Here is a 57,671-nt window from a genome sequence, read left to right as displayed (position 1 = left end):
CGCCGAGAAATCGACCGAGCTTTCGGCAAAGTGGACCAAGGACACCCTGACCAAGCTGTCCGACATGACCAAATTCAAGTCCGAGCCCGCTGATTACGCAAAGGCGATGACCGATTTCGCTTCTGCTCAGGCCGAGACCGCAGCCGAGAACATGGCCGCCTTCGCCGAAATCGCGAAGAAGGTTCAGATGGACACCGTGGAACTGATGATGGCTGCCGGCAAGGACTTCACCGAAGACGCCAGCGCCGCCATGAAAAAGGCCACCGACGACATGACCGCCGCCGCCAAGAAGGCGACGACGAAGTAAGATCGCCCGCCGCTCCCCCCAAGCGCGACGAGGCACGCAATTGCGCCCCTCTCCTCCCAAACATGGCGCAATACGGTGGGGCGGGTTCCTTGGTTGAACCCGCCCTTTTTTCCATTCGGCGTTTTGACGCGACTCTCCCGCCTTCGGCAGCATCGGCGGGATCGCACCGAAACCGCTAAAGTTTTCAAGAAAGACTGCTGCCACCCCTTGCAATGCTGCATCGCAGCATCGACATTTGCAGCAACCCCAGGGCGGCGCCCCGCCGCCAAGAATCCCCCGAAGGAGGAGATTTCAAGATGGCAATGACCGAAGACTTCACCGCCAAGATGAAAGACATGATGGGCGCGTTCCCGATGGACAGCGCCAAGCTGGAAGAGGCATGGAAATCCTCTGCCGCCTATAGCGAAAAGGCGACCTCGATTGCGATCGAAGCCGCCAGCAAAAGCACCGACATCTCGGTCGGCTTCACCATGGAAACCCTCGGCCGCATCGGTGAACTGGCCAAGGCCAAGCCCGAAGCCGCCGATTATGCCCAGGCGATGACCGATTTCGCATCGGCGCAGATGTCCTCGCTTCAGGACAACATGACCGCCCTTGGCGAAGTCGCGAAAACCATGCAGGCCGACACCATGGAACTGATCATGTCCATGGGCAAGGAAATGGCGGACGAGGCCTCGGCCACGACGACCACCGTCGCCAAGGCAACGACCCCTCCTGCCGCGCCCAAGACCGCCAGCGCCGCAAAGACCACCACGCGCCGCACCACGGCAGCTGCCAAGGCAACCGCGCAAGAGGCAACCCCCTCGACCGACAGCTGAAACTGGCACAAGACATAAAGAAACGCGGCTCCCTTTCGGGGCCGCGTTTTGCATTTCAGCACTGACTGCTCAGTTGACGATGGTCGCCTCGGTCGCGGCGCGCAGCTCATCCTCGGTGACGCCCTCGGCGGTCTCGACGATCTTCAGACCGCCCTCGACCACGTCCAGCACCCCAAGATTGGTGATGATCCGGTCGACCACGTTCTTGCCGGTCAGCGGCAGCGTGCAGGCCTTGAGCACCTTGCTCTCGCCATGCTTGTTGGTGTGGTCCATCACCACGATAACCTTGCCGACACCGGCCACCAGATCCATCGCGCCGCCCATGCCCTTGACCAGCTTGCCGGGGATCATCCAGTTCGCCAGATCACCGTTCTCGGCCACTTCCATCGCGCCAAGGATCGCCGCGGCGATCTTGCCACCACGGATCATGCCAAAGCTGGTGGCGCTGTCGAAATAGGCGGTGCGCGCCAGTTCGGTGATGGTCTGCTTGCCGGCGTTGATCAGGTCGGGGTCTTCTTCGCCCTCGAACGGAAATGGCCCCATCCCCAGCATGCCGTTTTCGGACTGAAGCGTGATGTCCTTGTCGCCGACGAAGTTGGCCACCAGCGTCGGAATGCCGATGCCAAGGTTCACATACATGCCGTCTTCAAGCTCTTGCGCCGCGCGGGCGGCCATCTGATTGCGATCCCAAGGCATTACGCGTCCTCCCTCTTGCGCGTGGTGCGCTGTTCGATGCGCTTCTCGTGATCACCCTGAATGATGCGATGCACGTAGATGCCCGGCAGATGGATGTGATCGGGATCGAGCGAACCGCGCGGAACGATCTCTTCGACCTCGACCACGCAGACCTTGCCGCACATCGCCGCGGGCGGGTTGAAGTTGCGGGCGGTCTTGCGGAACACGAGGTTGCCGGTGTCGTCCGCCTTCCATGCCTTGACGATGGACAGGTCGGCAAAGATGCCTTCCTCGAGAATGTAATCCTGGCCATTCCAGGACTTCACATCTTTGCCCTCGGCGATCACCGTGCCGACGCCGGTCTTGGTGTAAAAGCCCGGAATGCCGCAGCCGCCGGCCCGCATCCGCTCGGCGAGCGTGCCCTGCGGGTTGAATTCCAGCTCAAGCTCACCCGACAGATACTGGCGCATGAACTCGGCATTTTCGCCGACGTAGGACGACATCATCTTCTTGATCTGCTTGGTGTCGAGCAGCTTGCCCAGCCCGAACCCGTCAACGCCGCAATTGTTCGACGCAACTGTCAGATCCTTGACGCCGCTTTCGACGATGGCGTCGATCAGCAGCTCGGGAATGCCGCACAGGCCAAAACCGCCCGCCGCGATCAGCATTCCGTCGGTGAGCAACCCGTCAAGGGCCTCCGCCGCGGAGCCATAGACTTTCTGCATGAAGAACTCCTCCTGGTAACGTTGCCGCACGTTGCCGCGCCGCAGCAGGAGAGTCAACGAAGGCAGCGCAGGCGCCGCCCCCATCAATGTGTCATTCCGTGCCGGAAGCCTTTTTCGCTGCGGGCTTTTTTGCCGCCGGCTTCTTTGCCGGGGCTTTCTTCGTGGTCTTTGCAGCGGTCTTGGCGGCGGGTTTCTTGGCCGCAGGTTTCTTCGCAGCGGGTTTCTTGCCACCCTTCTTCGCCGCTTTCTCGGCGATCAGCGTAAGCGCCTGTTCCATGCTCAGATCGGCCGGCTCGACATCCTTGGGAAGGGTCGCGTTGACCTTTTCCCACTTGACGTAAGGCCCGTACTTGCCCTCGAACACGGCGATCTTGCCACCATCAGGGTGATCGCCCATCTCGCGGATCGCCTTGGCCGCGGTGCGCCCGCGCCCCGGATTGGCCCGCTTGTGGGCGATCAACTCGACCGCGTGGTTCATGCCGATCTCGAAAACCTCCTGAAATTCCTTGAGGTTGACGTAGACGGGTTTTTCCTCGTCCGGGGCCTGATGCATGATGTAGGGGCCAAAGCGACCGAGGTTGGACTTGATCTCGCCCCCGTCGGGATGCATCCCGATCACCCGCGGCAGCGTCAGCAGCGTCACCGCCTTTTCAAGATTCACATCTTCCGGAGCCCAGCCGGGCAGAAACGCCCCGCCCTTCTTGGGCAGCGAGGCGCGCGGCGGTTTCTTGTTCTCGGGCGTCGGCTCGCCCTGCTGCACATAGGGGCCAAAGCGCCCGGCCTTGAGCCAGACCTCCTCGCCGTCATGGCTGCCAAGCAGGCGTTCTTCGCCATCCGCGCCCTCGCCCGCGATGGGGCGGGTGTAGGTGCATTCGGGATAATTGCCGCAGCCGACAAAGCCGCCGGTGCGCGAGGTCTTGAGGTGCAACCGACCTTCGCCGCATTTGGGGCAGATGCGCGGATCAGACCCATCGGGCCGTGGCGGATACAGCTGCGGCGCAAGCGCGTCGTCGAGCACGTCGAGCACCTCGGTGATGCGCAGTTCCGACGTCTCGGCGATGGCTGCCGAGAAATCGCGCCAGAAGCGGCCCAGCAGCGCCTTGTAATCCATCTCGCCAGCCGAAACCTCGTCCAGCTCGTTTTCCAGCTCGGCGGTGAATTCATAGCCCACGTAGCGGCTGAAGAAGTTCAGCAGGAAGATCGTGACGATGCGGCCCTTGTCCTCGGGGAACAGACGGTTCTGTTCCTTGCGGACATATTCGCGATCCTGAATCGTGGTGATGACGCTGGCATAGGTCGAGGGGCGTCCGATCCCCAACTCTTCCATGCGCTTGACCAAGGTCGCCTCGGTGTAGCGCGGCGGCGGCTGGGTGAAGCTTTGCGTCGCAAGCACCGCGCCGTTGGCGGACAGCACGGCGGCGCTGCTTTTCTGCATGCCCGCGCTGGCATCTTCGAGTAGCTCGTCGCCCTTGTCGGACGCCTTGTCGAACTGGGCCTGAAGCGAGGATTTGGCGAAATGCGCCGGCTCGCCCTGCATGATCTGCGGAAGGCGGTTGTCATCTTCGCCTTCGGCGTCGTCGCGGCCTTCTTCGTAGATCTTCAGGAAGCCGTCAAACAGCACGACCTGACCCGTGGCGCGCAGACCGACCTGACCATCCTGCGAGCGGATGTCCACGGTGGTGCGCTCCAGCCGCGCCGCTTCCATCTGGCAGGCCAGCGTGCGCTTCCAGATCAGATCGTACATCTTGCGCTGGTCGTCCTCGCGCAGCGACAGGCTGGCCGCATCCTTGGTCATGTCGGTGGGGCGGATGCATTCATGCGCTTCCTGCGCGTTCTTGGCCTTGTTCTTGTAGATGCGCGGGCTGCTCGGCACGTATTCCTTGCCGAAGCGGTCGGCAATAGCCTCGCGGCAGGCGGTCACCGCCTCGGGCGCCATGTCGATGCCATCGGTCCGCATGTAGGTGATGTGGCCCGCCTCATACAGCCGCTGCGCCGCGTTCATACAGGCGCGAGCGCCCATGCCAAACTTGCGCGAGGCCTCCTGCTGAAGGGTCGAGGTCATGAAAGGCGCCGACGGGTTGCGCGTGCCGGGCTTGGCCTCGACGCTGTCGATCTTCAGCTGCCGCGAGGTGATGGCCTGCACGGCCAGCTCTGCCTCGGTGGCATTTGCGATGTCGAAGCGATCCAGCTTGCGACCGCCCAGCAGCGACAGCCGCGCCTCGTATTCCTGTCCGCGCGGCGTGGTGAGCAGCGCCTTGACCTGCCAGTATTCACGGGCATTGAACGCCTCGATTTCGGTCTCGCGCTCGACAATGAGACGCAGGCAGACCGATTGCACCCGCCCTGCGCTGCGCGCACCGGGCAGCTTGCGCCAGAGCACCGGCGACAGGTTGAACCCCACCAGATAATCCAGCGCGCGGCGGGCCAGATAGGCCTCGACCAGCGGCGCGTCGATCTCGCGCGGGTTCTGCATCGCCTCGGTGACGGCGGCTTTGGTGATCGCGTTGAAGGTCACGCGGCTTACGGCCGTGTCCTTCTTGATCGAGCGGCGCTTGGTCAGCGCTTCGCGCAGATGCCACGAGATCGCCTCTCCCTCGCGGTCGGGGTCGGTCGCGAGGATCAGCGCGTTGTCGGTTTTCAGCGCCTCGGCGATGGCTGCGACATGTTTGCGCGAGTCGGCGCCGATTTCCCAAGTCATGTCAAAATCATTGTCCGTGTCGACCGATCCGTCCTTTGCGGGCAGATCGCGAACATGGCCGTAAGATGCCAGCACGGTGTAGTCAGAGCCCAGATACTTGTTGATTGTCTTGGCCTTGGCAGGGGATTCGACAACGACGACGGGCATGGGCAAACGACCTTTTTGACTTGAAATGCCCGGGAAGAGGCCTTTGGGCATATGGCGGCGCAACATGTGGGGCGCAAGGGGGAAATGTCAATCGGCCCGCCCCGACATGGCTCTGCGCAGCTGCCTTTTCCAGTCAGATCCGTGTCAGCATCCCTCCCGGCCTGCGTTGGATATGACCGTCAAGTTCAAGGTCGGTGAGCAGTGGCGTCACCTCGCCCGAGCTGGCGCCAAGATCACGGATAAGCTGGTCTTCGGGCACCGGCGAAGGCCCAAGTCTCGACAGGATCGCGCCGTGCAGCACCGCGGTTTCACGCAGGCTGCGCTGCTCGGGCGGCGGGGCGGAAATGATCGGCAGATCGAGATCCGCCTGCATCGGCTGAACGGCAGTGCCCACCGCCTCGATCACATCGTCGGCCCCGCGCACCAGCCGCGCGCCGTCGCGGATCAGCATGTTGCAGCCACCGGCGCGGGCATCGAACGGATGCCCCGGCACAGCCAGCACCTCGCGCCCCTGATCGAGCGCCGCACGCGCGGTGATCAGCGAGCCGGATTTCACCGCCGCCTCGACCACCACGGTGGCCGCGCTCATGCCCGAGACGATGCGGTTGCGGGCCGGAAAATGCCGGGCGTGCGGCTGCATTCCCATGGGTTGTTCAGAGATCAGCGCACCGCCATTGTTGCGTATGTCTTGGGCAAGGCGCGTGTTTTCCGAAGGGTACAGTATATCGACCCCCCCCGCCATCACCGCCACAGTGCCGCCTTCAAGCGCCGCCTGATGCGCCGCCGTGTCGATGCCCCGCGCCAGACCAGAGACCACGACGAAGCCTTCCTTGCCCAGTTCCTTTGCCAGGGATTTCGCCATGCGCCCGCCCAGCGACGAGGCATTGCGCGCGCCAACCAGCGCCACCGACGGGCGGGTCAGCGCCGCGACATCGCCCGCCACCCAAAGCATCGGCGGCGCATCGGGAATATCTGCCAGCAAGGTGGGATAGCCCGGCTCTCCGGCAAAGACGGCCCTGGCGCCATAAAGCCGCGCCGCCTTGATCTCGGCCAGCACCACGCCTTCGGGGCATGTATGATACTCCGAAACCCCCGCAGCGGAAGCGATGGCGGGAAGTTCTGCCAGTGCCGCCTGTGCACATCCGTGTTCAGAGAGCAGCCGCCAGAAAGTCGTCGGACCGACGCGGCGTGAGCGCAAGAGACGGAGCCAGGCCAACCGAGCCTCTTCCGTGGTGGGTGGGAGTGGGGGGTGATTGGAAGAAAAGCTGTAGCTGTTCTCGGTCATCCTGTGCCCCATCTGCTTGCTAAGATATTGGTACGCCCAGCTGGTTAATAGGCGGTAAACCGACGCTGAGCCCCACGGGGAATCTCGCAAGTCATTGCTATAAAACAAAACATCCCGGCGCAAACAGGCCGGGATGCACACGCGACGACAGAATCGTCAAGAATCGCCTAGGTTGCGGCGCCGCCGACGGTCAGCCCGCCGATCATCACTGTCGGCTGCCCGACCCCAACCGGCACCCATTGCCCCTGTTTGCCGCAATTGCCCATGCCCGGATCGAGCGCCATGTCGTTGCCCAAGGCCCGGATGTGTTGCAACGCCGTGGCGCCGTCGCCGATCAGCGTCGCGCCCTTGACCGGCGCGCCGACCTTGCCATCCTTGACTCGATAGGCCTCGGTGCAGGAAAACACGAATTTGCCATTGGTGATGTCGACCTGCCCGCCGCCAAAGCCCACGGCCCAGATACCATCCTTCAGATCGGCCACGATGTCCTGCGGGTCGGCCTGCCCGCCGAGCATGTAGGTGTTGGTCATGCGTGGCATCGGCGCATGGGCAAAGCTTTCGCGCCGCCCGTTGCCAGTGGGCTGCACGCCCATCAACCGCGCGTTCTGGCGATCCTGCATGTAGCCGACCAGAATGCCGTCTTCGATCAGCACGTTCTTGCCCGAGGGTGTGCCCTCGTCATCAATTGTCAGGGACCCGCGCCGGTCCGGCATCGTGCCATCATCGAGCACCGTGACACCCGGCGCGGCCACCCGCTGCCCCATCAGCCCGGCAAAGGCCGAGGTCTTCTTGCGATTGAAATCGCCTTCGAGCCCATGACCGATGGCCTCGTGCAGCAGGATACCCGGCCAGCCCGGCCCAAGCACGATATCCATCACCCCGGCAGGCGCGGGCTCTGCGCGCAGGTTCACCAGCCCGATGCGCAGCGCCTCGCGCGCCTTGGCCTGCCAGTCCGCCGGTTCAAGCATCCCATCCAGCATGTAGCGCCCGCCGCCCGAGGCACTGCCGCTTTCGCGCCGGCCGTTCTCTTCGACGATGATGCTGACGGTGACGCGGGTCATTGGGCGCACATCGGTCATCAGACCACCTTCGGGCCGCAGGATCGCCACCTCCTGACACGAGGCCGCAACCGTCGCCGTCACCTGCACCACCCGAGGATCAAGATCGCGCGCATAGGCATCGATCTCGCGCAGGGTCTCGACCTTGACCGAAAACGGCTGCCCCGCGATCGGATCGGCATCGGTATAAAGGACGCGGTTGGTGCCCTGCGGCGGCGGCGCCATCACCCCGCCGCCATCGCCCACCGCCAACCGCGCGGTTTCGCCTGCCCGGCGGATCGCCTGCTCGCTGATCTCGGTGGCGTGGGCATAGCCCGTCACCTCGCCATTGACCGCCCGCAGGCCGAACCCTTCGGAGGCATCATAGCTTGCCGTCCTGATTCGCCCGTCGTCCAGCACCAGCGCCTCGCCGCGCCGCCGTTCAAGGAAAAGCTCGCCATCGTCGGCACCGGACAGCGTCTCGCGCAGCAACGCAAGGGTCCGGTCCATGTCCAGCGCGGTCTCAAAGGGGCGGAACGGGGCGTCAGTCATGGTCTTTTCCTTCGCATCGGTTGATCCAGATCAAAAAATATCTTTTTCGAGACATTCGATCTGGTGTAGTTGACGACCAACATGTGCTCTTTAGAGTGTGTGAACAATGGGGGGGAGGCTCAAACTCGTGCCAATTGCACGAGCCGTGCTCTCCTGCGACGTGACGATCGAAACACAAGGTCGCCATGCCGGCGCAGAGGATGGACGCCGGCACGGATCGCGACCGACACTCAGGACGAGGTGACAGAGCTATGCGCAAGATTTCCATGCTGACGGGTGCCCTGAGCGCCATGACGGCCGCGCCCGCCCTTGCCCAAGGGCTCGAGGTGGTGGGCCGCCCGCATCAGGGCGGGCTTGGTTTCCAGCCCGCAGCAACAGAACTTGCCCGAGACCTGCAATGGCTCGACGGAATGCTGCTGTGGATCATCACCGCGATCTGCCTGTTCGTGATCGGCCTTTTGATCTATGCTTTTGTGCGCTTCAACCGGCGTGCCAACCCGACGCCCGCCAGCTTCACCCACCACACCCCGATCGAGGTGGCCTGGACGCTTGGCCCGATCCTGATCCTGCTGGTGATCGGCGCGTTCTCTTTGCCGGTGCTGTTCAAGCAGCAGGAAATTCCGGACGGCGATCTCGTCATCAAGGTGACCGGCTACCAGTGGTACTGGGGCTATGAATATGTCGGCGAGGATCTGGCCTATGACGGCTACCTGATCGGCTCGCCTGCCACCGGCGGCGACAACCGCTTCAACGCCGATGTCGAGGCGCAGCTGATAGAGGCCGGGTATACCAAGGACGACTGGCTGCTCGCCACCGACACCGCCGTGGTGGTGCCCGTGGGCGCAACCGTGGTGATGCAGGTGACCGGCGCCGATGTGATCCACAGCTGGACCATCCCCGCCTTTGGCGTCAAACAGGACGCGGTGCCGGGCCGGATCGCGGAACTGTGGTTCGCCGCCGAGCGCGAAGGGGTGTATTTCGGTCAGTGCTCCGAGCTTTGCGGCATCAGCCACGCCTATATGCCGATCACGGTAAAGGTGGTCAGCCAGGACGCCTATGATGCATGGCTTGCCGCCTCGAAAGACGACGGCGGCTATGTTGACGTCGGGCAGTTTCTGGCCAACAGCTGACCGCCAGGCACCTGAAGGGGCAAACCGGGGCCTTGGCCCCCGCCCCTAACCTTTCAGATGAAAAGCCCCGATACATATGACCGATCTTTCGACGAACAGCAGCTTTGGTGAGACCCAGTCCGGGGAGGCGCGCTTCGGGGATTACTTTGCCTTGCTCAAACCGCGGGTGATGACCCTTGTGGTGTTCACCGCCTTCGTGGGGCTGCTGGCCGCGCCGGTGCCGGTGCATCCGTTCATCGGCTTCTGCGCCATCCTGTTCATCGCCGTGGGCGGCGGCGCCTCTGGTGCGCTGAACATGTGGTGGGATGCGGATATCGATCAGGTGATGAAGCGCACCGCCAAACGCCCGATCCCGGCTGGCAAGGTCGACAAGGGCGAGGCACTGGCCATCGGGCTGGTGCTGTCGGTGTTCTCCTGCGTATTCCTTGCGCTGGCGACGAACCTGCTGGCCGGGGCGCTGCTGGCCTTCACCATCTTCTTTTACGTGGTGATCTACACCATCTGGCTCAAGCGCTCGACGCCGCAGAACATCGTGATCGGGGGCGCCGCTGGTGCCTTCCCTCCGATGATCGGCTGGGCGGCGGCGACGGGGCAGATCGGCATCGAGTCGGTGCTGATGTTCTGCCTGACCTTCATGTGGACCCCGCCGCATTTCTGGGCCCTCGCGCTGTTCATGCGCAATGATTACGACGATGCCGGCGTGCCGATGCTGACCGTGACCCATGGGCGCCGCTCGACGCGCCTGCACATCCTTGTCTACACCGTGCTGCTGGCGGCGCTGGCCATCGGCACCGGCTTTACCGCCATCGGCGGGCCGGTCTATCTTTCCGTCGCAGTCGTGCTGAACGCGCTGTTCCTGAAGGGCGCGTGGCAGATCTTCCGCCGCGACGAAGACGCCTCGGAAACCGACAATTTCAAGACCGAGCGCGGCTTCTTCAAGCTGTCCCTGCTGTATCTCTTCGCCCATTTTGGTGCGATCCTGATCGAGGCAGGGCTGGCGCGGTTCGGACTGGGGGGCTGGGGATGAGCATCACCAAGACGCATGAGCTGCACAAACGGCGCTTTGGCCGGAATGTCGGCGTGGGGCTGCTGTTGACGGCTTTCATCTTCATCGTTTTCGGCATGACCATGGTCAAGATCACCGGCGGCGATGTCAGCGGCGCGCTTCAGGGCAAGGGAAAGATCGAGAATGGCGACTGACCAGAAATCGAAGACGGTCCTGACGCTTGTCGGTGTGGTGCTCTTCATGGGTGCCATGGCTTGGGCGTCGGTCCCCTTCTATAACTGGTTCTGCCGTGTCACCGGCTTTGCTGGCACCACCGGTGTCGCGGCCGGGCCGTCCTCGGACATCCTCGAGCGCACCATCAAGATCCGCTTCGACGGGTCCAAGGCGCGCGACTTCCCATGGGAATTCAAGCCCATGCAGACCGAGATGACCCTGCGCATTGGTGAAGAGGGTCTGGCCTTTTACGAGGCCTACAATCCCACCGATCACCCTGTTGCGGGACAGGCATCCTATAACGTCTACCCCTATGACGCTGGCGGCTATTTCAACAAGATCGAATGCTTCTGCTTCACCGAGCAGGTGCTGCAACCCGGCGAGCGTGTCGTGATGCCGGTCAGCTTCTTTGTCGATCCCGAGATCGTCGAAGACGAGGACGCCAAGCACGCCAGCCACATCACGCTAAGCTATACCTTTTACGAGATCGACCTGCCGGAGGAGTCGCAGGCCGCGCTTGATCCAACAACCACGGACCTGAATTCCGTGAACTAGAACCGCCTAACCGCGAGGGAGAACGAGACGCATGGCCCATGCAAAGAACCACGATTACCACATCCTGAGCCCCTCGGTCTGGCCATTTGTCGCCGCCGTCGGGGCCTTTGTCATGCTCTTTGGCGCGGTGCTGTGGATGCACGGGTCGGGGCCATGGATCTTTCTGGCCGGTTTCATCGCCGTGCTCTACGTCATGTTCGGCTGGTGGTCGGACGTGATTGCGGAAAGCAAGATCGGCGATCACACCCCGGTGGTGCAGATCGGCCTGAAATACGGCTTCATCCTGTTCATCATGTCCGAGGTGATGTTCTTTTTCGCGTGGTTCTGGAGCTTCTTCAAACACGCGATGTACCCGATGGGGCCGAACTCTCCGGCGGTTGATGGCGTCTGGCCGCCGGCGGGGATCGAAACCTTCGATCCGTGGCACCTGCCGCTGATCAACACCATGATCCTGCTGTGCTCGGGCTGCGCCGCGACATGGGCTCACCATGCGCTGGTGCACGAGAACAACCGTGAAGACATGAAGTGGGGCCTGATCATCGCCATCGTTCTTGGCGCGATCTTCACCGTGTTTCAGGTCTATGAATACAGCCACGCCGCCTTCGGCTTCTCGGGCAATATCTATGGCGCCAACTTCTTCATGGCGACGGGCTTTCACGGCGTGCACGTGCTGATCGGGACGATCTTCCTGTTCATCTGCCTGCTGCGTCTGATGAACGGGCATTTCACCCCGACCAAGCACATCGGTTTCGAAGCCGCCGCATGGTACTGGCATTTTGTCGACGTGGTGTGGCTGTTCCTGTTTGCAGCGATCTACGTCTGGGGCGGCTGAACCTTCCCACATCGAACGAGCAGAGCGGGCCCTTGGGTCCGCTCTTTTCATTTGTAATGGACGCGGGGCGGATGTTTGAAGACCGGCCCATGCTGCGCCGGATGGCCGATCCCTCACCTATGGCTGGCGATCCGCGGGCTGGCTGGCCCCGGGCCTCCTGCGCTGCGCCCCGGCGGTTCAACTGGCCCTGACAAACCACAGCCGCGCGGTTGTGAGGGCGCGTGGTTTGGCTTACGCCTTGTCTCGTTGCCATCCCAAGGGAGGACAGGATGACCCACGGCTTCGATACATTGCAGGTTCATGCAGGCGCGCGCCCCGATCCGGCGACCGGCGCGCGGCAGGTACCGATCTACCAGACAACCGCTTACGTGTTTCGCGATGCCGATCACGCGGCGGCGTTGTTCAACCTTCAGGAGGTTGGCTACATCTATTCGCGGCTGACCAACCCGACGGTTTCAGCCCTGCAAGAGCGCATCGCAACGCTCGAAGGCGGCGCCGGCGCGGTGTGCTGCGCATCGGGCCACGCGGCGCAGATCATGGCGCTGTTTCCGCTGATGGGCCCCGGATTGAACATCGTTGCCTCGACCCGCGCCTATGGCGGCACGATCACCCAGTTCAGCCAGACCATCAAACGCTTTGGCTGGTCCTGCACCTTCGTCGATTTCGACGATCTGGACGCAGTCGAGGCCGCCATCGACGAAAACACCCGCGCGGTGTTCTGCGAGACCATCGCCAACCCCGGCGGCTATGTCACCGATCTCGATGCAATCGCCGCGATTGCCGACCGGGCGGGCCTGCCGCTGATCGTCGACAACACCTCGGCCACGCCTTACCTGTGCCGCCCGATCGAGCATGGCGCGACGCTGGTGGTGCATTCGATGACCAAATACCTGACCGGCAACGGCACCGTCACCGGTGGCTGCGTGGTGGATTCGGGGAAATTCGACTGGTCGGCGTCGGACAAGTTTCCGTCGCTCGCCGCGCCCGAGCCCGCCTATCACGGGCTGAAATTCCACGAGACCTTTGGCGCGCTCGCCTTTACCTTCCACTCCATCGCCATCGGCCTGCGCGATCTGGGCATGACGCTGAACCCGCAGGCGGCGCATTACACGCTGATGGGCATCGAAACCCTGTCGCTGCGGATGCAAAAGCATGTCGAAAACGCCGGGCGCGTCGCGGCGTGGCTGGAAAATCACCCGGCGGTGGAACAGGTGACCTATGCCGGGCTGCCCTCGTCGCCCTACAACGACCGGCTGGCGCGGATCTGTCCCAATGGCGCTGGGGCGCTGTTCACCGTGACGCTGAAATCGGGCTACGAGGGCTGCGTCAAGTTCGTGGAAGCGCTGGAAATCTTCAGCCATGTGGCCAATCTGGGCGACACCCGCAGCCTCGTCATCCATTCGGCCTCGACCACCCATCGCCAGCTGTCCGAAGAACAGCAGGTGGCGGCAGGGGCCGCGCCGAACGTGGTGCGGATTTCCATCGGCATCGAAGACCCCGAAGATCTGATTGCCGATCTCGATCAGGCGCTGAGAGCGTCGATGTAAGACCGAGGGGGGCTGCCAGCCCCCCTACCCCAGAAAGCTGCGGACCTCCTCGCTGCTCACCACATGGCAGTAGATCATGTTGAGGATCCGCAGCTCTGCCTCGTGCAGTTCCCGCGTGGCGGCGGCGCAGCAATCCTCGACCACGACAACGCCAAAGCTCTCATCGGCAAGGCTGCGCACCGAAGAGCTGATGCATTGGTCGGTAAAGATACCTGCCACGATGACATCGCGAATGCCCAGATTGTGCAGCACCATGCGCAGGTTGCTGCCGGTCAGCGCGCTGTCGGTGGTCTTGGTCACCACGATCTCGTCCGCAACCGGCGCCACGGCGGGGACGTTCTGCGAGGCGTGCTCGTCCTTTGGCAGCAACAGATTGTTGAAGCCCGGCTTTTTCTGGCTAAGGGATCGGTCGCGCCCGTCGCGCGTCAGGCAGGCGATGCGAGCGTGCAGCACTTCGATGCCCTGTGCGCGCGCCCAAGTCTGAAGCGCGGCGGTGTTCGGGATCACCGTGCCGTGCATCCTGTCCAGAAACGGCTGCCAACGGGCGGCTTCGACCGGATCGCCGGGCACCTCAAGATAGGTGTTCTGAATGTCGATCACCAGCAGCGCCGTGCGCGCCCGATCCAGCACGATATCCTCGGGTTCCGGTGCGGTTTCATAGTAGAAACTGCGCCAATTTGTCTTCCAGCCCATCAGATCTCGCCGATCGCATCAAGGCTCTCGGGCAGGATCTGCCCGCCGTCCACCACGATCTGCTGGCCGGTGACATAGCCCGCCTCGTCCGAGGCAAAGAACAGCGCCGCATTGCCGATATCGGCCACCGCGCCCAGCCGTTTCAGCGGGATCGAGGCGGCCATGGCATCAAGGTAGTCCTGCCCCAGCCCGGCCAGCCCTTCGGTCATGATATTGCCGGGCAGCACCGCGTTGATCGTGGTGTTGTAGCGCGCCAGTTCCATCGCGGCGGTTTTCAAAAACCCCAGCTGGCCAGATTTCGACGCGCCGTAATGCGCCCAGCCCGGATAACCGGTGACCGGCCCGGTGATCGACGAGGTCAGCACCACGCGCCCCTTGCCCGCCTTTTCGAACAGCGGGATGCACGCCTTGACGCACAGGAAGCTGGACTTGAGGTTCACCGACATGACGTGATCCCAGTCGTCCGGCGACATGTCGACCATCTTGACCTGCGGAAAGATCCCCGCGTTGGCGCACAGGATATCGACGCCGCCGAAGGCGCTGACAGTGGCGGCGACCATCTCTTGCACGCTGTCCCAATCGGCCACATCGGTCAGGTGATAGGCTGCGGTGCCGCCCGCGGCCTCGATCTCGGCGACGGCCAGCTGCGCCGCCTCTTCGCCGCGGGCCGCGATCATCACCGTGGCGCCCTGCGCCGCGAAGATCTCGGCGATGCCGCGCCCGATGCCTTTGGAACCGCCTGTCACGATGACCGATTTGCCTGCGATGGATGTGAGCATCCGCTCCCCCTGCTATTGTCTGGAAATTGGGCGTTTGCTGGATGACACCGTGCCCACCAGTGCAAGTACAGGTGAAAATGTTGCAAGTCGCAGATTTCAGCCCTAGCGAGACAGGGCGTGCAAAAGAAAAGGGCATCAGATGGCAGGTCTGTATGATGAAGGCTTTACCGAACGGCTGCGGCAGGGCGCGCTGTCGCTGCGCCATGAATGGGGGCTTGGCCCCGATGCCGATGTGCGGCTGCTGACCCTGTCGGAAAACGCCACCTTTCTTGCCAGCGATCCGGGCCGCGCGCCGATCATCCTGCGGGTGCACCGCCCCGCCTATCATACCTTGGCCGAGATCGAGTCCGAACTGGCATGGATCGAGACGCTGCGTGCTTCGGGTGCCATCGACACGCCCGCGCCGTTGACGCTGGCCAGCGGCGGCCATGTCGCACAATTCAGCGATGGCAACGATACCCGCCACGTGGTCGGTTTTGCCTTCATGCCCGGCGATGAACCCAGCGCCGGCGAAAGCCTTGCACCGGGGTTCGAACTGCTGGGCGCGATCTCGGCCCGGCTGCACCGGCAGGCGCAAGGCTGGCAACCGCCGCAGGGCTTTACCCGCAAGACATGGGATTTCGACAGCGCCTTCGGGGCGCAGCCGCTGTGGGGCGACTGGCGCGCGGCCCTGGGGCTGGATGACGAAGGGCGCGCGGTGCTCGAAACGCTGTGCGACGTGCTCAAACGCAAGCTCGACGATTACGGCAAGGGCGCGGACCGCTTCGGGCTGGTGCATGCCGATCTGCGGCTGGCTAACCTGTTGCAGGACGGCGACAAGCTGGGCGTCATCGATTTCGACGACTGCGGCTTTTCGTGGTTCATCTATGATTTCGCCGCCGCGATTTCCTTTTACGAAACCGAACCCTATATCCCCGCGCTTCAGGCTGCTTGGCTGAAGGGCTATCGCACGATCGCCCCGCTGGACGCTGAACACGAGGCGATGATCCCAAGCTTCGTGATGTTCCGCCGCCTGCTGCTGACCGCGTGGATCGCCTCGCATGCGGAAACGCAAACCGCCGCCGACGCGGGCCATGGCGCTTATACCGCCGGCACCGTGGCGCTGGCCAAAGCCTATCTGCAGGCCGAGGCATGAGCGACATCCGCCAGATCCTCGACATGAACGCCTTTGACGCCAGCAAGGGCACGACGGGGAAGGTGCAGCGGCGGCTGGACAACCTTGGCGCGGCCTCGGTGCTGTTCTACCGCCAGCCGATCGAGATGATCAGCGCACAAGGCGCGTGGATGCAGGCGGCGGACGGCACGCGCTATCTGGATTTCTACAACAACGTGCCCTCGGTCGGGCATTCCCACCCCGAGGTGGTGCGCGCAATCAGCGCTCAGATCGCCCGGCTCAACACCAACACGCGCTATCTGGTCGGCGTGGTGGATGACTATCTCGAGGCGCTGAAGGCCCGGCTGCCAGAGCCGCTGAGCAACGTGATATTGACCTGTTCGGGCAGCGAAGCGAATGATCTGGCACTGCGGGTGGCGTTTGCCGCCACCGGCGCGCGCGGCGTGATCGTCACCCAGACCGCCTATCATGGCAACACGGCGCTGGTGACCGACGTCTCGCCCTCGGCGATGAAGCGCGGCGCGCCGCCCGATTGGGTCGAAACCGTGCCCGCGCCGGGCAGCGCCGCTTATGGAGACGACATCGCGGGCGGTTTCGCCCAAGCGGTGACAGAGGCGATGGCCCGGCTGGCGGCGCGCGGGCATGGCGTGGCGGCGCTGCTGGTCGACAGCATCTTCAGCTCGGACGGGGTGTTCGCCGATCCGCCCGGCTTTCTGCGCCCTGCCGCCAAGGCGGTGCAGGCGGCTGGCGGTCTGCTGATCGCCGACGAGGTGCAGCCGGGGTTTGGCCGTACCGGCGGCGGCTTCTGGGGATTTGAACGCCACGGGGTAGCGCCCGATATCGTCACCATGGGCAAACCCATGGGCAACGGCTTTCCCATGGCCGGTATGGCGGCGCGGCCCGCGCATCTGCAAAGCTTTTGCGCCGAAACCGGCTATTTCAACACCTTCGGCGGCAATCCGGTGGCCGCCGCCGCCGGGCTGGCGGTGCTGCGGGTGATCGAGGCCGAAGGGCTTCAGCACAATGCCGCCAGCATTGGCGCGCAGTTGATGGCGGGCTTGCAAACCATCGCCAAAGGCTCGGAGCGCATTGGGCAACTGCGCGGCGCGGGGTTGTTCCTTGGCGTCGATCTGATACGGGACGGCGCGCCGGATCCCGTCTTTACCACACAGGTCATCGACGCGATGCGCGCATCCGGTGTGCTGATCGGGGCGGCGGGGCGCTATGGCGCAACGCTGAAACTGCGCCCTCCGCTGTGCCTTGACGCCGCAGAGGCGGCGCAGTTTCTCGACGCGTTCGAGCGCGCCGTGTCAGGCTAGACGTACAGCGACTCCCGCCGCGGCCAGCGCCTGCGCCAGCGGGCCGGTGGGGGCGGCGTCGCTCACCAGCGCATCCAGCTCGCCCCAATCGGCGTAGCGCGCCGTGGCGATGCGATCAAACTTGGTATGATCCGCGACAACCATGGTGCGGGCGCATTGCCCCATCATGGTGGCATAGACCTCGCCCGCCTCGATCAACGCATCCGACGGCCCCAGCGGTGACAGCGCGCTGGCCCCGCACACCGCCCAATCGGCGCTGTAATCGGACAGAAACCGCACCGTCTGCGCACCGTGCATCGCACCCTCGCCCGCGTGGTACAGCCCCGGCGCCATGATCACCTGTATCTTCGGGTTCGCCGCCAGCGCCGCCGCGATGCTGGTGCTGTGGGCGATCACCGTCAGATCGCCCAGATCCAGCGCCATGCGCTGCGCCAGCAGCGTCGTTGTCGCCCCCGAGCCCAGCATCACCACCCGCGCCCCCGCCATCATCCGCACCGCTTCGCGCGCGATGGCGGCGCGTTCCGCGACCAGATCAAGATGCCGCTCTGCCAGCGCCGGTTCGACCTCGCGGCGCAGCATCGCCCCGCCATAGGTGCGCGCGATCAGCCCCTGCGCCGCCAGCTCTTCCAGATCGCGCCGGATGGTTTCGGTGGTCACCTCAAAGCCGCGCGCCAGTTGCCCCACCCGCAGCGTCGGGGTGATCGCCAGCCGGTCGAGAATCTGTTTCTGACGCGCATCCTTGCGGCGTGACATGCCCGGCCTCCTGCTTTGCGCGCGATCCAAGCAGAGCGCCGCGCAGCCCGCAACCCCGCCCGCACAGGCCATTGTGAACGAAACTCATAATCTCCTTGCTCAATATGAGTTGGAAATCAGGCCCCGTGAAGGATACATGAACGCAAAGCCCAGCAGGATATGTCATGACTCGTACCGCCCCCGTTCGCTCGCCCGTCTTCGACCAGCTCGCCGCCGCCGCCAAGGATCGCATCCTGATCCTTGACGGCGCGATGGGCACACAGATCCAGAAGCTCGGCCTTGCCGAGGGCGATTTTCAGGGCTGCGGCGGCGGCGCCTGCACCTGCCACCTGCCGCACGCCAGCGACAAGCCGCAGCAGGGCAACAATGACATCCTGAACCTCACCGCGCCCGACGTGATCGAGGACATCCATTACCGCTATGCCATGGTCGGCGCGGATATCGTGGAAACCAACACGTTTTCATCGACCACCATCGCGCAGGCCGATTACGACATGCAGGCGGCAGTGCATGATCTGAACGTCGAAGGCGCGCGGCTGGCACGCAAGGCAATGGACCGGGCCGAAGCGACCGATGGCCGCCACCGCTTTGTCGCGGGCGCGCTTGGGCCGACCAACCGCACCGCGTCGATTTCGCCCGATGTGAACAACCCCGGCTACCGCGCCGTCAGCTTCGACGATCTGCGCATCGCCTATGCCCAGCAGCTGCGCGGGCTGATCGAGGGCGGCATCGACATCGTGCTGATCGAAACGATCTTCGACACCCTCAATGCCAAGGCCGCGATCTTTGCCTGCGAGGAAGTGTTCGAAGAGACCGGCACCCGCCTGCCGGTGATGATCTCGGGCACCATCACCGACCTGTCGGGTCGCACGCTGTCGGGCCAGACCCCCACCGCCTTCTGGCATTCGGTGCGCCACGCCCAGCCGTGGACCGTGGGCCTGAACTGCGCGCTTGGCGCCGATGCGATGCGGCCTCACCTTGCCGAAATCGCGGGCGTCGCTGACACGCTGACCTGCGCCTACCCCAACGCTGGCCTGCCCAACGAGATGGGGGAATACGACCAGACCCCCGAGGAAATGGCCGCGCTGATCGAAGGTTTCGCCGCCGAGGGGCTGCTGAACGTGGTTGGCGGCTGCTGCGGGTCAACCTATGAGCACATCGCCGCTGTCGCCAAGGCGGTCGAGGGCCACAAGCCCCGCACCATCCCCGAGGCCCAACCGCTGATGAAACTTTCGGGGCTCGAACCCTATACGCTGACCAAGGACATTCCCTTCGTCAACGTGGGCGAGCGCACCAACGTCACCGGCTCGGCCAAGTTCCGCAAGCTGATCACCAATGCCGATTACGCCGCCGCACTGGATGTCGCCCGCGATCAGGTCGAGGCGGGCGCGCAGATCATCGACATCAACATGGACGAAGGCCTGATCGATTCCAAACAGGCGATGGTCGAATTTCTCAACCTGATCGCCGCCGAGCCGGACATCGCCCGCGTTCCGGTGATGATCGACAGCTCGAAATGGGAGATCATCGAGGCTGGCCTGAAATGCGTTCAGGGCAAGCCCGTGGTTAATTCCATCTCGATGAAGGAAGGCGAAGAGGCGTTCCTTGAGCAGGCCACGCTGTGCCGCCGCTACGGTGCTGCGGTCATCGTCATGGCGTTTGACGAAAAGGGACAGGCCGATACCGAGGATCGCAAGGTCGAAATCTGCACCCGCGCCTACAAGCTGCTGACCGAAAAGGTGGGGTTCCCGCCCGAAGACATCATCTTTGATCCCAACGTCTTTGCCGTGGCGACGGGCATCGAGGAACACAACAATTACGGCGTCGATTTCATCGAAGCCACCCGGCGCATCACCACCGATTGCCCGCATGTGCATATTTCGGGCGGCGTGTCGAACCTGTCGTTCAGCTTTCGCGGCAACGAGCCCGTGCGCGAGGCGATGCACGCAGTGTTCCTCTATCACGCCATCCAGAACGGCATGGACATGGGCATCGTCAACGCCGGACAGCTGGCGGTCTACGACCAGATCGACGCCGACCTGCGCGAGGCCTGCGAAGACGTGGTGCTGAACCGCACGCCCGAGGCCACCGAGAACATGCTCGAGATCGCCGAGCGTTACCGCGGCACCGGCGGCGCAAAACCGCGCGAAAAGGATATGTCGTGGCGCGAACTGCCGGTTGAGAAGCGGCTGGAACACGCGCTGGTAAACGGCATCACCGAATTCATCGAAGCCGACACCGAAGAGGCGCGCCTTGTCGCCGAGCGCCCGCTGCATGTCATCGAAGGGCCGCTGATGGCGGGGATGAACGTGGTTGGCGACCTGTTCGGCGCGGGCAAGATGTTCCTGCCGCAGGTGGTCAAATCCGCCCGCGTGATGAAACAGGCGGTCGCCGTCCTGCTGCCCTTCATGGAGGAAGAAAAGCGCCTGAACGGCGGCGAGGGTCGCGAAAGCGCTGGAAAGGTGCTGATGGCGACGGTGAAGGGCGATGTGCACGACATCGGCAAGAACATCGTCGGCGTCGTGCTGGCCTGCAACAATTACGAGATCATCGACCTGGGCGTCATGGTCTCCGCCGAAAAGATCCTCGCGACGGCCAAGGCCGAAGGCGTGGACATCATCGGCCTGTCCGGCCTGATCACCCCGTCGCTCGACGAGATGGTGCATGTGGCGTCGGAAATGGAACGCACCGGGCTTGATATCCCGCTGCTGATTGGCGGCGCGACCACCAGCCGTGTGCATACGGCGGTGAAGATTCACCCGCGCTATGGCAAGGGCCAGGCGGTCTATGTCACCGATGCCAGCCGCGCCGTGGGCGTGGTCAGTTCGCTGCTCTCTCCGACGCAAAAGCCGGAGTATGTGGCAAATATCCAAAGCGAATACACCGATGTTGCCGAAAAGCACGCCCGCGCCGAACTGGCGAAAAAGCGCATCAGCATCCAGCAGGCACGCGACAATGCGCTGAAGCTCGACTTTGGCAACCACGTCCCCGCGCCAAGCTTCCTCGGCAACCAGACGCTGCCCGACTGGGATCTGGCAGAGCTGGCGGAATACATCGACTGGACGCCGTTTTTCCAGACCTGGGAGATGAAGGGCGTCTACCCAAAGATCCTCGACGATCCCAAGCAGGGCGAAGCCGCCCGCGCCCTGTTCGCCGATGCAAAAGAGATGCTGGACCAGATCATCGCCGAGAAATGGTTCTCGCCCAAGGCCGTGGTCGGCTTCTGGCCCGCCAATGCGGTCGGTGATGACATCGCGCTTTACACCGACGAGACCCGCACCCAGCCGCTAGCGACCCTGCACACCCTGCGCCAGCAGACCGCAAAGCGCGAAGGCCGGCCCAACGTGGCGCTGTCCGATTTCGTCGCGCCAGAGGGCAAGCCCGACTACGTCGGCGGCTTTGTGGTGACCGCAGGCGCCGAAGAAGAGGCCATCGCGAAACGCTTCGAGGCGGCGCATGATGATTACCGCTCGATCATGGTCAAGGCGCTCGCCGACCGCTTTGCCGAGGCACTCGCCGAGCGCCTGCACGAAAAAGTCCGCAAGGAACTCTGGGGCTACGCAGCTGACGAGACCACCTCCACAGCCGATCTCATCGCCGAGAAATACGCAGGCATTCGCCCCGCCCCCGGCTACCCTGCCCAGCCCGATCACACCGAAAAGGATACCTTGTTCGCGCTGCTGGGGGCGACCGAGGCCACCGGCGTCGAGCTTACCGAGAGCTTTGCCATGTGGCCGGGCTCATCGGTCTCTGGCCTCTATATCGGACACCCGGACAGCTACTATTTCGGTGTGGCGCGCGTCGAACGGGACCAGGTCGAGGATTACGCCGCACGTAAGGGCATGACCACAGAGGACACCGAACGCTGGCTTGCCCCGATTCTCAATTACGTACCGGGCAATGCGGTGGCAGCAGAGTAAGGGGGCCAGCCCCCTCGGCCTTGCGGCCTCACCCCCGGAGTTTATCTAGCAAGATGAAGCGCAGGCGCCCGCCCCTTCATCTTGCCCTTAAACTCCGGGGGTTTGGGGGCTGGCCCCCAATGCGTTTCTGCGGCGGGGCGCGCCGTCAGTTCTTTTTGCCGAGGTGTTTCGTCAGCGCGCCTGCATTCTTTTCGCGACGGCCTTTGTAGGGATTCTTGTCAGACGCATCGCGCATATAAAGCCGGATCGGTGTGCCGGGCATGTCGAAGCTTTCACGCAGACCGTTCACCAGATAGCGCGCATAGCTCTCCGGCATCTTGTCCGGATGCGAGCATTTCACCACGAAGGCGGGCGGGCGCGTCTTCGCCTGCGTCATATAGCGCAGCTTGATGCGCTTGCCCTGCGGCGCGGGAGGCGGGTGCGAGGCCACCATGCCTTCGAGCCAGCGGTTCAACTGTCCGGTTGTCACGCGGGCGTTCCAGGTTTCCCACGCCTTGATGATCGCGGCGTTCAGCCGGTCGAGCCCGCGCCCGGTTTTGGCCGATACCGTGACAAGGGGCGCGCCGCGCAACTGCGGCAGCAGGCGGTCGAACGCTTCCTTCAGGGCCATCAGCTTTTCCTGCTTGTGCTCTTCGACGTCCCATTTGTTGACAGCGACCACCACGGCGCGCCCCTCCCGCTCGGCAAGGTCGGCGATCCGTAGATCCTGCTGTTCGAAGGGAATCGCCGCATCCAGAAGCACCACCACCACCTCGGCGAACTTGACGGCGCGCAGGCCGTCGGAGACCGAAAGCTTTTCCAGCTTTTCCTGCACTTTGGCCTTTTTGCGCATCCCCGCCGTGTCGAAGATGCGCATCGGCGTGCCCTGCCAGTCGATGCGCACCGAGATGGCATCGCGGGTAATCCCGGCTTCGGGGCCGACCAGCAGGCGGTCTTCGCCAAGGATCTTGTTGATCAGCGTCGATTTGCCCGCGTTCGGGCGGCCCACCACGGCGATCTGCATCGGGCGCGCATCGGTGATCTTCGGCAGCGGGCTGTCGGGATCGTCATCTTCCGAAAGCGCGACGTCGGTCTCCGGGGATTCGGCGGCGGCGCGCTCGGCGAATTGATCCGCCAGCGGCTGCAGCACGCCATAGAGGTCGGGCATCCCTTCGCCATGCTCAGCCGACAGGCGCAGCGGTTCACCCAGGCCCAGCCCATAGGCCTCGAGCACGCCAGCCTCGGCGGCAGAGCCTTCGGCCTTGTTGGCGGCGAGGATCACGTGCTTGGCCCGCTTGCGCAGGATCTCGGCAAAGATCTCGTCGGTCGGGGTCACCCCGGCGCGCGCGTCGATCAGGAACAGGCAGATATCGGCCATGTCGACGCCGCGTTCGGTCAGGCGACGCATCCGCCCCGGAAGGCTGTCGTCGGTGGCGTCTTCAAGCCCGGCCGTGTCGATCACGGTGAAGCGAAGATCGCCGAGCCGCCCTTCGCCCTCGCGCAGATCGCGCGTCACGCCGGGCTGGTCGTCGACCAGCGCCAGACGTTTGCCGACAAGGCGGTTGAAGAGCGTGGACTTGCCGACATTCGGGCGGCCCACGATGGCGAGAGAGAAGGACATGACAGGCACCCCGGATCACGGCATTGGATCACAAGCCGCCCCGATAGCGCATTTGCGCCCCCCGCGAAAGGGGGCGCTTTCGCAGGCTCAGCGATAGGCCAGCAACTGGCCCGTGGCGCTGACCACATAAAGCGTGCCGCCTGCGACCACAGGAGCGGTTGTAGCGCCCCCCGGAATGGGAATGGCCGAGAGCAGCGCACCATTGACCGGATCGAAGCTGCGCAGCAGCCCGTCGGATGAGGCGACGACCAGTCGTCCGCCCGCCATGATCGGGCCGTGATGCGCATAGGCCGAGTCGCGCTTGCGCTGCGGCTTGCGCACCGCGACATAGCCAGGAAGTTCCACCGCCCAGACCTGCTCGCCGCTGTTGGCATCCAGCCGCACGAGGCGGTTTTCATCCGAAACGAGGAACACCGAATCTGTCGTGGACCAGACCGGCCCCAGTGCGCCCAGCTTTGCCGTCCAGAGCCGCTCGCCGCTGTCGAGGTTGAAGCCGACCACCCGGCCCGAATGATTGCCGACAAAGACCTTGTTGCCAGAAATCACCGGCCCGCCGGTGATGTCGGTCACCGTGGCAAGGGCAGAGCCCTGCCGCGTGCCAACCACATCCGCCGACCAGCGCCGCAGCCCGCCCTGCCGGAACAGAGCCTGCACGCCGCCGCTGCCATAGGCAAAGATCACCAGATCGTCCGACACCGCAGGCGTCGGCGCGCCGGCAACGTTGTTGATGTCGCCAAGCCCGGTCGAATCCCAGCGGATGCGCCCGGTATCGGCCTCAATCGCCCAGCCCAGCTCGTCGCCCGAGGTCAGGTAGACCAGCCCGCCCGCCACACTCGGCGCGCCAGTGGCGGTGTTGCCAAGGCGCTGCGTCCAGATTTCGGCCCCAGAGGCTGCATCCAGCGCCGTCACCCGGCCAAAGCCCGAGGTCACGTAAAGCCGCCCGTTGTCATAGGCCAGCCCGCCGCCCTGCGCCTGATCAGCAGCGTCGCGAACCGGGATCATCGGTTTGCGCCAGGCGATCTGGCCGGAGGGTGTCACGGCGCTGACCACATGGCCTGCATCCATCACGAACACCCGCCCACCGCCGACCACCGGATCGACATTGAGCCGCGTGCGCTTGCCATCGCCGGTGCCGATGTTCACCGCAAAGGCCAGCGCGGGCGCGCGGCTCAGCGCCGCGTTGCCGGTGCGTGCAAAGGGCGACACCGGGGCCTGCGCCCAGTCGGCATTATTCACCGGGGCGGGCACCGCCACAGGGCGGGCGCTGTTCACCGGAGTCGCCGCATCCGGGGCGGCGGTGCGCAGCACTTCGCGGGTGCCATAGCGCTCGCCCCGCAGGATCGGCTCGGGTTCTTCGCAGGCGGCCAGCAGCGTCAGGCCGACCAGCCCCGCCGAAATCATCGTGATGCGCAAAAGACCTGCCCCCTGCCGTTCCTGCCTGCCCTGTGCCGGTTTTCCCGGCATTGGGCGCTCTGTCTGACCCGTCATCGGGCGCTCCGCCCAGCGTTAGCTGTCATCGGGCGTTCCGCCCCGTTTTATTCGTCATTGGGCGTTCCGCCCAAAGCCACAATCAACTGAGACGCGCGCTGGCGCAAGCCCGCGGTGATCTCGGAATCCTCAAGGATGCGCCGCAGCCGTTCCAGCGCAGCATCGGTGCTGCCGGCCTCGATGTCCAGCAGGGCAAGCTGCTCTTCGGCAAGCAGCCGCAAGGGCTTGCCGGGCACCGCAAGACCTTCGAGCCCGGCACGCCGGTCCTCAAGGCTCAGCGGACTGTCTTGCAGGGTCATCGCCTTCCATGTGGCGATTTCGCGGTAGATCTCCGGCAATTCGCCATCGACGGTCACTGATTCCAGCGCCTGCGCGGCGGTGTCCGGCGCGCCATCCTGCGCCGCATCCGCCGCCAGCAGCATGGCAACCACGGCGCGAGTCTGCGGCGTTGGCGCATCGATCGCCGACAGCTGCGCGACGCGGGCCTCGGGGGTCTCGGCGTCGAGCGCGCCGAGTACCTCGTCGCCCAGCGCCTGCGCCTGCACACGCTTCTGCGACTGGCTGTATTCGTGCCATGCCGCCCCGCCAACCAGCGCAAGCACTGCGACGATGCCGATCCAGCCGTAACGCTTCAACAGCGCATAAAGCTTGTCGCGGCGAACCTCTTCGGTCACCTCGTCGATGAAACTGTCCGGATTGCTCAAGGGCGGCCTCGCTCGGGTTGTTCGGCCTTTCCTTACAACCCGAGACCCGCCATGCCAAGGCCGCGCCCGCTTGATCGGTGTTACGGGCGCGGCTAACCTGAACCGGCTGGTTCAAATTCACGTCAAGACCTGTCGAGCGAATCCCCTTATCACGGAAACCGCGCCCAGTAAGACCGTCGAAAGCCCTTGCCCATGCGTCCTGTCTCGATCCTCACCGCGATTGTCGTCATCGCCGTTCTTTACGGGGTCGTGATGGAGCGCGACCGATTGCTGGGCTGGGCACGCGACATCGCCCCCGCTGAGCAGCCCGAGACCGCCGCCGCCCCTGCCCCCGCGCCCGAGGATGCCCCCGGCACCGTTGCGGTGATGGCGCTGCATTCGCAGGCGCAGGAAATCGACGATGCGGTGTTGCTGCGCGGCCAGACGCAGGCCTCGCGCGAGGTGCAGGTGGCGGCCGAGATCGCCGGGCGGGTGATTTCCGAGCCGATCCCCGGCGGCACAGAGGTGACGGCGGGCGATCTGCTGTGCCGGCTCGATCCGGGCACCACCGGCGTTTCGCTGATCGAAGCCGAGGCGGCGCTGGCCGAAGCGCGCGCGCAGCGCCCGCAGGTCGAGTCCCGCATCCCCGAAGCCGAAGCAGCCCTGCTGCAGGCACAGGCGCGGCTGGAAGAAGCGCAGATCAACCTGACCGCCGCCGAGAAACTATCGCAAAGCGGCTATTCCTCCAGAACGTCGCTGGCCGCGGCCCGTGCCACGCAGCGCGCAGCCGAGGCCGGGGTGCGCAGCGCCGAAGCCGGGATCAAGGCGGCGGCCTCGGGCATTGGCAGCCTTGAGGCGCAGATCGAAAGCGCCCGCGCTGCCGTGGCCCGCGCCAAGACCGATGTCGACAATCTCGACATCACCGCGCCTTTTGCCGGGGTGCTCGAGACCGACACCGCCGAGCTTGGCACCCTGATGTCGGTCGGCACCCGCTGCGCCACGGTGCTGCAACTGGATCCGATCAAGCTGGTCGGTTACGTGCCTGAAACCGATGTGTCCCGCGTCATGCCGGGCGCGCGCGCCGGGGCGCGGCTGGCGGGGGGCGAGACCATCACCGGCACCGTCACCCATGTCGCAAGCCGCGCCGACGAGACCACCCGCACCTTTCTGGTCGAGATCACCCTGCCCAACCCTGGCCACGCCATCCGCGCCGGGCAAACCGTCGAGATCGGCATCGAGGCCGCGGGCGCGCTGGCCCATCTGGTGCCGCAATCGGCCCTGACGCTGGACGATGACGGGCGGCTGGGCGTGCGCTCGGTCGCGGGCGACGGCACCGCGATGTTCCTGCCGGTCACCGTGCTGCGCGACACCCGCGCCGGGATCTGGCTGGGCGGACTGCCGCGCCGGGTCGACATCATCACCGTGGGTCAGGAATACGTCACCGACGGCGTGCCGGTCACGGCATCCTTCGAAAGCGTGCTGCCATGACCGGGCTTGTCGACTGGGCCGCGCAGCGGGCACGGATGGTCATGGCCTTCATCGTGCTGAGCATCGTGGCGGGGGCATGGGCCTATGCGACGCTGCCCAAGGAAGGCGAGCCGGATATCGAGATCCCGGCGCTGTTCATCTCTGTCCCCTTCCCCGGCATTTCCGCTGAAGACAGCGAAAAGCTGCTGGTCAAGCCGATGGAAACCGAATTGTCGGATCTCGACGGGCTCAAGACCCTGTCGGGCACTGCCGCCGAAGGCTACGCCGGGGTCGCGCTGGAATTCGAATTCGGCTGGGACAAGACGCAGATCATGGCCGATGTGCGCGATGCAATGACCACTGCCTCAGGAGATTTCCCCGACGGGGCCGAAAGCTACAGCATCAACGAGATCAACTTTTCGGAATTTCCCATCCTGATCATCTCGCTGACCGGCCCGGTGCCCGAGCGCACCATGGCGCAGGTGGCGCGCGATCTGCAGGACCGGGTCGAGGGGCTGGACTCGGTGCTCGAAGCCGGCATCGCCGGCAATCGCGACGAGATGGTCGAGGTGGTCATCGACCCGCTGCGGCTGGAATCCTACAACGTCACCGCGCCCGAGCTTGTCAACGTGGTGCAGAACAACAACATGCTGGTGGCGGCGGGCGAGGTGACCAGCGACACCGGCAGCTTTTCGGTCAAAATCCCGTCGAGCTTTGACGAGCCGCGCGACATCTACGACCTGCCGGTCAAGGTCAATGGTGACCGGGTGGTGACGCTGGGCGATCTGGCCAGCATCGCGCTGACCTTCGAGGACCGCACCGGCACGGCGCGGTTCAACGGCAACAACACGGTCGCCTTGCAGGTGGTCAAGCGCAAGGGGTTCAACCTGATCGACACCTCGGCGGCGGTGCGCGCAGTGGTCGCGCAGGCGCAGGCCGACTGGCCCCCCGAGCTGCGCGCCGCCGTCACCGTCGCGGCCAGCAACGATCAAAGCCGCATCGTCGATTCGATGGTCAAGCAGCTGGAAGGGGCGGTGCTGACGGCGATTGCGCTGGTGATGATCGTGGTGCTGGCGGCGCTGGGAACGCGGGCGGCTCTGCTGGTGGGCTTTGCCATCCCGACGTCGTTCCTGCTGTGTTTCCTGCTGCTGATGGCGATGGGCATCACCGTGTCGAACATCGTGATGTTCGGGCTGATCCTTGCGGTGGGGATGCTGGTGGACGGGGCCATCGTGGTGGTCGAATACGCCGACAAGCGCATCGCGCAGGGCACCGGCCCGATGCACGCCTATGTCGAGGCCGCCAAGCGGATGTTCTGGCCGGTGGTGTCCTCTACCGCGACAACGCTCTGCGCCTTCCTGCCGATGCTGTTCTGGCCGGGCATTGCGGGGCAGTTCATGGGCATGCTGCCAGTCACGCTGATCTTTGTTCTGTCGGCGTCGCTGATCGTGGCGCTGATCTACCTGCCGGTGATGGGGGGCGTTTCGGGGCGGTTTTCGCGCGGGCTGCATGGCAAGGGCGAGGCGCTGCGCCGTGCCCTGCCGCAGTGGTGGATGCGCGCAGCGCTGGTGCCGGTGGCCCTGCTGGGCATGGTCCTTGGCGCGCTGATGGTGCTGAACCCGTCGTTCCTGTATACCGTACCGGGCGATCTTGGCTGGCAGCGCTGGCTGCCCGGCATCGGGCTGTTTCTGGCGTTTTCCGTCATGGCCTCGATCACCATGGACGCAGCGCGCATCGAACACCGCCGCAAGCGCATCAAGGGCAGCTATCGCCGCACGCCGTTTGGCCGTGTCATCGCGCTGGTGGCGGGCAATCCGGTTATGCCTCTGGTGACCATCGGGGCGGTGGTCTTTTTCGTCATTTCGGTCTTCGGCTATTATGGCGAGAACAACAATGGCACGGAATTCTTTACCGAATCCGAACCCGAGCAGGCCATCGTCTATGTGCGCGCGCGCGGCAACCTGTCGCTGCAGGAAAAGGATGCGCTGGTGCGCCGGGCCGAGGATATCGTACTGGCCCATCCCGGCGTCGCCACCGCCTTTGCCTTTGCCGGCGATGGCGGGCTGTCATCGAACACCGGCGGTGCGCAGCCGCCCAAGGACACCATCGGCCAGATCCAGATCGAGATCGTGCCATGGGAAGACCGCCGCGATCGCCCCGAGCTGGACGGCGATCTTGTGCTGGCCGAGCTGACGCAGGCGCTGCAATCGATCCCCGGCATCCAGATCGAGATCCTCGATGTCGCGATGGGCCCCGCCTCGGCCAAACCGGTGCATCTGCGGATCAAATCCGACGACTGGCAGGCGCTACTGGACGCGACCGCCACCGCCCGTGCCAAGTTTGACTCGTTGCCCGGCCTGCGCCTGATCGAAGACACCCGCCCCCTGCCCGGCATCGACTGGCAGATCGACGTCGATGTCGAAAAGGCCGGGCGCTACGGCGCCGATGTCGCCACCGTGGGCGCGATGGTGCAGCTGGTGACGCGCGGGCTGATGCTGGACACCATGCGCGTCGACAGCTCGGACGAGGAAATCGACATCCGCGTGCGCCTGCCCGAAGACGACCGGGTGCTGTCGACCCTCGATACGCTCAAGGTGCGCACCTCGGGCGGGCTGGTGCCGCTGTCGAATTTCATCACCCGCCAGCCGGTGAACAAGCTGGCCGAGATCAACCGGGTCGACCAGAAGCGCCATTTCGACATCAAGGCGGGGGTTGTCGAAGGGCTGGTGGCCTTCCATCACGAGGGCGAGATCACCGGCTATGGCCGCGAGGAGACCTCGGGCACCGTCACGCTCAGGGGCACCCGCTATGCGCTGGTGCAAGGCACCGCCCCGGACGGGGCGCAGGCCATCCCCGTCACCCCGGCCGAGCGGATCGCGGCGCTGACCGACTGGCTGAACGCCACCCCCCTGCCCGCTGGCATCAGCTGGGAATGGACCGGCGATCAGGAGGAAGAGGCCGAGAGTCAGGCCTTTCTCGGGCAGGCGTTCTCGGCCGCGCTGGCGCTGATGTTCATCATCCTGCTGGCGCAGTTCAACAGCTTTTACAACGCGGTGCTGGTGCTGCTGGCGGTGGTGCTGTCCACGGCGGGCGTGTTCCTTGGCATGATCGTGCTCGACCAGACCTTCAGCATCATCATGTCGGGCACCGGGGTGGTGGCGCTGGCGGGGATCGTGGTGAACAACAACATCGTGCTGATCGACACGTTTCAGGATTATTCCCGCTACATGCCCCGGATCGAGGCGATCATCCGCACCGCCGAAGACCGCATCCGCCCGGTTTTGCTGACCACCATCACCACCATCGCCGGGCTGTTTCCGATGATGATTGGGCTGAGCCTCGATTTCTTCGGCGGCGGCTATACCGTCGACAGCCCGACATCGCTGTGGTGGAAACCGCTGGCTTCGGCGGTGGTGTTCGGCCTTGCGGTGGCGACGGTGCTGACGCTGGTCTTCACCCCCGCGATGCTGGCGCTGCGGATCTGGGCGACGACCTATCTGCACTGGATCGCGCGGGCGCTGGCGGCGCTGTCGCTGGGCGCGGGCAGCCGGGCGGCGCGCGACTGGGCGCTGATGCGCGCGGCGCGGCGGATCAAGGCGCCAACCATCCTGTGGGAAGACATGCCCGACGCCGCCCCGCATGCGGATGCTCCAACGCTGAAGGTCGCGGAATAGCGCCGGGAAAACTGGCAGCGCCGCCAATCGGTGGCCAGAACCTGCTTAATTTCTGGTCATTTCGCCGAAGCGTGGCAATATGGCCGCGCAAGCCTACCTGTGCCCTGCCCAATCACGATAGACGGCCCCAAGAATGATCTCGTTTCGCGAACCTGCCTATTTCGTCGCTCTTCTGATCATGCTGGGCTGGCTTTTGCACATCGGCAAACCGGTGCTGCTGCCGATCATGATTGCGCTGATCGCGCTGTATATCCTGTCGAACCTGACCACCCGTCTGGGCGAGGTACCGGGCTTTGGCCTGTTGCCCGCCTTGCTGCGCCGGGTGCTGGTGCTGCTGTCCTTCACCGCGCTGGTGGTGCTGGTCAGCTTCTACGTCGTCGAGACCTTTGCGCAGGTTGCCGTGGTACTGCCGAGCTACGAGAGCAATCTAGATCGTGTGGCCACCCGCCTTGCCAGAATGGTCCGCATCGAAGACGAGCCGACATGGGCCAACATCCGCGCGCTGACCTTTGATCAGTTCGAGGTTGGCGCCATCATCGGCCCGGTGCTTGCCTCGCTGCGCGGCTTTAGCAGCACGGTGTTTCTGGTGATCCTCTACGCCTTCTTCTTCATGGCCGAACGGGCAGGTATGCCCGACAAACTGCGCCTCGCGCTTGGCGACAGCCGCAAAGAGGCCAAGACGGTCGATCTGTTCGACCGCATCAACACCCGCGTCGGCGACTATCTTGCGGTCAAGACGGTGGTGAACATCATCCTCGGCGTTCTGTCCTACGGGGTGATGCTGCCGCTGGGCATCGACTTTGCGCTGTTCTGGGCGATCCTGATCGCGCTGCTGAATTACATCCCCTACATCGGCTCGATGATCGGGGTGCTGTTTCCGGTGCTGCTGAGCCTTGCGCAGACCGGTTCGATCGGCATGGCGGGCACGGTGATGGTGGCGCTGACTGCGGCGCAGATGTTTGTCGCCGGATTTCTTGAACCGCGCATGATGAGCCGGGCCTTCAACCTGTCGCCGTTTGTGGTGCTGCTGGCGCTGGCCTTCTGGTCGTCGCTCTGGGGGCTGGCAGGGGCGGTGCTGGCGGTGCCGCTGACCGCCTCGCTGATCATCGTCATGGCCGAGATCGAAACCACGCGCCCGGTGGCGATCCTGCTGTCGGCCTCGGGCAAGGTCTGATCACCGCGCCGCACGGTTTCGTCAGATCCATGTGATGTCACGGATAAACACGGTTGCGTTGACGCTCTTATGTTTGGGCATCGCGGCAAATATTGTTTGCGCGCTTACATTCATTTTGCTGGAAAGTTCGACGTCAATGATACCCAACCTGCCCCTGAGAAACCTGCTCATCGCCGGGCTCGCCGGTGAGCTCGCCTTTGAAGCCTACGCATGGCTGATCTCGCCCCTGCTGTTTGGCGTGGCCCTTGCGCCCGCCAACCTGATCGTCGCGCTGACCAAGCTGGGCTTCGGGCTTGAGATCCCCTACGCCGCCGGCTTCGCGGTACATTTCACCATCGGCGCGCTCGGATTCTCGGCCTTCGTCTGGCTGACGCATCTTGTGACCCGCACCCGGCTGGTGCTGTCTGGCGCGATTGCGGGCTTTGTACTGTGGTTCGTGGCGCAGGGCATTCTGGCACCCGTGGTCGGGCGCAGCTTCATGATGGGGTTCGGCCCCTACACGCAATCCTCGCTCATCGGACATGTCGGCATGTCGATGCTGATCGGTTTCGTGCTGCTGAAGCTGACCGCCGCGAAACCCTTGGTGGGCAATCGCGCCTCTGTGCTGGAGTGACGGCACGTAGCCAGAACGCAAAACGCCCCCGCATTGTCTTGCGGGGGCGTCTTTGTTCAGGCTGATCAGTTCGGGATCAGGTCTGGAATGATCGTCACGATCCCCGGTGCGAACCACAGCAGCGCCAGCCCTGCCACCTGTATCAGCACGAACGGAATGACGCCCCGATAGATATGCCCGGTGGTCACCGCCGCTGGCGCCACCCCGCGCAGGTAGAACAGCGCAAAGCCGAAGGGCGGGGTCAGGAACGAGGTTTGCAGGTTCACCGCGATCATGATCGTCACCCATTTGGGATCAAACGAGCCGCCATAGATCACCGGGCCGACGATTGGCACCACGATGTAGATGATCTCGAGGAAATCCAGCACAAAGCCCAGCACGAAGAGCACCAGCATCACCACGAGGAAAACCTTGTGCTCGTTGTCGAAGCTTTGCAGGAACTGCTGGATATAGTGTTCCCCCCCGAAGGAGATCACCACGAGGTTCAGCAGCTGCGACGCCACAAGGATGGTGAACACCATCGATGTCACCTTGGCGGTCTCGCGCACCGCCGGTGTCAGCACCCCGGCCTTGAACAGCACCCAGCAGGCAAAGAGCAGCCCGAACAGCGCATAGAGATAGGCGATCTGCGCCACCACGAAGGCCGCCCAGTTCTCGAATCCCGCGCCCTCGGTGGTCACCCGCAGGTCAAAGTTGACCCCGACGAGGATCATCACCACCACCGCCAGCGTCGACCACAGGATGATCTTGGGCGATTGTTCCTGCTCGCCCAGCTTGCGATAGGCGGCAAGCATGATGGCCCCGGCCGCGCCCAGCGCCGCGGCGGGCGTCGGGTTGGTGATCCCGCCAAGGATCGAGCCCAGCACCGCCACGATCAGCACCAGCGGCGGGAACACCACGCGGATCAGATCGTTGGTCGCCATGCGCTTGGCTGCGAAGGCGCAGCCGTAAAGCATGATCGCCCATGGCACTGCCATCAGTACCACCGTCATCCCCGCCGAGGTCGTCGGCCCGATGAACAGGATGTCGACGATCAGCCCCAGAACGATGCCAAGCGCGCCGATATACAACGGCACCGGGTCCGACATCGGAGAGGTCGCCCGCCCCCATGCCAGCACGATGCCGAAGAACACGGCGATGATCGCGATGCCGGTGCCGATGGGCGCGGCATTGTCGATCTTGGCCTGAAGCGCCACGGCCATTTCTTCGGCGTCCAGCTTGTGCCCAGCATCGACACCGCCTGCGGCGTCGATCTCGGCCTGCTGGGCCACGGCGGCATCCCATGCCGACTGGCCGTGCAGGTCGATCATCGCCGCCTTGCACTGCTCGCCAACGTTGGTGCGCAGCGATGCGTTCTGGCCGCTGTCCGAAAAGCTCGACACCACGGTCGACTGGCTGCCGACCATGTTGACCTGCCCAAAACCGATCATCGCGACGATCAGCAGCAGCGGCACACCAAGATACCAGGTAAAGGCCTCGCCGCGGGTGACAGGCTCGCCGACCGCGCCTTCGGACATCACCGGCGGCGCCTTGTGCGGGTTGAGCATGGCGTAGCCAAAGGCATAGGCCGCATACAGCACCGCCAGTAGGATCCCCGGCAGCAGCGCCGCCTGAAACAGCGTGCCGACCGACACCACGGCAGGCTTGCCAAGGTAGGTCAGCGCGTCGGTGCAGCCCAGCGACTGCGCGCGGGCCTCTTGCGCGGTGGAATACAGATCCCCCGCCAGCGTGCCCAGCAGAACGATGACGATCGACGGCGGGATGATCTGCCCAAGCGTCCCCGAAGCCGCGATGACCCCGGTCGCCAGTTCCGGCGAATAATTGTTGCGCAACATGGTCGGCAGGGCGAGCAGCCCCATGGTGACCACGGTCGCCCCGACGATCCCGGTCGAGGCGGCGAGGAACGCACCCACCACCACGATCGACACGGCCAGACCACCCGGCAGCGGGCCAAACACCCGCGCCATGGTCTTGAGCAGGTCATCGGCGATCTTCGAGCGTTCAAGCACGATGCCCATCATCACGAACATCAGCACGGCCAGCAGCGTTTCGATGCTGGCCCCGGCGATGACCCGTTCGTTCACCCGGTTGACGATGAAGGCAAGGTTGCGGTCCATTGCCGTTTCCCAGCCCTGCGGGAACAGATGTTCGGCAAAGCGTGGCAGATCCGGGTAGCGGAACGTGGAAATCGTGTCTTCCTTGACCCCGCTGGCCACCAGATCGCGATACGCTTGCGAGCCGCTGTCGATGGCCTGATGCACCAGCAGCCCCGCGCTATCGAGCGCGGCGATGATGGCAAAGGAAATCACCCCGGCGCCGCCGATGGCGAACGCCACCGGAAACCCCGAGAGAATGGCGGCAAAAAGCGTGAGAAAGACGATGATCAGGCCAATCTCGACGCCATCGAGTCCGAAAAGCATATGCGTGGTCCCTCTCAGAATTCCGCGTGATCGTAGGCTTCTTCGCCCGTTTCGATCTGGTCGTGGTCGTGATAGCGGCCTTCGGATTCAGGCCCTTCGCGCAGCTCCATCAGCGAGCGCCAGAAGAAGGTGATGCCTTGCAGGAAAATGAAGGCGCACATCAGCACGATCAGGATCTTGAACAGGAAGTAGGCGGAAAAGCCGTTGGGGCTGAAGGCGATGGTCTCGACGTTCCAGCGCAGCGCCCGGGATTTGTTGAGCAACCGCTCGAGGCTTTCCGACGCCGACGGGTTCGGCACGATCAGGTGGCGCCACAGGAAGAACCACGAATACAGCCACATCAGCACCGCCATCGGCACCATGAAGATCAGGCTACCGACCATGTCGATGATCTTTTTGGTGCGGTAGCTGACCGGCGAATACAGCAGATCGACGCGCACATGCCCGCCCTGCACAAACGTATAGGCAAGGCACAGCGCCACGACGATGGCGTTGTACAGTTTCAACTCTTCGGACCACCAGCTGACATCGAAAGTGATCGGCAGGCCAAAACCGAACGACAGGTCAGGCCGGGCAAAGATGCGCTGCACAAAGATGATGACCACCTGTTGCAGCACCATCAGCAGGCCCGCCCACGCGGCGATGCGCCCGACGGAGTTGTGAAGCGCCTCGAGGCCGCGCACCATCCCCCACATGACACTTCCGCGCCACAGCCCGATGGCGGTGAGCACAAGAAAGGTCGTGAAGACGATGAAGAACAGTTCGGTAGACGCGCCGTAATAGACAAAGCGCATGATGGCCTGCTTGTCCGACCAGTCCAGCCAGCTGGCGGGATGGGTCAGCGCATAGCCGAGATTCCAGAATGACATGGCAATATTGCCAAAGAACCAGGCCAGGCCATCCAGTATCGCACTGAGCGCCCCGCCCGAGGCAGCCTCTTCCATGACCCTACCCCCGTATGCTGTGGTGTTCCCCGGCCGGCGTTCGCGGCGCGCGGCCATCGTTCAAAAGCGTTGCGCCCCCGCGCAGGGCGGGGGCGCTGATCCGGGCCTTGCCCCGATCAGATACCCATCACGCGGTTACGCTGCGTGGTGAAGGTGCCTTCGGACCGTGCGATCCACTGCGCCGACGATTTCAGCGAGTCCATGTAGCTGGCGTGACAGCGGGCATAAAGCTCGTCGCCCATCGGCTCTTCGGCCACTTCTGTCGCCGCCGCGCCAAAGGCATCCCAGACGCTGTCGGGGAACTCCATCAGCTTGACGCCGCCAGCCTGAAGCCGCTGCAGCGCTGCCGAGTTGTTGGCCATGAACAGCGACATCGACCAGATATTCGCCGCGCGGGTCACCTGATTGATGATTTCCTGCTGGCCCGAGGTCAGGCTCTCGTAGGTATCAAGGTTCATCGTCAGGTTCAGGTTCGGCCCCGGCTCGTGGAAACCGCCGGTGTAGTAGATCTTGGTGATCTCTTGGAAACCGGCCTTTTCATCGGCCCACGGGCCGATCCACTCGGTGCCGTCGATCGCGCCCGACGACAGCGCCTGATAGACTTCTGCGCCCGGCAGGTTCTGCACCGATGCGCCGAGCTTGCCGAGCACCTGACCACCCTGCCCCGGCATCCGGAACTTGAGGCCCTGAAAATCCTCGGGGCTGTTGATCTCTTTGGAGAACCAACCGCCCGACTGCGGGCCGGTGTTGCCCGCCGGGAACGCCTTGAGGCCGAAGATGCTGTAAAGCTCTTCGGACAGCTCTGCGCCGCCCTCGTGATAGATCCAGTTGGCATATTCCATGAAGGTCATGCCGAAGGGGATCTGGCTGAAGAAGCTGATCGCCGGGTGCTGGCCAAGGAAATAGTAATCCACGCCGTGGTACATGTCGGCCTGACCGGCAGACACCGCGTCGAACACCTCGAACGCGCCGACAAGCTCACCGGCGGCCTTGAGATCGACGGTCAGCTGGCCATCGGTGGCGGCGGTGATCTGGTCAGCGCAATATTGCGCGCTGTCGTGAACCCCGGCGAGGCCACGACCCCATGTGGTCACAAGGGTCAAGGTCCGCTTGCCCTGCGCATAGGCCGGGGCCGCAAGCGTAGACGCAGCAGCAGCAGCAGCGCCACCAGCAGTGGTGGCCCTCAGAAATGAACGGCGATCCATGTATGTCCTCCCGAATTGACGTGCGGGTCCGGCTCCTCCCGAGGCCCGCGCGGATCGTTGTCGTGCCGGCCACATTACGAAGGCCCGGCCCGCTAGAAAATACCCACTGCTACGGAGTTGCGCAGAAAAACTGCACGAAAGCCGGTGTTTTCCGCAGTTTCAGAACCCGGCGAGGCTAGGGCTTTGCGCGCAAACGTGATTTGCTTTCCCCGCACACCATACATCGATGGGGCCGAATGATCGCGATTCTCGACCGGCTGCGGCCTAGCTACGGCCAGAAATTGTTCCTGCTTGCCACGGTGCCGCTGATTCTGTCGGCGGCCGCCATCGCGGCGATCGTTTCGTGGCAATCGAGCGCCACCGCCGACCGCGAGATCCGGGCGCTGGAAATCCAGCTGATCGAGGCCAAGAAGCAAGAGCTGCGCAATTACGTCACCCAAGCGCGCAACGGGTTCTATTTCATCTACGGCGGCGCCGCGCCCGACGATGCCGAGGCCAAGGCCAAGGTCGCGCAGATCCTTGCGGCGATGATCTATGGCGAGGACGGCTCGTTCTTTGTCTACGATTACGACGGAACCAACCTTGTCTCGCCGCGCCGCACCGGGATGATCGGCCGCAACTGGTCGGGCCTGACCGACCCCGAAGGCACGCCGATCACCGACCGGCTGATCGAGATCGCCCGCGAGGGCTCGGGTTATCACGAATATCTCTGGCCCAAGCCTTCAACCGGCGAAGAGGCGCGGATGATCACCTTTGTCCTTGGCTTTCAGGACTGGCAATGGGCGGTCGGCACCGGAGTCTGGATCGACGACATCACCCATGAGGTGGCGGCAGCGCGCGCCGGGGTCGAGGCGCGGGTACGCCGCACCTTCCTGTATATCGGAGGCATCACGCTGACGGCGCTGCTGATGGTGTTCGCGTCCGGTCTGGTGATGAACCTGCGCGAACGGCGGCTGGCGGATGCCAAGCTCAAGGAACTGACGCAGCGGGTGTTCGACGCGCAGGAAGAAGAGCGCGGGCGGGTGGCGCGCGAATTGCACGACGGCATCAGCCAGATCCTCGTCGGGGTGAAATATGCGCTGGACATCGCGCGCCGCCGCGTCGCCACCGGCGATGCGCGCGCCGGTGAGGCGCTGGCGCGCGGGCAGGAGAACCTGTCGGGGGCCATTCAGGAGGTGCGCCGCATCAGCCGCGATTTGCGGCCGGGAATGCTTGATGATCTGGGGCTTGGCCCGGCGATCAAGGCGCTGACCGAAGATTTCCACGCCCGCACCGGCATCGACACCTGTTTCGAAACCGTGGTGTTCCGCAACCGCATCGATCAGGAGGGGCGCATTGCGCTGTACCGCATCGCGCAAGAGGCGCTGACCAACGTCGAGCGCCATTCCGGCGCCACCAAGGTCGACATCGATCTGCGCGGCCATCGCCGCGGCTGCACCCTGCGGATCGCCGACAACGGCTGCGGCATAGAGCGCGACAGTCAGGATCGCCGTGGCATCGGCCTGCGGAACATGCAAGAACGCATGGACCAGCTGGGCGGGGTGCTGCGGGTGCTGTCCTCGAAGTCGGGCACGGCGATCGAAGCAGAAATCCCGCTGTCGCATCTGTTGCCACCCGAAAACGCCCCGCCTTCGGCAAGGGCCAGCGCATGAGGCGTTCGAAATGACCACAACCCGCGTCGTCATCGTCGACGATCACCCGCTTGTCGCCGAGGGCATCGAGGCGATCCTTGAAAGCTATGACGACGTCACCGTCGCCGCGACCCTGTCGAACGGGCAAGAGATGATCGACCAGCTCGACGCGCTGTCGCCCGACGTGATCCTGATGGATCTCAACATGCCGGGGCTGAGCGGGCTGTCGGCGACCGAGATGATCCTCGAACGCCGCCCCGAGACGCGCATCCTTGTGCTGTCGATGCATGACACGCCGGAATACATCACGACCGCGCTCGGTCATGGCGCGGTGGGCTACGTGCTCAAGGATGTGCCGTCGGACGAGGTCAAGCAGGCCATCGACGCGGTGATGCGGGGCGAGCGCTACCTGTGTACCGGCGCAGAGGGGGCGCTGCGCCCGGTGATGTCGGGCGGGCGCGAACAGCTGACCAACCGCGAACAGATGGTTCTGCTGCAACTGGCGCAGGGAAAATCCAACAAGGATGTGGCGGCCGAGCTGGATATATCGGTGCGCACGGTCGAAACCCACCGCAAGAACATCAAGCGCAAGCTCGGCATCAGTTCGACCGCGGGGCTGACCCGCTACGCGCTCGAACATGGCGTGTTGCAGGGCACCGGCGTCAACGGCTGACACCCCTGCCCGGTCAGATCACCGGATCGGCAGGTAGCGCAAAGCCAAGGCCGATGTTGCTGGCCGGGATCACCATCGAATGCACATCGTCGTCATCGGCGGCAATCTCATTGGCGTGCTGCCCGGCGCTGATGCACAGCCCCAGCGCCATGAACGCGACCAAAAGCCCGGCCTTGAGCATGTTGAAATCCCCAAGCCTGTGCGAATGGGCGGTCTGGAAAGCCATGGTCTAGATCCTCGTCATGCTGCGATCGGTCGAATGAACCGCTTGGTTCAATCCTGCCTCAAAGCCGTGTTTCAGGCAATTCACGTCTGCGCGCGGCGGCGGTTGGCCTGCGCCCGACTTAGGGTAACACTGCTGACCATTTCAGGATCTGGCAAATTTCTTTGCAAATATTACGCTATCACGGGATCATCTTGAAACTTTCGAAAACAAAATTCCCCAAGGTGATGGATTCGATGGTTGACGCCCGCCCGTGCCCCGCCTAAGGTCCGCCCCGCGCAACCCCGCAAGGAGTCCATCAAGGTGGCACGTCTGGTACTGATCGTAGGAACAAGGCGCATGGGCCGGTAACTCGGAACCATAATGGTTTCCCATGCGCCCCCGAAAATCCTCGGGGGCTTTTTTATTGCGCAAGACCATATGCAACGACGTCGTAAACGGAGACACGCGATGACACGTCAGATGACCGGAGCGAAAATGTTGGTTCAAGCCCTGAAGGATCAGGGTGTGGACACCGTATTCGGCTATCCCGGCGGCGCGGTACTACCGATTTACGACGAGATCTTTCAGCAAAATGACATCCAGCATGTGCTGGTGCGTCACGAGCAGGCCGCGGTGCATGCTGCCGAAGGCTACGCGCGCTCGACCGGCAAGGTCGGCGTTGCGCTGGTGACCTCGGGGCCGGGCGCGACCAATGCCGTCACCGGGCTGACCGATGCGCTGATGGATTCGATCCCGATCATCGTGCTGTCCGGTCAGGTGCCGACCTTCATGATCGGCTCGGATGCCTTTCAGGAGGCGGATACTGTCGGCATCACCCGCCCCTGCACCAAGCACAACTGGCTGGTCAAGGACACGGCGAAGCTGTCCTCGGTGATCCATCAGGCGTTCCATGTCGCCTCGTCGGGGCGTCCCGGTCCGGTGCTGGTCGACATCCCCAAGGACGTGCAATTCGCATCGGCGGAATACACTCCCAAGCCCAAAGCGCCGGTTGGTCACTACCAGCCGCAGGTCAAGGGCGACATGGAGACGATCACCGCGCTGGTCGAGGCCATCGAGACCGCCGAAAAGCCGGTCTTCTACACCGGCGGCGGCGTCATCAACTCTGGCCCCGCCGCCAGCCAGTTGCTGCGCGAGTTGGTCGAGGCAACGGGCATTCCCATCACCTCGACGCTGATGGGCCTTGGCGCCTACCCGGCATCCGGCAAAAACTGGCTGGGGATGCTGGGGATGCACGGCCTGTACGAGGCCAACATGGCGATGCATGGCTGCGATCTGCTGATCAACATCGGCGCGCGCTTCGATGACCGGATCACCGGGCGGCTGGATGCGTTCTCGCCGAACTCAAAGAAGGCGCATATCGACATCGACCCCAGCTCGATCAACAAGGTCATCAAGACCGACCTGCCGATCGTCGGCGATGTCGGCCATGTGCTCGAGGATCTTCTCAAGGTCTGGAAGGCGCGCGGGCGCAAGGTCAACCGCGAAGGCCTTGCAAAATGGTGGCGCCGGATCGAGGAATGGCAGGCGGTGAAATGCCTGACCTACAAGACCTCGGAAACGGTCATCAAGCCGCAATACGCGCTGCAGCGGCTCGAGGCGCTGACCAAGGGCATGGATCGCTACATCACCACCGAGGTCGGCCAGCACCAGATGTGGGCGGCGCAGTTCCTTGGCTTCGAAGACCCGCACCGCTGGATGACCTCGGGCGGGCTGGGCACCATGGGCTACGGCTTCCCCTCGTCGATCGGCGTGCAGATGGCGCATCCCGAAAGCCTTGTGATCAACGTCGCGGGCGAGGCGTCATGGCTGATGAACATGCAGGAAATGGGCACGGCGGTGCAGTACCGCCTGCCGGTCAAGCAGTTCATCCTGAACAACGAACGCCTCGGTATGGTGCGCCAGTGGCAGCAGCTTCTGCACGGCGAGCGCTACAGCTCGAGCTGGTCCGAAGCGCTGCCCGATTTCGTCAAGCTCGCCGAGGCGTTCGGTGCCAAGGGCATCATCTGCAAGGACCCTGCCGATCTGGACGATGCGATCATGGAGATGCTGAACCATGAGGGCCCGGTGATCTTTGACTGCCTTGTCGAGAAGCACGAAAACTGCTTCCCGATGATCCCGTCGGGAGAGCCACACAACAAGATGCTGCTCGGCGACGCCAAAGCCACCAATGCCATCGCGGGCAAGGGGGCGGTGCTGGTCTGATCCCGCACTAGGGCCAGGGGGTTTCCAACGAAGCCCTCTGGCCGCCCTCCCCCAACAGAAGAGTGATCGAACACTCTTCGACTTCCCGATCGAAAAGGATTTCCAGATGCCCCCGCTACACATCAAGAAGGGCTCCAACAAGCACTCTGCCTATAACCTGCGCCCGACCTTCTCGGACCTGCAGGAGGCGCATACCATCACCGTGCTTGTCGAGAACGAGCCCGGCGTTCTGGCCCGCGTCATCGGCCTGTTCTCCGGTCGCGGCTATAATATCGACAGCCTCACCGTCGCCGAGGTCGATCACGAAGGCCACCTGTCGCGCATCACCATCGTCACCACCGGCACGCCGCAGGTGATCGAGCAGATCAAGGCGCAGCTTGGCCGCATCGTGTCGGTGCGCGAAGTGCACGACCTGACCGCCGAGGGCAGCTCGGTCGAGCGGGAACTGGCGCTGATGAAGGTGACCGGCAGCGGCGAAAAGCGCGTCGAGGCGCTGCGCCTTGCGGATATCTTCCGCGCCAACGTGGTGGATTCGACGCTGGAAAGCTTCATCTTCCAGCTCACCGGCGCGCCTGACAAGATCGACGCCTTTGCCGACCTGATGCGCCCGCTCGGTCTGGTGCAGGTCGCCCGGACCGGCGTCGCCGCCTTGGCCCGGGGTCACGCTGGCAGCTGAGCCTTCTGGCTCAGCCCGCCTGGGAGGCTCTCAGCGTCCCGGGCAGCACCTTCTGCGACGGAAAGGCAACGATGTTGCCATCCGTCAGGCCCGGCGCGCGCCGCGGCGCCGGGCGCTGCGGCGTCACCTGCCGCAGCTTCTCCGCGATCTCCGGACAGTGCTGCTGTTCCAGCAGCCGCGGATTGCACGCAAATCGCAAGTTGCGATCCTGTCTCAGATCGAATTGTATCAGGTCACCTGCATCCAGAGACACGCCGCCATGCAGGCTTGCCTCGGTGTCGGGATAAAGCGCAAGATCACCTTGATCTTCACACCAGATGACCGCCTTCTGGTCTTGATGATCGGCCCAGAGCACCACCCCGTACATCGTCTGCGTCATATCGATCCCCATGTCGCTCCCCTGCCTTACAGAATGCGCAATTCCGGACACAGACGCAGCGGAAGAAACGTGTCTCAGACTTGCTTTTTGTGTCCGAGCACGTATCAATTGGCTCTAATTCGCGTCAGAGATGACGCTAGGTAGCGTCACGCTGCAACCCAACCACGAACGGCCTTGCGCCAGATGCCGTCAGGCCTGAAATTGGGCCTGCAAAAAAGAGGGAAACGCATGGGCATATCATCGCGCATTTATCAAACTCAGCCCAGTCCGGCGGAATTGCGCGGCGTTTTTGGTGCCAATCTGCGTCAACTCGGGGAAAACGCGCCCTCTATTTCGGCGCTCTGCCGCGATCTTGGAATCAACCGGACACAATTCAACCGCTATCTTGCCGGGGAAAGCTTTCCGCGCCCTGACGTGCTGCACCGGATCTGTGAGTTTTTCGGCGTCGATGCCCGCGTCCTGCTTGAGCCCGTCGATGACATCGCGGCGACTCAAACCGGCATGTTCAACCACCCGTTCATTTCGGAATTTGTCGGCGCGCAGATGACCGGGCTGACCGAAGAGCATTTCCCCTCGGGTTTCTACCGGTTCAGCCGGGCAGCCTTCAGCGACACCGATCGGTTCGTCGTCGGGCTTGTGCATGTTTCCAGAAATCAGGGCTACACGTTCCTGCGCGGCTTCGAGCCGAAAGAGGCGATGAGCATGCACAATATGCCGACCGACCCGCGCACCCGGGAATTTCGCGGCCTCGTGATGCCACAGGCCGAAGGCGTCGCGGTCATGGTCAGCCGCCGCGATGCCGTGACAAGCACGTTCAATTACCTCGCGCGCACCTCGGCGCTCGCCAAGATCTTCTGGCTTGGCTATACCGTGCGCACCATGCCCGAAGACCCTGTCGGGCGTCGCGCGGCCCGGCTGGTCTACGAACATCTCGGCACCAATACCTCGCAAATTCTCAAGGCCGCCCGCAGCGCTGGCTACGCGAGCGAAGCCGATCTTGAACCGTTCCATCGCAAGCAGCTGCGCATCGGCCTGCCGTTTTATTGACGGCGCGCCTTCCGGTCAGGTTCCCAGCCGTGACAGGCGATCCGTGCCGCTCAGCAGCGCATAAAGGTGCCATGTCGCGTGGCCCAGCACCGGCAGCACCACGAAAAGCCCGAGAAATCCCGGCAGCATCGCCAGAAACGTTGCCGCCGCGATGAACGCAGCCCAGCTGAACATCACCACCGGGTGCGCCGCGACATATTGGAACGACGTGATCATCGCCGTGACGAAATCGATCTCGCGGTCCAGCAGCATCGGCAGCGCCAGCACCGTGATCATGTAAAGCAAGGCCGAGAACGCCGCCCCGACCGCCGTTCCCATGGCCAGCATCGTGATGCCGTTTGGCGTCAGAAAGACCGCAAGGCTGGACGAGACATTGGTCATCACCGACAGCCCCATGAACAGGGCAAAGATCATGTGACCCAGAAAGAACCAGAACAGGAACACGATCACGATCACCGCGCAGATCGACGGCAGCTGCCGTTTCGACTGGGTCAGGATCACGCTGACGATCCTCATCCAGTCAAGCGGCCGCCCCTGCCCGAGCCTACGGCTGATATCGTAAAAACCGACCGCCGCGAACGGCCCCAGCAGCGGGAAGCCGATGGCCGCCAGCACCAGCCAGTAGGTCTGTCCGGTGATCCACGTGATCCAGCTCATGAACAGCCCCGCCACCACGTAGAAACCGGCAAAGACCAGCGCGAAGCCGGGCGCGCGCGTCCAGTCCGCCACGCCGCGACGCAGCGCTTCGATCAGGGTGGAAAAAGCCACCGGCGCAAGCGGGGGCACCCCCGGCTTTGCCTCAACGGCCATCCCATCCTCCTTGGTGTGACCCGTGTTGTTGTGAACAAGCTTGCATGACACATTCGAGATGACGCAAGCAAAACCTGCACGGCGGCTGAACTGTACCGCCGTGCCGGGTGGCATCATCGCCTCGCCCATCGCGGCGCACGCCCCGCGAAGTTGCCATCGCGGCAGAGAACCCGCTTGCCAGCCCCCGTGCCCAGAGCCGTCTGCTGGGCATGCAATGGGGCCGGGCCGCATCCGGTGGTGCCTTGCAGAGCACACAAGACCCTCGCCCGACTTGCGGGCCGGGCCGCACGGGCCTATTTCTGAGCTCGCGAGGAAAGGGATAGCCGTGGCCAAGAACAAGACAAGAGGCGGCGCCGCCGACTGGCTGGCAGACCGGACCCTGCGCGCGCTGATCGCGCTGGCGCTGGCCCTGCCCCACCGGGCGCGGCTGCGGCTCATGGGGGCGGTGGTGCGCCGGGTGATCGGGCCGCTGGCGGGCTACAGGCGCCGCGCTATGGACAACCTCGCCTATGTGCACCCCGAATGGTCGGAGAAAAAGCGGCGCCGCACCGCGGACGCCGTTCTCGACAACGCGGGCCGCACGATGATCGAGAATTACGACGTGGCGGGCCTGCTTGCCCGCATGTCAGGCGCCGAAATCTCGGGCGACGGGCTGCCCGAGATCGAAGCCGCCAGAGCCGAGGGCCGCCCTATCCTGTTCGTCACCGGCCATTACGGCAATTTCGAAGCGCCGCGCGCGGCGCTGGTGGCGCGGGGCTGGAAGATCGGCGGGCTGTATCGCCCGATGGCCAACCCGTTCTTCAACGCCCATTACGCCGCCAACATGCACGCGCTTGGCGATCCGGTGTTTGAACAGGGTCGACGCGGCACCATGGGCCTGCTGCGGCACATCAAGAGCGGCGGCATGGGCGTGCTGCTGTTCGATGTCTTTTCCAGCGACGGCGTTGCGATCGACTTTCTCGGTCAGCCTGCCCCTACGCTGACCTCTGCGGCGGATATCGCGCTGCGCACCGGGGCGCTGTTCGTGCCGTTCTTCGGTATCCGTAAGCCCGATGGCATCGGCTTTGACGCGGTATTCGAAGCCCCCATTCCTCACGGCGACCCCGCCGAGATGATGCGCGAGGCGACACGGCGGCTTGAGGCGCGCATCCAGGCCGACCCCGGCCAATGGTTCTGGATCCATCGCCGCTGGAAACCGCGGCGGCAGGAAAAGCATCAGCGCAGGCGCGACGCCGCCAATATCGGGCCGTAAGCGTTTTCCTGAAGCATCACCACGATCGGATCGTCGCCCGTCACTTCGGTCTGAAGCTCCAGCGGCGCATCGCCGTTCCACATCCCCAGCACCTGCCAGCCATGGGCAATGTGGGTATAGGTGACCGTCCGGCCCTCGTTTTCGCCTGCGGTGATGTCGACCGTCACCTTCGGCGTATAGCGCACGAGATGCACCAGCGTATCGGGCATCGGACCAAGCGGGCTGGCGTGGATCTTCAGCACGTCACCGTCGCGGGTGACGGTCAGCTTGGCCCGTGGTGCGATGGTCGATGCCTTCTGCACCGCCTCCATCACCTTCATCGGGCGCGAGCCAACCACGTCGAAACTGCCCCCGACGATCATCTGCGGCGTGTAGATCGACCGCCGCCCGGCGCTGCGGGCATAGCCTTTCTGGCGGGCGGTAAAGGCGGGATCGCCAAAGCTGTCACGCCAGCCGATGTAATCCCAGTAATCCACATGCAGCGCCAGCGCGATGACATCGTCGCGCTGCCCAAGCTCGGAGAGCACCGCATCGGCGGCGGGGCACGAGATACATCCCTGCGAGGTGAAAAGCTCGACCACGACCGGCATGTCGGTGCCTTGGCTCGAAACCTGAACATCCGTCCCGTCCTGCACAAGGCCGCTGCGCGCGGATGCCTCTGGCACCTGAGCGCCCTGCGTGACAGAGTTGACCGCAGTGGCGGGCGCGCGCGCGGCCTCTGCGCCAGAAGCGCCAAGCGCTCCGCCGTCCGGCCCCGCTGCCTGCGCCATGGCCCCAGAGGTCGCCATCAGCATCAGCAGCGCAGAAGCTAAGGTAAATCGATACATGTCCCGCAAGATGTCCTTGTCGTCCCTGTTCCGACCTACCGAACAGGGCGTTGAAAAACCAATCAAGGTTTTGCGAGAGATCCTACAGGAGTATCGTATCGTTGCACGCAGGTCGCGCCGACATCCGGCATACTATGGTACACAAAGCTGGGCCAAGGCCCTTGAAAGCGCGGCGCACCGCAACAGATACTACCTGTGAAAGACATTTCTTCTCCAGCCATACGCAAGGGAGCACATCATGCCCATTCAAGTCGGCCAGGACCTGTCCAAAACCCGCAAGACGCTGGATGTCGGCGGCAAGACCTATGCCTATTATTCGATTCCCGCCGCCGAGGCTGCGGGATTGGGCAGCTTCTCCAACCTGCCCGCCGCGCTGAAGGTGGTGCTGGAGAACATGCTGCGCTTCGAGGATGGCAAGACCGTCTCGGTGGACGACATCAAGGCGTTTTCCGACTGGGGCGCCAATGGCGGCAAGGGCGACCGCGAACTAGCCTATCGACCGGCCCGGGTGCTGATGCAGGATTTCACCGGCGTTCCGGCGGTGGTCGACCTTGCGGCGATGCGCGACGGCATCAAGGCGCTGGGGGGCGATGCGCAAAAGATCAACCCGCTCAACCCGGTCGATCTGGTGATCGACCACTCGGTGATGATCGACGAATTCGGCAACCCGCGCGCCTTCCAGATGAACGTCGATCGCGAATATGAACGCAACATGGAACGCTACGAGTTCCTGAAATGGGGCCAGACCGCGTTCAACAACTTCCGGGTGGTGCCGCCGGGCACCGGCATCTGCCATCAGGTCAACCTTGAATACCTGTCGCAGACCGTGTGGAGCGACACCGATCAGGATGGCGCAGAGGTCGCCTATCCCGACACGCTGGTCGGCACCGATTCGCATACCACCATGGTCAACGGCGCGGCGGTGCTGGGCTGGGGCGTTGGCGGCATCGAAGCCGAGGCCGCGATGCTGGGCCAGCCGATTTCCATGCTGATCCCAGAGGTCGTCGGCTTCAAGCTGACCGGCGAGATGCTCGAGGGCACCACCGGCACCGACCTCGTGCTCAAGGTTGTCGAAATGCTGCGCGAAAAGGGCGTGGTCGGCAAATTCGTGGAATTCTACGGGCCGGGCCTCGACAATCTGCCGCTGGCGCAGCGCGCCACCATTGCCAACATGGCCCCCGAATACGGCGCGACCTGCGGTTTCTTCCCGATCGACGCGGAAACCATCCGCTATCTGGAACAGACCGGCCGTGACAAGGACCGCATCGCGCTGGTCGAAGCCTATGCCAAGGCCAACGGCATGTGGCGCACCCCCGATTACGAGCCGATCTATACCGACACCCTGTCGCTGGACATGACCACCATCGTTCCCGCGATTTCCGGCCCCAAGCGCCCGCAGGATTACATCGCGCTGGACGCCGCCGCCCCGGCCTTTGGCAAGTTCGTCGCAGATCAGCGCTCCGGCAAGGACGCCAGCGCCAATTCCGAAGTGCGCTGGGAAGGCGAAGGCGGCGCGCCCGAACCCGCGGACATTCCCGGCGACCAAGGCCACCACAACAAGGGCTGGTACCAGACCGATGACGGCGCCTATCAGCTCCACGATGGCTCTATCGTCATCGCCTCGATCACGTCCTGCACCAACACGTCGAACCCCTATGTGATGATCGGCGCGGGGCTCGTCGCCCGCAAGGCGCGCGAGCGTGGCCTGACGCGCAAGCCGTGGGTCAAGACGTCGCTGGCGCCCGGCTCGCAGGTGGTCTCCGACTATCTGCAGGCGGCGAATCTGCAAGAGGATCTGGATGCCATCGGCTTCAACCTCGTGGGCTATGGCTGCACCACCTGCATCGGCAACTCCGGCCCGCTGGAGGCCCCGATCAGCAAGGCGATCAACGATTACGATCTGATTGCCACCTCTGTGCTGTCGGGCAACCGCAACTTCGAGGGGCGCATCAGCCCGGATGTGCGCGCCAACTACCTTGCCTCGCCGCCGCTGGTGGTGGCCTATGCGCTGGTCGGCGACATGAATGTTAACATCGCCACCGATCCGCTGGGCAAGGACAAGGACGGCAACGACGTCTATCTCAAGGACATCTGGCCGTCGAACGCGGAAATCGCCGAGCTGGTGGAAAAGACCGTCACCCGTGAGAGCTTTCAGAGCAAATATGCCGACGTCTTCAAGGGCGATGAGAAATGGCAGGGCGTCGAGGTCAACGGCGGCGAGACATATGACTGGCCGCCGGCCTCGACCTATGTGCAGAACCCGCCCTATTTTCAGGGCATGGGAGCCGAGCCGGGGGTGATCAGCAACATCGAAGGCGCCAAGATCCTTGCGGTTCTGGGCGACATGATCACCACCGACCACATCTCGCCCGCCGGCTCGTTCAAGGAAAGCACCCCCGCCGGGCAATACCTGACCAGCCATCAGGTGCCGGTGCGCGAATTCAACTCGTACGGCTCGCGGCGCGGCAACCACGAGGTGATGATGCGCGGCACCTTCGCCAACATCCGCATCAAAAACGAGATGCTGGACGGGGTCGAGGGCGGTTACACGCTGGACCCGAATGGCAAGCAGACGTCGATCTACGATGCTGCGATGGCGTATCAGGAACAGGGCACGCCGCTGGTGATCTTTGGCGGCGAGCTTTACGGCGCGGGCTCGTCGCGCGACTGGGCGGCCAAGGGCACGGCGCTGCTCGGCGTCAAGGCGGTGATCGCGGAGAGCTTCGAGCGCATCCACCGCAGCAACCTTGTCGGCATGGGGGTCATCCCGTTCGAATTCACCGGTGGCGATGATCGCGAGACGCTGAAGCTGACCGGCAAGGAAACCGTGTCGATCACCGGGCTGGATGATGTGAAACCGGGGCAGATGACCCCGTGCAGCATCACCTACGAGGATGGCACCAGCAAGGACATCACCCTCAAGTGCCGCATCGACACTGCGATCGAGCGCGAATACGTCGAACATGGCGGCGTGCTGCATTACGTGCTGCGCGCGCTGGCCAAGTCGTAAGCTGGCCCAGTTCTGAAATACGCAGCGGCCCGCCGGGAATTCGGCGGGCCGTTTGCTGTCAGGCGTTGGCGGGCGCTTGCAGTGATTGCGCCAGCGCCTCGATCATCAGCGCGCCAAAGGCGGCGTTGGCGTGGTGTTCGTCTTCGGGGGTCTCGTGGCGGAATTCGGGGCGCATGTAGCCTTCGCTGTCGAGGCAATGCGGCGGCACATCCACCACCGCAACGCCCCTCTCTACCAGTTCCGCCAGCATGATCTGGCGATAGAGGTCAAACATCCGCCGCACCAACACCGGGTCCACGTGGCGCAGCGTGGCATGATCGCGAAACATCACCGGCGGCGAAAGCGCCACAACCGGCATGCCGATCCGCTTCAGCAATTCGCACAGCGCCAGTACATACCGCTGATCTTCCAGCACCACACGCCGGAACAACGCACGCGACACCGGCTGCCCGCCGGGAACCGCCATGTCGATGGACTGGCGCGACCAGACCATCTTGTGCATCACCCGCATCGGCCAGAGCGGCGCCGACAGCGCGATCACATCCGCCTGAAAGGCTTGCGGCGGCAAGCGGTGGAAATTGCGCCGGTAATCGGGGTCGGTGATCACGGCATGGCTGCCCGCATCGCGAAAGAACGGCGTTGGCAGGATGTGTCCGCCGCCAAGCGGCTTGACCAGAATGTCGATGCCCGTCGGCAAGTTCGGGCGCAGCAGCGCAAGCCCCTGCGCCAAGGCGCCGGTGTGGCTGTCTCCGGTCACGAGGATCTTCATGGTGCGGCCTCACCAAAGACGGCGAGCAATTCCTCGTCGCATTTCACCCGCTCGGCGCGCTCGGCCTCGGACAGCTCGGGGACGGGCTGCTGAGGCAGCTCGCGCCCCTGCCCGCCCTGCGCGGCAAAGAAGGTCTTCATCACATGCGCCACGCCATGGGGCGAAACCTCGCGCTTGTCAGCCTCGTAGAAAAAGCCCTGCATGAAGGGCTGGGTGATGATCTCGTATGACGGGAAATAGTCGATGAACGCATGGGCATCGCAAAGCTCTCCGGCGACGGCGCGCAGCACCGATTTCGAATAGCTCGACGCCACGGCGACCTGCGCCTGCGTTGCCGTGGCCATCAACGGCACCGGGCTGACGGTCAGGAAAATCTCGACCTTGGGGTTCAGCGCGCGCAGCTCGGCCACAAAGCTTTCCATATCGGCGCGCACCTCGGCGGCGGAGAGGTTGCGAAACTGGTGCCGCGCCGGATCAAAGCGACCGCCCGCCGTGCCCGGACACAGCGGAAAGGCGGTGCCATCTTCGGCGCTCAGCCACGCCTCGGTCAGGCCAAGCGTAAAGACAAACACCTCGGCGCGGGTGAACATGTCGAGCACGCGCGCAAGGTGGTCGCGCCGCAGCATCTCCAGCTCGCCAACCGAACCGAAGGGTTCAGGCTCGATGGTTGGGCGCAGCGGATCGACGACGCCGCCCTTGTGCTCCCACGCCGCCTCGCGCGGGGCAAAGCGCCCCTGCGCCCGGCGCAAAAGCTGCAACAGCTGGCGCGAGGTATAAACGTTGCCATAGCGCGCCGAATACATGCCGTAGCCGAAATCCACATGCGCCTCGGGCGGCAGACCCTGCGGCGCCGGTTCGGCATCGATATAGTCAAAACCCGCGCCGCGCAGCGCCCGCCCGATATGCTGCGCGAAACAGCTTCCGGCGGTGGCGATGGCGCGCCCCTCGAAGGTGATGCGCGGCTGGTACCAGTCACCGACATCCATCGGGTGGCGGCCCGGCACGGTCTTTTTCCAGAACGCGCGCGGCGGCTGGCTGCGGTAGGGATGGGACATGGCATGGCTCCTTGGCGCGATCTTAGCGGGCGGGCGGGTGCGGTCAACTCAAGCTCTGCCCAAGGCCCAAGCGCCCCTGCCACCCTCGCGGGCAATTCTTTTCGCCATGTCGCAAATGCATGGGATCACGTCGCTTCAGAGAGGACAGCGCGCGCCTGACATGCGACGGCCTGCAAAGCCCGCCAGCACAAGGACGCGCGTCATGATTCAGGTTCTGTCTTCCGTCTGGGCGCTGCTCATCGGCATTGTCTTCATTATGCTGGGCAACGGCATGCAGTTCACCCTGATCGGCCTGCGCGGCGATATCGAGGGCTTCAGCGCCTCGAGCCTTGCCTTCATTACCTCGGGCTATTTCGTCGGCTTCCTGGCGGCGGCACAGCTGACGCCTCGCATGATCCGCCGGGTCGGGCATGTGCGCGTCTTCGCCGCCCTTGGAAGCTTCCTGTCGGCGGCGGTCATCGCCTTCCCGCTCATCACCGAACCCTGGGCCTGGACGCTGCTGCGCCTGCTCGTCGGCTTCTCGATGTCCGGCATCTACGTGACGGCGGAAAGCTGGCTCAACGATTCCTCGACCAACGAGACCCGGGGCAAGGTGCTGTCGGCCTACATGATCGCGCAGACGCTGGGGCTGATCGGCGCGCAGGGGCTTATGACGCTCGGGGACGCGGCGACCTCGGTGCTGTTCATCGGCGCATCGATCCTGGTCTCGGTCAGCTTCGCACCGATCCTGTTGTCGGTCAGTCCGGCGCCCGCCGCCGCGCTGACCCGGCCGATGTCCCTGCCCCGGCTGTTCTCGCTGGCGCCGCTGAGCACGGTCGGCATCTTCATTCTGGGCGCGAGCTATTCGACGCTGCTTGGCATGGGGGCGGTCTTTGGCACGCAGGCAGGGCTTGATGCCAATGCGGTGGCGCTGTTCGTCGCACTGATGTTCGCCGGCGCGCTGGTGCTGCAATACCCCATCGGCTGGCTGTCCGACCGCATGGACCGGCGGCTTCTGATCACCGGCTGTTCGCTGATCGGCGCGGCGGCTTGCGCCATCGGCTGGATCGGGGCCGGAAACACTGTCCTGCTTTACGCCGCCGCCTTCGTGTCAGGCGGAGTGACAACGCCGCTATACGCGCTGTTCCTCGCATACACCAACGATCACCTCTCGGTCGAGGAGATGCCGGCAGCATCCGGTGGCCTTATCTTCACGTTCGGCGTCGGCGCCATCGGAGGCCCGTTCCTCACCGGCTGGACGATGCAGATTCTGGGGCCCTATGCCTTCTGGCTGTCGCTCGGACCGACCTATGTGCTGATCGCGCTTTACGCGCTCTGGCGCATGACTCGCCGCGAGGCCGTGGCCGTCGCCGACACCGAGAGCTACCTCGGCGTGCTTCCCTCCGCCTCCCCGGTCGCGGCGGTGGCAGCTGGCGAGTGGTCGGCAGAACAGGCTGAGGGGGGAGAGGAGCGGGGGTGAAATTTCGTCGCCTGAGCGGAAGAGCGGAAGAGCGGAAGAGCGGAAGAGCGGTCATTCGAAAGATGCTTGCAATGACCAGAATAGAGATTGGGGTCAGACGGTTAAAACCTTCTTGTATCAAGAAGTTGAAGTCTCGCCCGACCAACCGAAAATCATTCGGCGACAACGCTCCACTGCTTCAGCGAGGCGTCGGCCTCGTCGCACGTTACCAATGCAAGAGGCCGCTTTACCCATGGGCCCGCTGGAACAGTTTCCGCTGCGACCGTCACACAACTGGCTTGGTCCTCATTCAGTCGCAGAGTCTGATCCGCGTCGTTGTAAACGAACTTTTGGCGCGGATGGTCGCTGCACTCCAGCAACGCGAACTCTGACTTTCCAGTCGCGATCAAGGCCTGCATGCAGAAGCCTTCAAACGGGTAGGATTCGACTTGCATAGTGTCTGGATTGTACTCAAACCGGGTGTCATGCCCTTCATAGTTGCGCGGCTCGCCGTCGCTGGGCGGCTTGCATGTATGCGTCTGTAACAGATCGGACTGCCCTGCCCCGTATGTGTCGATGCAGAACCCAAATCCGTTTGGTTCGTCGTGGTTGTCGCTTAAGACGATATAGGGCGCTTCCGATGGAACCTGTGGCGCGTCGGCGTAGGCAATGCCAGCCGCTCCAAGCAACGCGGTCGAAATGATCAAAAGTCGCATCGTGTTTCCTTTTAAAGCTGATGACATCACGTCTGAATAGTGATTTCGCGAATTATTATCAATTAAACTGTCCTGATCAGAACTATTCCGCTTGGACCACTGCGGCTCTTCAAGAGGCGCAAAACTTCTCTTAAACTGCGCGCATGAACCGTCAGCGCGCACAGATACACACCTTCCTACACTCGGCTACAATCTTAGAGAAGCAACTGGAGAACCTGCTAGGGACGTCCAAGATACGGCATCGTCAGGCGCTTGTGTTGGAGGCGTTACTGCAAATCGGTCCGTCCTCTCAGCAGCACCTCGCAACGCATTTCAGCGTCTCACCCGGCATCATGAGCTCGATGACTTACAGACTTGAAGCACTTGGTTTCGTCCAACGCGCGACCAACCCGACAGATCGCCGCGCCGATGTGGTTAGCATCACAGATAAAGGGCAGAAGATCTTGGCGGGGGTCGATGACATCTGGCAAAAAGGCGACAAGACGATCGAAAGCATCCTTGGCACAGAAGAAAGCAAACGGTTCATTGCACTGGCAAACACGCTCAGCCGCGCGCTTGGCGGCGGCTCGCTGAAGTCGGAAACATCCGACAAAAAAAATAGAACCAGAACGGTCGCGAGTGAGTGCAAGTTTGATTGTTGATTGCCGAGCGGACATTCATGCTTTGCGCAGCATCGGTTACATTTGGGCCTATTCCGTTGAAAAACTCGGCTTGCCTGAAGGGCTGGCCGCTGATTCAATTTGGCTGCGGCAGCTTGAGGTGAACGGCGATGATGGGGTCCCGGCAGGAAGCGCAAGGCGCTCTGTTCTACGAGTTCTCGATTGAAGCGCACGTTCCGCCCGACCACATGCTCCGATCGGTTGACCAGTTCGTCGACCTGGCCAGCATCCGTCAGCATCTGGCGCCATTCTATAGCTCTACCGGACGGCCGTCGGTCGAGCCGGACCTGATAATCCGCATGCTTCTGGTCGGTTACATCATGGGCATCCGGTCCGAGCGCCGGCTCTGCGAGGAGGTCCATCTCAACCTCGCCTACCGCTGGTTCTGCCGCCTTGATCTGACCGTGCCGGTGCCGGATCATTCGACGTTCTCCAAGAACCGTCACGGCCGCTTCCGCGACAGCGACCTGTTGCGCCATCTCTTCGAGACCGTGGTGGCCCGGTGCATCGCGGAGGGCCTGGCCAGCGGCCAGCGCCTCGCCGCGGATGCCAGTATCATCCAGGCTGACGCGAACAGGCAGAACTCCACGCCGAAGTCGGACTGGCACCCCGCCAGCATCGATCCCGGAGACGCGCCTCGGGCCGTCATGGAATACCTGGAAACGCTCGACGATGCCGCATTCGGCGCGGCGAGCCCGGTCGAGCCGAAGTTCACCTCGCATTCCGATCCGGCCTCGCAATGGACCGGGGCTCGGGGAGGTCCGGCCTACTTTGCCTATTCCACCAACTACCTGATCGACACCGACAACGGCGTGATCCTCGATGTGCAAGCCACTCGGTCGATCCGTCAGGCCGAGGTCGGATCAGTGCAGACCATGATCGATCGGGTTAACGATACATTCTGCATCGCGCCGGAACGGCTGATCGCCGACACCGCCTACGGCACCGGCGTCATGCTGGACTGGCTCGATCAGCAGCGCGGCATCGCACCCCATATCCCGGTGTTCGACAAGTCAGCTCGCCGGGACGGAACATTTGAACGCGCCGACTTCAACTATGATGTCGAGAGCGATGTCTACACCTGCCCGGGCGACAAGGAATTGAAGCAAAGCCGCCGGACCTTCGCGAAACCCCGGCAGAAGACGCCGGATGAGCATGGCATGCTTCGCTATCGGGCAAGCAAGACCGATTGCGATGCCTGCGGGCTGAAAGCGCGTTGCTGCCCCAGGGCGCCCTCGCGGAAAATCCTCTGCTCGATCTTCGAGCCCTCCCGGGATCGGGCGCGTGCGATTGCTCAGACGCCCGACTACGCGATCTCCTGCAAGCTCCGGAAGAAGGTGGAGATGCTCTTCGCGCATTTGAAGCGCATTCTGGGCCTCAACCGTCTCCGATTGCGAGGACCGAGCGGCGCACGAGATGAATTCCACCTCGCAGCCACCGCACAGAACCTACGGAAGCTCGCAAAGCTCCTTCCGATCACACAGGTCGCCTGTTGAGGAAAGATAGGCACAGGAGCCGCAAATCCTGAGTGAGGGTCAACGCGATCATCAAGCCGAGTTTTTCAACGGAATAAGCCCGAAGCAGATGGGGTGGATGGCTCCCGCTCCCGGCGTTGAAATGCGCCATACTGCAGGTGTCAGAATCTGCGATAGAGAGGAGCCATCCCATGCAAGTTACCACCGTCGGCCTCGACCTGGCCAAGAACATCTTTCAAGTCCATGGAGTAACCAGGACCGGAGACGTGGCATTCAACCGTCCCCTGAGGCGGGCGCAGGTTCTGGCGTTCTTCCAACGCCTGCCACCTTGCCTTGTCGGCATCGAAGCCTGCGCATCGAGCCACCATTGGGCGCGGGAGCTCTCGAATCTCGGGCATACCGTCCGGCTGATGCCACCGATGTACGTCAAACCCTACGTGAAGCGCGGCAAGTCCGACGCCGTCGATGCAGAAGCGATCTGCGAAGCGGTGACACGGCCCACGATGCGCTTCGTCGAGATCAAGTCCGAGGAACAGCAGGCGCTTCTGTCCCTGCATCGTGCGCGGGACTTCATCGTGCGCCAGAGGACTCAGTTGATCAACATGGTTCGGAGCCTTGCTGCGGAGTTCGGGATCACCTTCGCCCGGGGCGTCGCGCGGGCTATCGCGTTCGCAACGACGGTCATCGACGGCAAGCAGCCCGAATTTCCCGAACTTGCACAAGACGTTCTGCGCGTTCTCAGCCGCCAGCTGGTCGACCTTCACAATCGCCTCGGCTGGTTTGAGACCATGTTGCGCATCCAGGCGCGCCTCAGCCGCCAGGCGCAACTCCTGCAGACCATTCCAGGTGTCGGCCCGGTGACCGCCTCTGCCGTAGCCGCTACGATCGGGTCGGGTCACCAGTTCAAAAGCGGGCGGGAGTTCGCGGCGTGGTTAGGGCTGACCCCTCGCAACCACTCCAGCGGCGGCAAGGAACGATTGGGCAAGATCACCAAGATGGGTGACCGATACCTGCGCCAGCTCATCGTGGTCGGAATGACATCGCGAGTGCGGCAGGTCGCCGATCATCCAGACCGCGCCGATCCATGGCTGACGAAGTTGTTGCAAAGAAAGCCAGCCCGGCTTGCGACCGTCGCCATGGCAAACAAGACTGCGCGGATCATATGGGCCGTGCTGACCAGAGATGAGCCCTACAAACCGCACGCGGCGTAGCTCGGCGCGCGCCCACGAGATAGCAAGACCGACGATGTGATGGTGTACCATTCAGCCGCAATGATCAGGACGCTCCGCCGAAAGTCCCGGGCGCAATTGCCCGCGAAGCAGATAGGAACCTGATCTGCGGATCCCATCAAGGCCAGCGGTGATGACCGCGCAAACAGGCCGGACACAAGACCGCTTCTGAAAAGGTACACGCAGTCTCATTTAAGCCTTGCTATGCGGGAGCCATCCACACA

At 63.7% G+C, this 57,671-nt stretch carries 47 protein-coding genes (1 of these 47 running past the window's edge); 26 read left to right on the top strand and 21 right to left on the bottom strand.

Annotated features, from left to right (window positions below; all coding sequences use genetic code 11):
* On the top strand, positions 1-307 hold the 3' portion of the coding sequence (locus tag KO516_RS17840; protein WP_216005147.1) for a phasin family protein. 140 nt of this gene lie to the left of the window's left edge; the window shows 307 of its 447 coding nt (coding positions 141-447); the start codon falls outside the window, past its left edge; it ends in the stop codon at positions 305-307.
* A 296-nt stretch (positions 308-603) separates the two neighbouring features.
* Positions 604-1,125, top strand: coding sequence for a phasin (locus tag KO516_RS17835; protein WP_216005146.1), 522 nt, complete (start codon positions 604-606; stop codon positions 1,123-1,125).
* A gap of 69 nt (positions 1,126-1,194) precedes the next feature.
* Here KO516_RS17835 and KO516_RS17830 read toward each other — a convergent pair whose 3' ends face one another.
* The 5 genes from KO516_RS17830 to tldD all read right to left on the bottom strand — a co-directional run bounded on the left by KO516_RS17830 (position 1,195) and on the right by tldD (position 8,244).
* A complete protein-coding gene (locus KO516_RS17830) occupies positions 1,195-1,821 on the bottom strand; it encodes a 3-oxoacid CoA-transferase subunit B (protein ID WP_216005145.1) in 627 nt (208 codons plus the stop codon).
* Positions 1,821-2,525, bottom strand: a complete 705-nt coding sequence (locus tag KO516_RS17825; protein WP_216005144.1) for a CoA transferase subunit A — start codon at positions 2,523-2,525, stop codon at positions 1,821-1,823. The genes KO516_RS17830 and KO516_RS17825 overlap by 1 nt, the downstream gene beginning before the upstream one ends.
* Positions 2,526-2,616: 91 nt before the next feature.
* Positions 2,617-5,370: a type I DNA topoisomerase gene (gene topA, locus KO516_RS17820; RefSeq protein WP_216005143.1), complete on the bottom strand. Its 2,754-nt coding sequence runs from the start codon at positions 5,368-5,370 to the stop codon at positions 2,617-2,619.
* Positions 5,371-5,503: 133 nt separating this feature from the next.
* Positions 5,504-6,655: a DNA-processing protein DprA gene (gene dprA, locus KO516_RS17815; RefSeq protein WP_216005142.1), complete on the bottom strand. Its 1,152-nt coding sequence runs from the start codon at positions 6,653-6,655 to the stop codon at positions 5,504-5,506.
* Between the two features lie 167 nt (positions 6,656-6,822).
* Positions 6,823-8,244: a metalloprotease TldD gene (tldD, locus tag KO516_RS17810; RefSeq protein WP_216005141.1), complete on the bottom strand. Its 1,422-nt coding sequence runs from the start codon at positions 8,242-8,244 to the stop codon at positions 6,823-6,825.
* A 251-nt stretch (positions 8,245-8,495) separates the two neighbouring features.
* Here tldD and coxB point away from each other — a divergent pair, with 251 nt between their 5' ends.
* From coxB to KO516_RS17780, 6 genes are all read left to right on the top strand, one after another.
* Positions 8,496-9,374 (top strand): cytochrome c oxidase subunit II, encoded by an 879-nt coding sequence (coxB, locus tag KO516_RS17805; RefSeq protein ID WP_216005140.1) that lies wholly within the window; start codon positions 8,496-8,498, stop codon positions 9,372-9,374.
* Between the two features lie 76 nt (positions 9,375-9,450).
* Complete coding sequence (cyoE, locus tag KO516_RS17800; RefSeq protein ID WP_216005139.1) at positions 9,451-10,401, top strand: heme o synthase; 951 nt, start codon at positions 9,451-9,453, stop codon at positions 10,399-10,401.
* Positions 10,398-10,574: a hypothetical protein gene (locus KO516_RS17795; protein ID WP_216005138.1), complete on the top strand. Its 177-nt coding sequence runs from the start codon at positions 10,398-10,400 to the stop codon at positions 10,572-10,574. Before cyoE ends, KO516_RS17795 begins: the two co-directional genes overlap by 4 nt.
* Entirely contained in the window at positions 10,564-11,148 is a 585-nt protein-coding gene (locus KO516_RS17790) for a cytochrome c oxidase assembly protein (protein WP_216005137.1), read from the top strand. The genes KO516_RS17795 and KO516_RS17790 overlap by 11 nt, the downstream gene beginning before the upstream one ends.
* 31 nt (positions 11,149-11,179) lie before the next feature.
* Positions 11,180-11,980 (top strand): cytochrome c oxidase subunit 3, encoded by an 801-nt coding sequence (locus KO516_RS17785; RefSeq protein WP_216005136.1) that lies wholly within the window; start codon positions 11,180-11,182, stop codon positions 11,978-11,980.
* Positions 11,981-12,249: 269 nt separating this feature from the next.
* Positions 12,250-13,527 (top strand): O-acetylhomoserine aminocarboxypropyltransferase/cysteine synthase family protein, encoded by a 1,278-nt coding sequence (locus KO516_RS17780; RefSeq protein ID WP_216005135.1) that lies wholly within the window; start codon positions 12,250-12,252, stop codon positions 13,525-13,527.
* A 24-nt stretch (positions 13,528-13,551) separates the two neighbouring features.
* Here the strand turns inward: KO516_RS17780 and KO516_RS17775 are convergent, their stop codons facing one another.
* Both KO516_RS17775 and fabG read right to left on the bottom strand, forming a co-directional pair.
* Positions 13,552-14,220: a cysteine hydrolase family protein gene (locus KO516_RS17775; RefSeq protein ID WP_216005134.1), complete on the bottom strand. Its 669-nt coding sequence runs from the start codon at positions 14,218-14,220 to the stop codon at positions 13,552-13,554.
* A complete protein-coding gene (gene fabG / locus KO516_RS17770; protein WP_216005133.1) occupies positions 14,220-14,999 on the bottom strand; it encodes a 3-oxoacyl-ACP reductase FabG in 780 nt (259 codons plus the stop codon). The genes KO516_RS17775 and fabG overlap by 1 nt, the downstream gene beginning before the upstream one ends.
* A gap of 139 nt (positions 15,000-15,138) precedes the next feature.
* Here fabG and KO516_RS17765 point away from each other — a divergent pair, with 139 nt between their 5' ends.
* Both KO516_RS17765 and KO516_RS17760 read left to right on the top strand, forming a co-directional pair.
* Positions 15,139-16,134, top strand: coding sequence for a phosphotransferase enzyme family protein (locus KO516_RS17765; RefSeq protein WP_216005132.1), 996 nt, complete (start codon positions 15,139-15,141; stop codon positions 16,132-16,134).
* Positions 16,131-17,432 (top strand): aspartate aminotransferase family protein, encoded by a 1,302-nt coding sequence (locus KO516_RS17760; protein ID WP_216005131.1) that lies wholly within the window; start codon positions 16,131-16,133, stop codon positions 17,430-17,432. Before KO516_RS17765 ends, KO516_RS17760 begins: the two co-directional genes overlap by 4 nt.
* Here KO516_RS17760 and KO516_RS17755 read toward each other — a convergent pair.
* Positions 17,424-18,185, bottom strand: coding sequence for a DeoR/GlpR family DNA-binding transcription regulator (locus KO516_RS17755; protein ID WP_216005130.1), 762 nt, complete (start codon positions 18,183-18,185; stop codon positions 17,424-17,426). The two genes, KO516_RS17760 and KO516_RS17755, sit on opposite strands and share 9 nt — an antisense overlap.
* Before the next feature lie 164 nt (positions 18,186-18,349).
* Here KO516_RS17755 and metH point away from each other — a divergent pair, with 164 nt between their 5' ends.
* Positions 18,350-22,105, top strand: a complete 3,756-nt coding sequence (gene metH / locus KO516_RS17750; protein ID WP_216005129.1) for a methionine synthase — start codon at positions 18,350-18,352, stop codon at positions 22,103-22,105.
* A 145-nt stretch (positions 22,106-22,250) separates the two neighbouring features.
* Here metH and der read toward each other — a convergent pair whose 3' ends face one another.
* The 3 genes from der to KO516_RS17735 all read right to left on the bottom strand — a co-directional run bounded on the left by der (position 22,251) and on the right by KO516_RS17735 (position 25,897).
* Complete coding sequence (gene der / locus KO516_RS17745; protein WP_216005128.1) at positions 22,251-23,705, bottom strand: ribosome biogenesis GTPase Der; 1,455 nt, start codon at positions 23,703-23,705, stop codon at positions 22,251-22,253.
* Between the two features lie 87 nt (positions 23,706-23,792).
* On the bottom strand, positions 23,793-25,118 hold the full coding sequence (locus KO516_RS17740) for a PQQ-like beta-propeller repeat protein (RefSeq protein WP_216005172.1): 1,326 nt from the start codon (positions 25,116-25,118) through the stop codon (positions 23,793-23,795).
* Positions 25,119-25,240: 122 nt separating this feature from the next.
* Complete coding sequence (locus KO516_RS17735) at positions 25,241-25,897, bottom strand: tetratricopeptide repeat protein (protein WP_216005127.1); 657 nt, start codon at positions 25,895-25,897, stop codon at positions 25,241-25,243.
* Positions 25,898-26,089: 192 nt separating this feature from the next.
* Between KO516_RS17735 and KO516_RS17730 the strand changes: the two genes are divergently transcribed.
* The 4 genes from KO516_RS17730 to KO516_RS17715 all read left to right on the top strand — a co-directional run bounded on the left by KO516_RS17730 (position 26,090) and on the right by KO516_RS17715 (position 32,804).
* Positions 26,090-27,364, top strand: coding sequence for an efflux RND transporter periplasmic adaptor subunit (locus KO516_RS17730; protein WP_216005126.1), 1,275 nt, complete (start codon positions 26,090-26,092; stop codon positions 27,362-27,364).
* On the top strand, positions 27,361-31,017 hold the full coding sequence (locus KO516_RS17725; protein WP_216005125.1) for an efflux RND transporter permease subunit: 3,657 nt from the start codon (positions 27,361-27,363) through the stop codon (positions 31,015-31,017). Before KO516_RS17730 ends, KO516_RS17725 begins: the two co-directional genes overlap by 4 nt.
* A 133-nt stretch (positions 31,018-31,150) precedes the next feature.
* Positions 31,151-32,191: an AI-2E family transporter gene (locus KO516_RS17720; RefSeq protein WP_216005124.1), complete on the top strand. Its 1,041-nt coding sequence runs from the start codon at positions 31,151-31,153 to the stop codon at positions 32,189-32,191.
* Positions 32,192-32,327: 136 nt separating this feature from the next.
* On the top strand, positions 32,328-32,804 hold the full coding sequence (locus tag KO516_RS17715; protein ID WP_216005123.1) for a hypothetical protein: 477 nt from the start codon (positions 32,328-32,330) through the stop codon (positions 32,802-32,804).
* Positions 32,805-32,869: 65 nt separating this feature from the next.
* Here the strand turns inward: KO516_RS17715 and KO516_RS17710 are convergent, their stop codons facing one another.
* From KO516_RS17710 to KO516_RS17700, 3 genes are all read right to left on the bottom strand, one after another.
* Positions 32,870-35,224 (bottom strand): TRAP transporter large permease subunit, encoded by a 2,355-nt coding sequence (locus KO516_RS17710; protein WP_216005122.1) that lies wholly within the window; start codon positions 35,222-35,224, stop codon positions 32,870-32,872.
* Positions 35,225-35,238: 14 nt separating this feature from the next.
* The gene (locus KO516_RS17705) at positions 35,239-36,168 is read right to left on the bottom strand and encodes a TRAP transporter small permease subunit (RefSeq protein ID WP_216005121.1); all 930 of its coding nucleotides are present in this window, start codon (positions 36,166-36,168) and stop codon (positions 35,239-35,241) included.
* Positions 36,169-36,284: 116 nt separating this feature from the next.
* Positions 36,285-37,373 (bottom strand): TRAP transporter substrate-binding protein, encoded by a 1,089-nt coding sequence (locus KO516_RS17700; protein WP_216005120.1) that lies wholly within the window; start codon positions 37,371-37,373, stop codon positions 36,285-36,287.
* A gap of 236 nt (positions 37,374-37,609) precedes the next feature.
* Here KO516_RS17700 and KO516_RS17695 point away from each other — a divergent pair, with 236 nt between their 5' ends.
* Positions 37,610-39,025, top strand: coding sequence for a cache domain-containing protein (locus KO516_RS17695; RefSeq protein ID WP_216005119.1), 1,416 nt, complete (start codon positions 37,610-37,612; stop codon positions 39,023-39,025).
* 10 nt (positions 39,026-39,035) lie between these two features.
* Entirely contained in the window at positions 39,036-39,677 is a 642-nt protein-coding gene (locus KO516_RS17690; RefSeq protein WP_216005118.1) for a response regulator transcription factor, read from the top strand.
* A 13-nt stretch (positions 39,678-39,690) separates the two neighbouring features.
* Here KO516_RS17690 and KO516_RS17685 read toward each other — a convergent pair whose 3' ends face one another.
* Positions 39,691-39,903, bottom strand: a complete 213-nt coding sequence (locus KO516_RS17685; protein WP_216005117.1) for a hypothetical protein — start codon at positions 39,901-39,903, stop codon at positions 39,691-39,693.
* Positions 39,904-40,350: 447 nt separating this feature from the next.
* Between KO516_RS17685 and KO516_RS17680 the strand changes: the two genes are divergently transcribed.
* Together KO516_RS17680 and ilvN are read left to right on the top strand one after the other, a co-directional pair.
* Positions 40,351-42,105 carry an acetolactate synthase 3 large subunit gene (locus KO516_RS17680; RefSeq protein WP_216005116.1) on the top strand — a complete coding sequence of 585 codons (1,755 nt, stop codon included), beginning with the start codon at positions 40,351-40,353 and terminating at the stop codon, positions 42,103-42,105.
* A gap of 106 nt (positions 42,106-42,211) precedes the next feature.
* On the top strand, positions 42,212-42,781 hold the full coding sequence (gene ilvN, locus KO516_RS17675; protein WP_216005115.1) for an acetolactate synthase small subunit: 570 nt from the start codon (positions 42,212-42,214) through the stop codon (positions 42,779-42,781).
* Between the two features lie 10 nt (positions 42,782-42,791).
* On the opposite strand, the gene KO516_RS17670 is transcribed toward ilvN, so the two are convergent.
* Positions 42,792-43,172 (bottom strand): hypothetical protein, encoded by a 381-nt coding sequence (locus KO516_RS17670; protein ID WP_252737688.1) that lies wholly within the window; start codon positions 43,170-43,172, stop codon positions 42,792-42,794.
* A gap of 216 nt (positions 43,173-43,388) precedes the next feature.
* Here KO516_RS17670 and KO516_RS17665 point away from each other — a divergent pair, with 216 nt between their 5' ends.
* Positions 43,389-44,207 (top strand): helix-turn-helix domain-containing protein, encoded by an 819-nt coding sequence (locus KO516_RS17665; protein ID WP_216005114.1) that lies wholly within the window; start codon positions 43,389-43,391, stop codon positions 44,205-44,207.
* A 15-nt stretch (positions 44,208-44,222) separates the two neighbouring features.
* On the opposite strand, the gene KO516_RS17660 is transcribed toward KO516_RS17665, so the two are convergent.
* Positions 44,223-45,017, bottom strand: coding sequence for a DUF2189 domain-containing protein (locus tag KO516_RS17660; protein ID WP_216005113.1), 795 nt, complete (start codon positions 45,015-45,017; stop codon positions 44,223-44,225).
* A gap of 325 nt (positions 45,018-45,342) precedes the next feature.
* Between KO516_RS17660 and KO516_RS17655 the strand changes: the two genes are divergently transcribed.
* On the top strand, positions 45,343-46,269 hold the full coding sequence (locus KO516_RS17655) for a lysophospholipid acyltransferase family protein (protein WP_371742100.1): 927 nt from the start codon (positions 45,343-45,345) through the stop codon (positions 46,267-46,269).
* On the opposite strand, the gene KO516_RS17650 is transcribed toward KO516_RS17655, so the two are convergent.
* A complete protein-coding gene (locus tag KO516_RS17650; protein ID WP_252737687.1) occupies positions 46,233-47,096 on the bottom strand; it encodes a thioredoxin family protein in 864 nt (287 codons plus the stop codon). The genes KO516_RS17655 and KO516_RS17650 overlap by 37 nt on opposite strands.
* Positions 47,097-47,334: 238 nt before the next feature.
* On the opposite strand from KO516_RS17650, the gene acnA reads away from it, so the two are divergent.
* Positions 47,335-50,106 carry an aconitate hydratase AcnA gene (gene acnA / locus KO516_RS17645; protein ID WP_216005112.1) on the top strand — a complete coding sequence of 924 codons (2,772 nt, stop codon included), beginning with the start codon at positions 47,335-47,337 and terminating at the stop codon, positions 50,104-50,106.
* 58 nt (positions 50,107-50,164) lie between these two features.
* Here acnA and KO516_RS17640 read toward each other — a convergent pair whose 3' ends face one another.
* Together KO516_RS17640 and KO516_RS17635 are read right to left on the bottom strand one after the other, a co-directional pair.
* On the bottom strand, positions 50,165-50,875 hold the full coding sequence (locus KO516_RS17640; protein WP_216005111.1) for a hypothetical protein: 711 nt from the start codon (positions 50,873-50,875) through the stop codon (positions 50,165-50,167).
* Entirely contained in the window at positions 50,872-51,930 is a 1,059-nt protein-coding gene (locus KO516_RS17635) for a GSCFA domain-containing protein (protein WP_216005110.1), read from the bottom strand. Before KO516_RS17635 ends, KO516_RS17640 begins: the two co-directional genes overlap by 4 nt.
* Positions 51,931-52,132: 202 nt before the next feature.
* Between KO516_RS17635 and KO516_RS17630 the strand changes: the two genes are divergently transcribed.
* Positions 52,133-53,389 carry an MFS transporter gene (locus KO516_RS17630; RefSeq protein WP_216005109.1) on the top strand — a complete coding sequence of 419 codons (1,257 nt, stop codon included), beginning with the start codon at positions 52,133-52,135 and terminating at the stop codon, positions 53,387-53,389.
* Positions 53,390-53,541: 152 nt separating this feature from the next.
* Here KO516_RS17630 and KO516_RS17625 read toward each other — a convergent pair whose 3' ends face one another.
* Positions 53,542-54,084: a hypothetical protein gene (locus KO516_RS17625; protein ID WP_216005108.1), complete on the bottom strand. Its 543-nt coding sequence runs from the start codon at positions 54,082-54,084 to the stop codon at positions 53,542-53,544.
* 143 nt (positions 54,085-54,227) lie between these two features.
* On the opposite strand from KO516_RS17625, the gene KO516_RS17620 reads away from it, so the two are divergent.
* The 3 genes from KO516_RS17620 (at position 54,228) to KO516_RS17610 (ending at position 57,429) form a co-directional block, all read left to right on the top strand.
* A complete protein-coding gene (locus KO516_RS17620) occupies positions 54,228-54,725 on the top strand; it encodes a MarR family winged helix-turn-helix transcriptional regulator (RefSeq protein ID WP_256444188.1) in 498 nt (165 codons plus the stop codon).
* A 128-nt stretch (positions 54,726-54,853) separates the two neighbouring features.
* Positions 54,854-56,239 carry an IS1182 family transposase gene (locus KO516_RS17615; protein WP_216005106.1) on the top strand — a complete coding sequence of 462 codons (1,386 nt, stop codon included), beginning with the start codon at positions 54,854-54,856 and terminating at the stop codon, positions 56,237-56,239.
* 170 nt (positions 56,240-56,409) lie between these two features.
* Positions 56,410-57,429, top strand: coding sequence for an IS110 family transposase (locus tag KO516_RS17610; RefSeq protein ID WP_216005105.1), 1,020 nt, complete (start codon positions 56,410-56,412; stop codon positions 57,427-57,429).
* The last annotated feature ends 242 nt before the right edge of the window (positions 57,430-57,671 follow it).

Origin of the sequence: Citreicella sp. C3M06 (genome assembly GCF_018860705.1) — a bacterium.
Taxonomy (GTDB): domain Bacteria; phylum Pseudomonadota; class Alphaproteobacteria; order Rhodobacterales; family Rhodobacteraceae; genus Salipiger.
The sequence above is the reverse complement of the archived record's forward strand: the minus strand, read 5'-3'. Positions and strand labels throughout refer to the sequence as shown.

Bases quoted from the DNA above. Each gene is read 5' to 3' on its own strand.
- tldD (WP_216005141.1), bottom strand. From the start codon at position 8,244: ATGACTGACGCCCCGTTCCGCCCCTTTGAGACCGCGCTGGACATGGAC.
- KO516_RS17830 (WP_216005145.1), bottom strand. From the start codon at position 1,821: ATGCCTTGGGATCGCAATCAGATGGCCGCCCGCGCGGCGCAAGAGCTT.
- KO516_RS17775 (WP_216005134.1), bottom strand. From the start codon at position 14,220: ATGGGCTGGAAGACAAATTGGCGCAGTTTCTACTATGAAACCGCACCG.
- KO516_RS17640 (WP_216005111.1), bottom strand. From the start codon at position 50,875: ATGAAGATCCTCGTGACCGGAGACAGCCACACCGGCGCCTTGGCGCAG.
- KO516_RS17725 (WP_216005125.1), top strand. From the start codon at position 27,361: ATGACCGGGCTTGTCGACTGGGCCGCGCAGCGGGCACGGATGGTCATG.
- KO516_RS17695 (WP_216005119.1), top strand. From the start codon at position 37,610: ATGATCGCGATTCTCGACCGGCTGCGGCCTAGCTACGGCCAGAAATTG.
- KO516_RS17835 (WP_216005146.1), top strand. From the start codon at position 604: ATGGCAATGACCGAAGACTTCACCGCCAAGATGAAAGACATGATGGGC.
- KO516_RS17685 (WP_216005117.1), bottom strand. From the start codon at position 39,903: ATGGCTTTCCAGACCGCCCATTCGCACAGGCTTGGGGATTTCAACATG.
- KO516_RS17825 (WP_216005144.1), bottom strand. From the start codon at position 2,525: ATGCAGAAAGTCTATGGCTCCGCGGCGGAGGCCCTTGACGGGTTGCTC.
- KO516_RS17690 (WP_216005118.1), top strand. From the start codon at position 39,036: ATGACCACAACCCGCGTCGTCATCGTCGACGATCACCCGCTTGTCGCC.
- KO516_RS17795 (WP_216005138.1), top strand. From the start codon at position 10,398: ATGAGCATCACCAAGACGCATGAGCTGCACAAACGGCGCTTTGGCCGG.
- KO516_RS17720 (WP_216005124.1), top strand. From the start codon at position 31,151: ATGATCTCGTTTCGCGAACCTGCCTATTTCGTCGCTCTTCTGATCATG.
- KO516_RS17670 (WP_252737688.1), bottom strand. From the start codon at position 43,172: ATGGGGATCGATATGACGCAGACGATGTACGGGGTGGTGCTCTGGGCC.
- KO516_RS17660 (WP_216005113.1), bottom strand. From the start codon at position 45,017: ATGGCCGTTGAGGCAAAGCCGGGGGTGCCCCCGCTTGCGCCGGTGGCT.
- KO516_RS17625 (WP_216005108.1), bottom strand. From the start codon at position 54,084: ATGCGACTTTTGATCATTTCGACCGCGTTGCTTGGAGCGGCTGGCATT.
- KO516_RS17730 (WP_216005126.1), top strand. From the start codon at position 26,090: ATGCGTCCTGTCTCGATCCTCACCGCGATTGTCGTCATCGCCGTTCTT.
- KO516_RS17760 (WP_216005131.1), top strand. From the start codon at position 16,131: ATGAGCGACATCCGCCAGATCCTCGACATGAACGCCTTTGACGCCAGC.
- der (WP_216005128.1), bottom strand. From the start codon at position 23,705: ATGTCCTTCTCTCTCGCCATCGTGGGCCGCCCGAATGTCGGCAAGTCC.
- KO516_RS17650 (WP_252737687.1), bottom strand. From the start codon at position 47,096: ATGTATCGATTTACCTTAGCTTCTGCGCTGCTGATGCTGATGGCGACC.
- KO516_RS17610 (WP_216005105.1), top strand. From the start codon at position 56,410: ATGCAAGTTACCACCGTCGGCCTCGACCTGGCCAAGAACATCTTTCAA.
- coxB (WP_216005140.1), top strand. From the start codon at position 8,496: ATGCGCAAGATTTCCATGCTGACGGGTGCCCTGAGCGCCATGACGGCC.
- cyoE (WP_216005139.1), top strand. From the start codon at position 9,451: ATGACCGATCTTTCGACGAACAGCAGCTTTGGTGAGACCCAGTCCGGG.
- KO516_RS17780 (WP_216005135.1), top strand. From the start codon at position 12,250: ATGACCCACGGCTTCGATACATTGCAGGTTCATGCAGGCGCGCGCCCC.
- KO516_RS17785 (WP_216005136.1), top strand. From the start codon at position 11,180: ATGGCCCATGCAAAGAACCACGATTACCACATCCTGAGCCCCTCGGTC.
- KO516_RS17710 (WP_216005122.1), bottom strand. From the start codon at position 35,224: ATGCTTTTCGGACTCGATGGCGTCGAGATTGGCCTGATCATCGTCTTT.
- KO516_RS17705 (WP_216005121.1), bottom strand. From the start codon at position 36,168: ATGGAAGAGGCTGCCTCGGGCGGGGCGCTCAGTGCGATACTGGATGGC.
- fabG (WP_216005133.1), bottom strand. From the start codon at position 14,999: ATGCTCACATCCATCGCAGGCAAATCGGTCATCGTGACAGGCGGTTCC.
- dprA (WP_216005142.1), bottom strand. From the start codon at position 6,655: ATGACCGAGAACAGCTACAGCTTTTCTTCCAATCACCCCCCACTCCCA.
- metH (WP_216005129.1), top strand. From the start codon at position 18,350: ATGACTCGTACCGCCCCCGTTCGCTCGCCCGTCTTCGACCAGCTCGCC.
- KO516_RS17630 (WP_216005109.1), top strand. From the start codon at position 52,133: ATGATTCAGGTTCTGTCTTCCGTCTGGGCGCTGCTCATCGGCATTGTC.
- KO516_RS17715 (WP_216005123.1), top strand. From the start codon at position 32,328: ATGATACCCAACCTGCCCCTGAGAAACCTGCTCATCGCCGGGCTCGCC.
- ilvN (WP_216005115.1), top strand. From the start codon at position 42,212: ATGCCCCCGCTACACATCAAGAAGGGCTCCAACAAGCACTCTGCCTAT.
- KO516_RS17680 (WP_216005116.1), top strand. From the start codon at position 40,351: ATGACACGTCAGATGACCGGAGCGAAAATGTTGGTTCAAGCCCTGAAG.
- KO516_RS17700 (WP_216005120.1), bottom strand. From the start codon at position 37,373: ATGGATCGCCGTTCATTTCTGAGGGCCACCACTGCTGGTGGCGCTGCT.
- KO516_RS17665 (WP_216005114.1), top strand. From the start codon at position 43,389: ATGGGCATATCATCGCGCATTTATCAAACTCAGCCCAGTCCGGCGGAA.
- KO516_RS17615 (WP_216005106.1), top strand. From the start codon at position 54,854: ATGATGGGGTCCCGGCAGGAAGCGCAAGGCGCTCTGTTCTACGAGTTC.
- KO516_RS17620 (WP_256444188.1), top strand. From the start codon at position 54,228: ATGAACCGTCAGCGCGCACAGATACACACCTTCCTACACTCGGCTACA.
- topA (WP_216005143.1), bottom strand. From the start codon at position 5,370: ATGCCCGTCGTCGTTGTCGAATCCCCTGCCAAGGCCAAGACAATCAAC.
- KO516_RS17635 (WP_216005110.1), bottom strand. From the start codon at position 51,930: ATGTCCCATCCCTACCGCAGCCAGCCGCCGCGCGCGTTCTGGAAAAAG.
- KO516_RS17790 (WP_216005137.1), top strand. From the start codon at position 10,564: ATGGCGACTGACCAGAAATCGAAGACGGTCCTGACGCTTGTCGGTGTG.
- KO516_RS17755 (WP_216005130.1), bottom strand. From the start codon at position 18,185: ATGTCACGCCGCAAGGATGCGCGTCAGAAACAGATTCTCGACCGGCTG.
- acnA (WP_216005112.1), top strand. From the start codon at position 47,335: ATGCCCATTCAAGTCGGCCAGGACCTGTCCAAAACCCGCAAGACGCTG.
- KO516_RS17765 (WP_216005132.1), top strand. From the start codon at position 15,139: ATGGCAGGTCTGTATGATGAAGGCTTTACCGAACGGCTGCGGCAGGGC.